We start from the raw sequence: 55,144 nt of genomic DNA, 5'->3' as shown, positions 1-55,144 counted from the left end.
CCGGCATCCGGATACCGTCGTCCGATCTCGGTGAGGATGGTCGCCCGCATGTACTGCAGGTTCTTCGCCCACGCGGTGGAATCACACTTCACCGTCAGCAGCCCTCGCTCCAGCGAGACCGGTTCCGAGTGCTTCGCGGTATCGGCACCGGCGAGATCGGCCCATTGCCGCACCAGGTCCTCCCGGGCGAGGGTGATCTGCCAACCGGAGTCGCGGCTGAGCTTGTCGAGCACGGCGCCGAGGGCACCGGGGTCGCGGCCGGGAGCGAACGGGGCGTTCTCGTCGTCGATCGAGACGCGCTTCTTCTTGCGCCAGTTCTTGGCGCTGGGCTTAAGTCCCCGCAGACGCAGATAGGTCGCCACCGTCTCGGGCGCTTCGGGGGCCGGTGCCTCGGATGCCGGAACGGATGCCGGATTCACGATGTCGTTCATTCGTCGCCCCCCGACCGCTCGTCGCTGATGGTTCCCGCGGTGATCCGCACGACGTGCGCATGCAGCACCTCGGGGATATCCTCCTCCACGGCCGCGGTCACCACCACCTGCTCGTAGCCCGCGGTGAGCGCAGCGAGCCGCTGACGACGATCGGCGTCGAGCTCGGCGAAGACGTCGTCGAGGATCAGCACCGGGTCGCCGGCCGGGGATTCGCTGCGCAGCAGCTCGGCCGAGGCGAGACGCAGCGCGAGCGCGACGGACCAGGATTCGCCGTGCGAGGCGTAGCCCTTCACCGGGAGCGAGCGGACGCGCAGCACCAGATCGTCTCGGTGCGGACCCGTCAGCGTCAGTCCCCGGTCGAGCTCGTTCGAGCGCTTCGACGCGAGCGACGCGCGGAACTGCTCGGCGACGGCCGCCGGCGTCACGGCATCCTCGGACGCGGTGGCGGCATCGTCTTCGTCTTCTTCGGGATCCCCGCCGCGGATCGACAGCGCCCACTCGAGCTGGGGTCGATGATCGGCGCCCGCGATCGCGGCGTACGCATCGGCGACCGGCTGCTGCAGGTCGTTGGCCAGGCGCTGGCGCGCGACGATGATCTCGGAGCCGAGCGCGACCAGCTTGTCGTCCCAGACGTCGAGAGTGCTCAGTCCCTCACCCCGGATGCCGCGGGCCCGGGCCGACTTCAGCAGCGCGTTGCGCTGCTTGAGCACACGGTCGTAGTCCGCGAGCACGGCGGCGAGGCGAGGCGTGCGCTGGATGAGCAGCTGGTCGACGAAACGGCGGCGCGACGACGGGTCGCCACGCACGATCTGAAGATCCTCCGGGGCGAAGAGCACGACGTGCGCGTAACGCGGCAGCTCATTGGTCTTCGACGGGGATCCGTTGATGCGCGCCTTGTTCGAGCCCTGCCGATTCACCTGGACCTCGGCGAGCACCTTGCGCTCCCCGTGCGAGAGTCGCGCGCGGATGATCGCGAACTCCTGTCCGTCGCGCACCATGGGGGCGTCGGACGAGACCCGGTGCGAGCCCAGGGTGGCGAGGAAGACCACGGCTTCGGCGAGATTCGTCTTTCCCTGCCCGTTCCGGCCGACCAGGACGTTCGGTCCGCGGTGCAGAGCGAGTTCGGCGGTCGCGTAATTGCGGAAATCCACCAGACTCAGATGCTCCACGATCACGGAGTCAGCCTACCTTCGGGGTCGGACATCTTCCCCGGCGGAGCCGGACCGGCGACTGCCCGAGCTGTTCGAGCAGTCGCCGGTCGTGGATCACGGCAGCGGGCCGTAGAGCGACGGCGCCGTGCGGGCATCCGTCGCCTGCTCGAACGCGTACGCCAGACCGAGGAGGGTTCCCTCGTCGAAGTCGCGTCCGAGGAACTCGAGGTTCACGCCGCTGCCGGGCAGCGTCTCACCCGCGATCGTCTGCCCCATCGGCACGGTGACCGACGGCATCCCGGTGTTCGGGCTCAGCCGCATGTTGGTCCCCTGGGTCCCGTAGGCGTTCGTGCTCGGATAGACGATCGCGTCGAGGTCGAGATCCTCCATCATCTGCGTCACGAGCGTCTTGCCGGCCGCGAGCTGCACGGTGTGCGTACCGGTCTCGCCCGCCCAGCCCTCGTAGGTCGCCTCCGTGACCGCATTGCGCGCCACGTAGATCGACCGCCGCGAGGTGACGAAGCTGTTCGTCGCGAGGATGTCGGTCAGAGTGCGCGCCTCGACATCGGGGCCGAGATGCGTGGCGATGTACTCGTCGAGATCGTGGAGGAACTCGTTCGTCGACCCGGAGCCCTCGTTCAGCACGGCGGAGAACCCGGACGGAGGAGTGATCGGCACCACGGTCGCGCCCTGCGCGGTCAGCGCTGCGGTCGCCTCGGAGAAGAGTCGCACGGTGCCGGCGTTGGTTCCCACCATCGACGAGACGTAGCCGATCCGCGCGCCCTGGAGCGCATCCGTGTCGAGGAACGACGTGTACGACTCGGGCACGAGGCCCTCCTGTCGTGCGGTGACGGGATCGGCGTCATCGACTCCCACGACCGCGTCGAGAGCGACGGCGGCATCGATGACGGAACGAGCCATCGGCCCACCGGTGTCCTGCGAGAGGGCCAGCGGGATGATGCCGTCGCGGCTGGCCAGACCCACCGTCGGGCGGACACCCACGAGCTGGTTGTACGACGACGGGACACGGATCGACCCGCCCGTGTCGGTGCCGAAGCCGATGCCGGCGAGGTTCGCGGAGATCGCCGCTCCCGTGCCACCGCTGGATCCGCCCGCCGTCCGCGTCGTGTCGTACGGGCTCGCCACGAGTGACGTCGCTCCTGGCTCCTGGAACGAGGAGAACTCCGAGACGAATCCGTACGCGAACTCGTCGAGGCTGGCCTTCGCGAGGATCACGGCGCCGTCGCTGCGGAGTCCGCTGACCATCGACGCGTCGGTCGCGGTCTGGTTCTCGTTCCAGCAGGCGCATCCACCGGTGGTGACCATGTCGACCGTGTCGTAGTTGTCCTTCAACGCGATCGGCACGCCCAGCAGCATGCTCGTCATGCCGTCGGATGCACGGATCTCGTCGGCCGCAGCCGCATCGGCGAGGGCCTTCTGGTTCACCGTGATGATCGAGTTGAGCGGACGGCTTCCGCCGGGCACGACCGTGCGGTCGTACGCGGCGATCCGGTCGAGGTATTCCTGGGTGATGCTCTGGGAGGTCGCGACTCCCGCATTCATCGCGGCCTGCATGTCGATCACGGATGCTTCGACGAGCTCGAAGGGACCGTCGTCGTAGATGATCCGCTGCGAGAGGTCGGCGAGATCGAGGATCGTGAGCTCGCCGTCGGCATCGGTATCGAGGACGGCCACTCGAGACCAGTCCGGCGACGACGCCGTGAGACCGAGGGATTCGGCGGCGACGGACAGATCCGCGGCCGTCACCATCTCGTCACCGGTCACGTCGAGCTCGCTGTAGTACGGCGGGAGGCTGACGGTGGCCGGTGCCGCCGCCGTCGCTGCTCCGCTCGCCATCCCGGCCGCGACGATCGTGGAACCCACGACCGAGACGGCGGCGACGATCCGCAGGGTGGTCTTCTTCACAGTGGTGTCTCTCCTGGTTCTCGGCTTCTCTGCTCGGGTGTCGTGCGCGGTCATCGGGTCCTCCGTCGAACGGCGATGACGGTTCCCGCCGCGATGGCGGCGATGGCTCCCGCACCGAGGATCAGCCAGGGTGCGGCATCCGCGCCCGTGACGGCGAGCGAGCCGTCCGTCGTCGTGCCCGATCCGGAACCGGAACCGGAACCGGAACCCGAACCCGATCCGGTGTCGGGATCGCCGCCATCGGAGCCACCATCGGAGCCTCCGTCACCGGGCCCCGGCTCGGTGTCCTCATCGGCGGTGATCTCCACCGTCGTCGACGTGCCCGGCGCATCGGAATCGACCGTCGACGATGCGGTGCTCGAGTCGACGATGCGTCCGTTGGCGATGTCGAGCGAGGCGTCGCCCGCCTCGAGTGCGGTGAAGGTGAGTGTGACCAGGGTCTGCGTGCCGGTCAGACCGGGGGAGGTGCCGAGCCGGGTCGCGGCGACCGCGATCTCACTGCCCGAGTCGGTTGCCGATCCGAAGCCGCCGGTCGGGAGGATCTCGCTGTCGGCGACGAACGCGAGCAGGTCGGGGTCGTAGGCGATGTCGAGCTCGTACGCGTAGGCGTCGACCAGGCCGGTGAACACCGCGCTGACGGTGATCGTGTCACCGACGGACACCGACGTCGGTGCGGCGGTCAGGGTGGCGGTTTCGTAGGAGTCGGGCACCACCACGGCCGAGGCGGGTGATGCCGCACCGAACGCGAGCAGCGTCGCGGCCGTGAATGCGACGCCGGATGCGAGCGCTCGCAACCGGCGGAATCGGGCAGGGGGGATCTCGGGCATGCGGAGCGTCTTTCGTCTGGAGAGACGAGCTCGGCTGCACGGCTACGCGGAGCAGCCGTGCTCAGGGGTACGGCTGACTCTCGCAGTCGGGTGTTTCGCATTCTGAGCGCTGCGGTTTCCGGCGCGTAACGGCCGGATCCGGGGCTCAGCGCAGGGGGCTCAGCGCAGCAGGAGGTTCGGCTGCAGGAGGTACTTGAACGAGTCGAGACCGGCCTGGTCGACCGAGGTCTGACTCGTGATCAGCACCGGGCTGAGCTTGTTGGCGTTGTCGCTCGAGGTGAACGTGACGCGCACGAACTCGCTCTTCACGGCACCGAGCGCCTCGATCAGGTACTGCGGGTTGAGGCCGAGCACGACCTCTTCGCCACCGGAGAGGATCGCGTCGACCGACTCGGAGGCGCGAGCGTGCTCACTGCCCGAGGCATCCATCGTCACGCTGTCGCTCGAGAACGTGAACCGCAGCGGAGCCGCGCGATCGAGCACGAGGGCGACACGACGCACGGCCTCGATGAGGTCGGCGGTGTTGACGACCGCGTAGTGGTCGGTCTGCTCGGGGAACAGGCGGCGCACGGGCGGGAAGTTGCCCTTGATCAGCAACGAGGTCACGGTCTTGTTCCCCGCGGTGAACGCGATGATCTCGCGATCGCCGGCACCCGAGAACGCGATCTGGATGGTTCCGGCGTGGCCGAAGGTCTTCCCGACCTCGACGAGCGTGCGGGCGGGGACGAGTGCGGTCTGATCCCCAGCGGATTCGCCGTCCCACGGCACGTCACGGAGCGATACGCGGTAGCGGTCGGTCGCGACGAGACTCAGACTCTGGCCCGATACCTCGAGCTGCACACCCGTGAGCACCGGGGTGACGTCGTCACGCGAAGCGGCGAAGCCGACCTGGGCGATCGCGGTACCGAAGTCGTCCGCCGGGACGACACCCGAGGAGCCGGCGACCTCGGGGATCGACGGGTACTCCTCGACGGGCATGGCCGCGAGGGTGAATCGGGCGGATCCGCAGGTGACCGTGATGCCGCCGTCTTCCTCGACCGCGATCTCGATGGGAGCGTTCGGCAGACGGCTGGCGATGTCGGAGAGCAGACGTCCGTGCACGAGGATCGTGCCGGGGGTGTCGACGGTGGCCTCGATCGTGGTGCGGGCGGATGCCTCGTAGTCGAAGGCCGAGAGGGTCAGACCTGAACCGTCCGCCTCGATCAGCACTCCGGCGAGAATCGGCTGCGGGTTGCGCTGCGGCAGCAGCTTGACGACGAACGACACTGCCTCGCTGAAGACATCGCGGTTGACCTGAAACCTCACGGGTGCTCCCTTGTCGTCGATCTAGGACGGTGTCGTCGGTACTGCTGCGAGGTGGGCCCACCGCAGGGCTTCCCATGCTAGCCCCACAGTCCTTCGGATCCCTACGCCGACGGGAATCTGTCGTTCGGGGTGGTTCTCCCCACCGTCTGGTGATCGGATCGCGCCTTAACCGGGTTAACTCCTTAACGGTGTTAACAGCTGTGGATACTGTGGATAACTCGGTGGATAGTAGTCGCGAGTAGGGAACTACACGCTTGTCAGTTGTGGAATCCCTGAGGAAACCGCGGGTTCGAGGCATCCGACCGTCCGATCCCTCCCCCGGAGTTATCCACAGGTTTGGGTCTTCGGACCTCATTCATCCCGATGTGATTCACAACCATCCACAAGTTATCCACATGTGCATAGAGGCATTTATCGGATACCGCGGATCGTCGTCAAGTCCGAAAAAAGGGGGACACGAACCGCGAACGGATGCCGTATCCCCCTTGTCGAGGCGCTGACTGCGGTACGAGCGGTTAGCGTCGACCGAGCTGCGTGGTGATCTCGGTCACCTGGTTGTAGATGGAGCGACGCTCCTTCATGAGGTCGCTGATCTTCTTGTACGCGTACATCACCGTGGTGTGGTCGCGGTTGCCGAACAGCTGACCGATCTTCGGCAGCGAGAGACTCGTGCGCTCCCGGCAGAGGTACATGGCGATCTGACGCGCCGTCGCGATCTGCTGCGAGCGGCTCGATCCGTACAGGTCGTCGACCGTGAGCTTGAAGTACTGAGCGGTCGCCGTGATGATGTCGGTCGGCGAGATGATGTTGTCCTCCGCCGTGTCGACGATGTCTCGCAGTACGGTCTGGGCGAGGGAGATGTCGAGCGCCGAGCGGTTCAGGCTCGCGAAGGCCGAGACGCGGATGAGTGCGCCCTCGAGTTCGCGGATGTTCGACGACACCACGGTCGCGATGTACTCGAGCACCTCGTCGGGGATGTGGAGGGCCTCGCTCTGCGCCTTCTTGCGCAGGATGGCGATACGCGTCTCGAGGTCGGGCGCCTGCACGTCGGTGATCAGACCCCACTCGAACCGGCTGCGCATGCGGTCCTCGAAGCCGGTGAGGTGCTTCGGCGCGACATCGCTCGTGATCACGACCTGCTTGTTGTGGTCGTGAAGGGTGTTGAAGGTGTGGAAGAACGCTTCCTGCGTCTCGGCGCGACCCTGCAGGAACTGGATGTCGTCGATGAGCAGGATGTCGACCTCGCGGTAGCGCGCCTGGAACGCAGCGCCGCGGTTGTTCGCGATCGAGTTGATGAAGTCGTTCGTGAACTCCTCGCTCGAGACGTAGCGCACCTTGACCCCGGCATAGAGGGATTGTGCGTAGTCGCCGATCGCGTGGAGGAGGTGGGTCTTGCCCAGCCCCGAGTCGCCGTAGATGAAGAGCGGGTTGTACGCCTTGGCCGGCGCTTCGGCCACGGCGACGGCCGCCGCGTGCGCGAAACGGTTGGACTGGCCGATGACGAAGTTGTCGAACGTGTACTTGGGGTTGAGGCGCGACTCGTGGCGCAGCGGGGTGGGCTGCTCCATCGGGGACTCGACGCGCACGTTCTCCTGTCGCCCGAAGTCGGCGACGGCGATGGGGGCGGTGGGCTGCTCGGCGAGCTCGTGGTTCACCACGACGCGGAAAGAGGTGACCTCTTCACCGATGTGGGTGAGGGCCTCCATGATCGGCAGCCGCAGACGCTTGTTGATCTGTGCGGCGGTGAGGTCGTTGGGCACCTCGAGGTAGAGGGTTGCCGACATGACCCCTGCCGGGACGGCGAGACTCAGGAAGCCCTGCAGCTGCGGCGTGACCCGATCGTCATCGACCAGCAACTCCTGCACCGTGGTCCAGATCGGGACGTCGGGCTGGGCAGGTGAGGACATGACGCTCCGGGCGGGGATCGGTGAGGGGCTGCGAGACGCGGGTCGCCCCTGTGGATAACTACGGATGCCAACGGTAGTCATCGCAGCCGGGAACGGCAACCTGCCCTGGAAAATCAACGCGCGTGTTGTGCCACGCCCGGCGTTCGAGGTTGTGGATAATGGCTGTGCGGTACTCACCGACCCACCGCGGCGAAGCGCGCAGATTTGCTCTGTGCGCCGCCGCGACGTACCCTTAGTCGGTTGACTTATGCCTTTTCGGCAGTTCCCAAAATTGTCTCCGGTCGCAGTGAATCCGGTGGCAGCATTCCCGGAGTGATCTTATGAGCAAGCGCACCTTCCAGCCCAACAACCGTCGTCGCGCCAAGAAGCACGGCTTCCGCGCCCGTATGCGTACCCGTGCGGGTCGTGGCATCCTCGCCGCGCGTCGTGCGAAGGGCCGCACCGAGCTCTCCGCGTAATCCGCTGTGCTCGCCCGCGCCTATCGGCTGACCCGCGGGAGCGACTACCGGTTGGTCGTTCGTCGCGGTTCACGCTGTGGCGGGGCGCGCGTCATCACCTCGATGATGACGACGGATGAGAGCAGGGCCGCGCGTTTCGGCTTCATCATCAGCAAGCAGGTCGGCGGGGCGGTGGTTCGAAACACCGTCCGGCGTCGACTCAAAGCTGTGTGCGCCGAAGCGCTGTCGCGCGTACCCCAGGGCACGGATGTCGTCATCCGTGCCCTTCCGTCGTCCGCGACCGCGACCTACGCCGAGCTCCAGGCTGATGTCGAGCGCTGCTTCTCCCGACTCGCACCGACGGACGCGCGATGACCGCGCTGCCGGCATCCTCCATCGGGACGGGACACCTGCACACGGGTGACCTGATGCGCAGCATCCCGTTGATCCCGCGCAATCTCGTGCTCGGGTTCCTCACCGGGTACCGCAAGGTGATCTCCCCGATGTACGGAGATGTCTGTGCGTACTACCCGTCCTGTTCGGCTTACGCTGTAGGTGCGGTGCAACAGCACGGTGCCGTGCGGGGAACACTGCTCTCGGCATGGCGCATCCTCCGTTGCAATCCCTGGACCCGCGGGGGCGTCGACGACGTGAAACCGCACGAACACTTCCGCCACGACCTGACCGCCCATGGTTTCGTCGTTCCCGCTCGAAAGGACTGACCGGTGGGTCTCGACCTTCTGCTCGCCAGCGTCTCACCGTCGCCGGCCCCCTCCTCCGGAGGTTTCGATCTGATCGGAACCATCCTCTGGCCGCTCAAGTGGCTGGTCGAGCTGGTGCTCGTCGCCTGGCACTGGCTGTTGACCGCCGTCGGCCTGCCGGCAGCGTCGGGCATCACCTGGGTCCTGTCGATCGTCGGTCTCGTCATCGTGGTGCGTGCTGCTCTGATCCCGCTCTTCGTGAAGCAGATCAAGAGCCAGCGAAAGATGATGGAAATCGCTCCTGAACTGCGGAAAGTCCAGGAGAAGTACAAGGGCAAGCGCGACCAGCTCAGCCGTGAGGCCATGAGTCGCGAGACCATGGCGCTGTACAAGAAGCACGGCACGACGCCGATGTCGAGCTGTCTCCCGCTCCTCGTGCAGATGCCGGTCTTCTTCTCGCTCTTCAGCGTGCTCAGCGATGTCACCAAGCACCACGCGGCCGGTATCGGCGGTGTGGGCCTGCTCAACGCCGAGCTCACCGAGCAGTTCTACGACGCCAAGCTTTTCGGTGTCGCCTCGCTGCATGAGACGCTCGGCAACGCGATCGACGCCGGTAACACCACGGCGATCATCATCCTGGTCACGCTCGTCGTGCTCATGATCGGTTCGCAGTTCTTCACCCAGCTGCAGATCATCTCGAAGAACCTGTCGCCCGAGGCCAAGACGGGCCAGGCGTACCAGATGCAGAAGATCATGCTCTACGTGCTCCCGCTGGGCTTCATCTTCTCGGGTATCTTCTTCCCGCTCGGCGTCGTCGTGTACTGGTTCATCTCGAACCTGTGGACGATGGGGCAGCAGTTCCTCGTCATCCGCGAGATGCCGACGCCCGGATCCGAAGCAGCCAAGGCGCGCGAGGAGCGGCTCGCTCGCAAGGGCAAGGCGATCGATTCGTCGGGCAAGGTCGTTCCGATGGCCGCTTACGAGGCCGAGCAGAAGCGTCTGTTCGATGAGGCGGAGAAGGCCAAGGCCGAAGCCCCGAAGCGTCAGCAGCCGGTGGGCAAGAAGCGCGCGAAGAAGAAGGGCTCCTGATGAGCGAGAGCGTGACCGAGAACGTCGAGCCCACGGTGGCCGAGCTCGAGAACGAGGGCGACATCGCCGCGGACTACCTCGAAGAACTGCTCGACATCGCCGACATCGACGGCGACCTGAATCTCGATGTTCGTCAGGGACGTGCGTACGTCTCGGTCGAGGCGGAGGGCGACGGGCTCACCCTCCTGTCGGCTCCCGACACGGTTCAGGCATTGCAGGAGCTCACGCGCCTCGCCGTGCAGAGCAAGACCGGATCATTCTCCCGCCTCATCCTCGACATCGGCGGTTCGCGCGACGCGCGTCGTCGTCAGCTCGAGACGCTGGTGGATGCCGCTGCAGCGAAGCTCGACGAGGGTGCGTCTCAGGCGTCGCTGCCCTCGATGTCCAGCTACGAGCGGAAGCTCGTGCATGACATCGCGGCGGAACGCGGACTCGTCTCCGAGTCGTACGGCGAGGGTGCGGACCGTCACACGGTTCTGCGCCGTCGCTGACATCGAACGATCGATGTCGGATGTGCTCGGCATGAGTGGGCTCGAGGCAGAACCGGCCGTTGCGGCCACGCTGTTCGGTGATCGGATCGACACCGCACGTGCCTTCACCGACGCGCTCGCCCGTGAGGGAGAGCAGCGTGGTCTGATCGGCCCGTTGGAATTGCCGCGACTGTGGACGCGTCACATTCTGAACAGTGCGATCGCGGCACCTCTGTTCCACGGCCGAGTCGCCGACATCGGCTCTGGCGCGGGACTTCCGGGGCTGGTGCTGGCGATCGCCCGACCGGATGTGCACTGGACCCTCATCGAGCCCATGGAACGACGCGTGACGTGGCTGACCGAGCAGGTCGACGAGCTCGGCCTCGAGAACGTGGAGATCCTGCGCGCTCGTGCCGAGGATGTGGGTCGACCCGGCGCCTTCGACGTGGTCACCGCGCGTGCCGTCAGCGCTCTGCGCACATTGCTTCCTCTCACTGCCCCGCTCGTGCGCGATGGGGGAGAGGTGACTCTCCTCAAGGGGATGAACGCGGCGAACGAGATCGATGCCGCGCAGAAGCAGATCAAGAAGTACAAGCTCAGCGACGTGCGGGTCGAGGTGCTCGGTGAGGGAGTTCTCCCGGAGATCACCCGCGTCATCCGGGCCGTCGTACGCGCCTGAGTGCGGATGTTTCACGTGAAACGTCGCATCGTTTAGGGATGCTCAGGCCGGAGGTCGACGATGTTTCACGTGAAACGTTGCTCGGATTCGCTTGGGATCGGGCCGTTCGCGGTCGGGAGGGTATGGACATGGACTGGACGTTGCGCACGAGCACGCTGGCCGATGCGGCGTGGATGGCCGAGCTGCGCGCCGTGGTCATGCGTCCGGATCTCGAGCGCCTCGACAGGTATGACTCGAGTTGGGTGCGTGAACGCTTCCTGAGGGCCTTCGTGGCGGAGAACACCTGGGTCATCGTCCTCGACGGGCACGACGTAGGATCTGTTGCCGTTCGCGAGGAGTCGGATGCCGTATGGATCGAGCACTTCTATCTGGAACCGAACGTGCAGGGCAAGGGTGTGGGGACTGCGGTGCTCACTCACCTCCTCGAGAAGCATGGCACCGGGCTTCCCTTCCGCCTGAACGTGCTGCAGGGGAGTGCCGCTCGGCGCCTCTACGAGCGTCATGGGTTCAGGCTCGAGAGGGAGGATGCCGTGGACGTCTTCATGGTTCGTGGGGGAGTGGAGTCCTCGTAGTTCTGCTGTTTCACGTGAAACACCGGTGACTGCTTTCGTGCGTTTCTTGTGGGTGTGGAGGCGGCGTACTCCCTTCGCTCGCAGAGCGGGGACCCTCCCGCTTCGCGGGCCCCTCCCGATGCTCACTCCCGGGAGTACGCCCCCTCCACACAGTGGCTTGTAGGCCTGTGCGAGCAGGGAGGACCGGGCGCTGACGGCCTCTGGTCATCGGTGTTTCACGTGAAACATCGTTCTCGATGAAGATCGTCGTCTCCGCTGCGAAGACGTTGGGAGTGGCAGGGGTGGTCGGTTGGGTTGCGGCTCTTGAGTACTTCTCGCTCGTTTGAGGAGTGCTTGAGGAGTTGCTGCCTCGCGAGCTCGTGACGATGCTCAGGTGAGGGAGCGCACTAAGGTCGCTCAATCTGGTGCAGCAGCGAGCGGAGCGCGAGTGCGCTGAGCGGCTGCTGGTGTCGGGTGGCTCTGTTTCACGTGAAACATCTCTATAGAGAGCCCGATCAGAGGGTTCGACGTAGCTGGTACGCAGTGGTGGTCTCTCCCTCGCTTGTGACTTCGTTCGCTTCTTCTTGTTCATGTGGTCCGCTCGCGCAGTGATAGCGGGGATCGCCGGCCCGCGGTTCGCGCGACGTTGGGTCCTGGAGCACCTAGTTGCCTCTGCAGTCCACATCACCTGTTGTTCCGCGGTGCGCCGTCCTGGGGACTCTTAGGGCGATGTTCCACGTGAAACATGTGCTGATGCGGCCGGGATAGCGACGACCAGTGGACGGAGTGTGGGGGAGGTGCGGGGACCGGTGGCGCTCGTTTCAGACCTTCGCCTTGCTTCCCATCGCCTTGCGCCGCGCCACTTCGCGCTCCCGCCCCTCCCCTCGTAGGAGAGCTCGGTGAACCGGAAAGAAACGCGGCAAGCCGGCAAGAAACGAGGCATTGGGATGCGAGGCGAGGCAAAGCGGGATGACGCGAAGCGGGATCGCTCAAAGCAAGACGCAGCGAGGCGAAGCGGGATGAGGGGGGACACCGGGGGGACGCGGGGGACGCGGGGAAGGGCACGGCGGGAGGCGGCGGGGCGGCGGTACGGCACGGGCGGACGGGACGGGGCGGGATGGGGTGGGGCGGGCGCCGCGTTGCGGGATAGCGCTGCCTTCTGGGGGAGTGCCCCACTTCCGTTCGGCGGAAGCAGTCGGTGATGATCAAAAGCTTGAAGCGCGGCAGCTTGGGCCCATCTGAACTTGTTTCACGTGAATCATACGATTCCTCATCGCCGAGACGGCGGCCGAGGATTGGCGAGGAGCGCGGGGAACGTGGCGAGGAGTGCGGAGCACGTGGCGAGAGAAGCGGGGAGCGTGGCGAGGGGAGGGGGGAGAGGGAGGTACTGCGCGGGGGTGCGTAGCTGACTGTTCCTCGCTGGCGGTCCTTCGTCTCGCTTCGCTCGCTCAGGGACCGTGGGTTTCGCCCACCCCGGGCCCGCTAGACACTCATCCCCCTGTGTTTCACGTGAAACGTGCATTCAGCCGCGGCGGCTAACAGTGCGCCTGTGCGACTCTGAGCAGTCAGGAACCTGCGGAGTCGTCCTCCAGTGAGTATCCGTCTGCGGCCACAGGAGGCCAGCCGGGCCGTACGGCCAAGGTCCGGCACGCGCCTGGCAGAGGTCACGTCGATGGCAGCCGGCTCTGGTTGCGAGGTCGCGTACTCATAGAGACGCAGGCGCGGCACATCGCGCAGGCTGCAACGCGGAGACCAGACCTACGCCTCTCGACGCTCCCTCTGGAGCCGACATGTTTCACGTGAAACGCTGAGAAGGATACGGACACCAACCACCCTTGGTTGAGGCAAAGGAGCCGTGTGGAGGTGAAGTACTCCCGGGAGTGAGCATCGGGAGGGGCCCGCGAAGCGGGAGGGTCCCCGTTCTGCGAACGAAGGGAGCGCTTCACCTCCACACCCCCAGGGACCACTGCACCCCACACCCCAGAGAACACCCAGGGAACCCGAGATACAACCCTCGACAGCCCGAAGAACTCCACCCTCGGCGTTCCGACGTCGGTCCAAGCGATTAGAGTGGAACGCGGCCCCGAAAGGAGTGGATGTTTCACGTGAAACAGTCCGAAAAGGCATCCCCGAGTGAATCATTCGGGATGGATACACCGCTCGCGCGGGAGCTCGCCGACCTGTCAGCTCGACGTCGTGCTCTGGAGTCCACGAAGGTGGATTTCTCCGGAGAGACGCGGGTGATGACGGTCTCCAACCAGAAGGGTGGGGTCGGTAAGACCACGACCGCGGTGAACGTAGCTTCGGCCCTCGCCGGACTGGGGGCGAAGGTCCTCGTGATCGACCTCGATCCGCAGGGAAATGCGTCGACGGCGCTCGGAGTCCCGCACAATGCGGAGACCGCGAGCATCTACGACGTCCTGATCGAGGGCACGCCCCTCGCGGAGATCGTTCAGCAGAGCCCCGAGGACGAGAACCTCTTCTGCGCGCCGAGCACGATTCACCTCGCCGGCGCCGAGATCGAGCTCGTGGCGCAGGTAGCACGCGAGCATCGACTGCGCACAGCACTCGACGAGTACCTCAAGAGCACGCCGATGGACTTCGTGATCATCGACTGCCCGCCGTCGCTCGGTCTCCTCACGATCAATGCGTTCACCGCGGCATCCGAGGTGTTCATTCCCATTCAGTGCGAGTACTACGCGCTGGAGGGTCTGAGCCAACTTCTCGGCAGCATCCAGATGATCCAGAAGCACCTGAACCCGGGTCTGCACCTCTCGACGATCCTGTTGACGATGTACGACGGCCGTACCCGCCTGGCGCAGCAGGTGGCCGAAGAGGTGCGCGGTCATTTCCCCGAGCAGGTGCTCGAGACGATGATCCCGCGGTCGGTGCGCGTGTCGGAAGCCCCGAGTTTCGGCCAGACGGTGATCGCCTACGACGGTCAGTCCGCCGGCGCGATCGCGTACCGTGAGGCCGCTGTCGAAATCGCGTCGCGTGCGGCGCAGAGCAAGGAGAAATGATGGCGAAGCGCACTGGTCTGGGCCGCGGAATCGGCGCACTCATCCCCACGGCCGACCAGACGGAGCGTCCGGTCGACGTGTTCTTCCCCGGCGCGAGCATCCGTCCGTCGGAGTCGACGACCACGGCCGAGGCACCCGCCGAGGATGCGGATGCCGTCGACCTCACCGTCGTGCCGGGAATCCATCTCGTTCAGGTCGACCCGAACAAGATCGTCGCCAACCCGCGCCAGCCGCGCACCCACTTCGACGCCGATGATCTCGCCGAGCTGGTGCACAGCGTGCGGGAGTTCGGCGTGCTGCAGCCCGTCGTCGTGCGCACCAACTCCGAGGGCGACTACGAGCTGATCATGGGGGAGCGGCGCACGCGCGCCGCTCGGGAGGCCGGCCTCACCGCCATCCCCGCGATCGTGCGCGAGACCGCCGATGAGGATCTCCTGCGCGACGCGCTGCTCGAGAACCTCCACCGTTCCGAGCTCAACCCTCTGGAAGAGGCGTCCGCCTACCAGCAGCTGCTCGAGGACTTCGGCATCACGCAGGAGGAACTCGCGACGCGCATCGGTCGTTCCCGCCCTCAGATCAGCAACACGATCCGTCTGCTCAAGCTGCCGGTGCCCGTGCAGCAGCGTGTCGCGGCCGGCGTGCTGACCGCGGGCCACGCTCGCGCGATCCTCAGCCTCGAGACGCCCGAATCGATGCAGCGCCTCGCCGACAAGGTCGTGAACGAAGACCTCTCGGTGCGCGCGACCGAGGAGGCCGCGAAGACGCAGTGGAGCAGTGGCACCAAGACGACGAAGGCGACGCCGGGAGCGCGCCGCGCCTACCTCGACGAGGTCGCCGGCAAGCTCGGGGATCGCCTCAACACGCGGGTCAAGATCTCCCTCGGTTCGCGCAAAGGCCAGGTCACGATCGATTTCGCTTCGATCCAGGATCTCAATCGCATCCTCGGTGAGCTCGGAGAGGAGAGCTACGGCAACTGAGCCGGATCCACCGCAGAGAATCGCGTCCGACCCCCTGAATCACGGGGAGTCGGGCGTTTTTCTCGTCAACGGCCCTCGATGTCAAGCACCGCCGCGAGATTCTCCGGGGTTCTAGACTCGCTGAGGACGACCCATGGGAGGGCAACATGTCAGCGACAGCATCCGGATCCGGCATCAAGGGGAAGGTGATCGCGATCAGCATCGCCGCGGCCCTCGGCGGATTCCTCTTCGGATTCGACACAGCGGTCATCAACGGCGCGGTGGATGCTCTCGCCGGCAACCAGTCGGGCTTCGACCTGGGCGCCGGCCTCAAGGGCTTCGCCGTCTCGTCGGCTCTCATCGGTTGTGCGGTCGGCGCGTGGTTCGCCGGTCCGCTGGCGAACCGGTACGGACGCATCCCCATCATGGTCGCGGCTGCGGTCCTCTTCCTGGTGTCGTCGATCGGTTCCGGTCTGGCCTTCAGCGTCGTCGACCTGATCATCTGGCGCATCGTCGGTGGCCTGGGTGTCGGCGCGGCATCCGTCATCGCGCCGGCGTACATCGCCGAAGTCTCTCCCGCCAGCATGCGCGGTCGACTCGGCTCGCTGCAGCAGCTCGCGATCGTGAGCGGTATCTTCGTCGCCCTGTTGTCCGACGCCCTGCTCGCCGAGGTCGCCGGCGGGGCTGCCGAGTCGCTCTGGGGGCTGTACGCCTGGCGATGGATGTTCATCGCGGAGGCGATCCCGGCGATCGTCTACGGCATCATGGCGCTGAAACTCCCCGAATCCCCGCGCTATCTCGTGCGCAAGGGCGACATCGAGAAGGCATCCGAGGTACTCACGACCGTCACGGGCACGGTCGACGTGAAGGCCAAGATCTCCGAGATCACCGGCACGATCGACACGGAGAAGAAGGAATCCCTGCGCGACCTGCGCGGCAACCGCTTCGGCCTCAAGCCGATCGTCTGGGTCGGCATCCTGCTGTCGGTCTTCCAGCAGTTCGTCGGCATCAACGTCATCTTCTACTACTCGACGACGCTGTGGCAGTCGGTCGGCTTCGGTGAGTCCGAGGCGCTGCTGATCACGGTGATCACCTCCGTCACGAACATCGTGGTCACGATCGTCGCGATCCTGCTCGTCGACAAGGTCGGCCGCCGCATCATGCTGCTCGTCGGATCGGTGGGCATGACGATCTCTCTCGGCCTCATGGCTCTCGCGTTCTCGTTCGGAACCCTCGATTCCGCCGGTGCCGTCACGCTGCCCGAGCCCTGGTCGACCGTGGCGCTGATCTGCGCCAATGCGTTCGTCGTGTTCTTCGGGGCCACCTGGGGCCCGCTCGTGTGGGTGCTGCTGGGCGAGATGTTCCCGAACTCGATCCGCGCGGGCGCCCTCGCGGTCGCGGCGGCGGCGCAGTGGGCGGCGAACTTCTTCATCTCGACGACGTTCCCCGCGTTCGCCAACATCGGCCTGCCGTTCGCCTACGGTTTCTACGCGTTCTTCGCACTGCTGTCGTTCTTCTTCGTGTACTTCAAGGTCGCCGAGACCAAGGGCAAGGAGCTCGAGGACATGAGCGAGGATGTGAAGGTCGAGCGCCGACCCCGTCGCACACGCGCGTAGGCTGGAAGGCATGAGCGAGTCCGTCCCCCGTCGCGCCAGCCTGGAAGTACTGCGTGCCGAGGCATCCGACGAACTCGCCGTGATCGTGCAGGAGCGGTTGCTGGGCGGGGAGGATCCGTGGGAGTTCATGGAGGAGCTCCCGAGCATCGATGAGCTCGTCGTCTACCTGCTGCGCGCCGACAACATCAGCGCGAACGACGGCGTGCGGCCGAACGAAGCCCGGCACTACCGGGTGCTGCGGCAGATCGCCCTCGAGTACCCGGAGCTGACGCCGGCCGTGTGGGGCCTGCTCGACGACAAGCAGCGCTACCGCCGGTGGGACCCGACGGTCGCGGACGCCTCCTGACGATGCCGCGGACGCTCGTCGCCTACGACCCGTCGTGGCCCGAGCAGTTCGCGGCTGCCGCCGCTCAGCTGCGTTCGCACGGCGACCCGGACTGGGTCATCGAGCACATCGGCTCGACCGCGATCCCCGGCATGCGCGCGAAGCCCATCATCGACCTCGCGGTGCGCGTCGCGGATGCCGCGGACTTCGAGATGCACCGGAGTGCGCTCGAGAGGTCGGGCTGGCGGCGGGGGAGCGCGGTGCGCAGTCACCCGGTGATGCTCCGCGAGAGGGACGGCGTGCGCACGCACATCGCGCACTTCTTCACCGTGGCGGACTGGGATGCCGTGAACCAGAGGATCCTGCGGGACTGGCTGCTCGAGCACCCCGCGGATGCCGATCGCTACCGGCACGCGAAGTGCGATGCCGTGGCCGCTGCTGCCCGTGGCACCTCGAGCTACAGCGCCGCGAAGACCCCGGTGATCCAGGAGATCGTGGATCGCGCGCGCACAGCCCGTGGGTTGCCGCGGGTCGAGGTGTCGGACAAGTAGCCGGGGGGCCCTTCGACGGGCTCAGGGACCCAGCTGTTGCGTGGTGGGCCCTTCGTCTCGTCGCTGCGCTCCTCGCTCAGGGACCGGGGGCGTTGATCGGGCGCAGTCCGTCGAGCGAAGCGAGACGCTGCGACCAGCTACAAAACACCCCATCGTCCGTCCGCAGGGCGCAGGGATGTTCCCCGAACGAGCATCGGGAGGGGCCCGCGAAGCGGGAGGGTCCCCGTTCTGCGAGAGAGGGGAACATCCCGGAGCCCGTCACCGAGAGCATCCGTAGAACAGAAAAGGCCGCCGCCTCCCGAAGGAGACGACGGCCCGAAACTTCTCAGACTCAGCCGATGAAGGCCGCGAGGTCCTTCTCGAGGGCCGGCTTCGGCTTCGCGCCGATGATGGTCGTCTTGACCTCACCGCCCTGGAACACCTTCATCGCCGGGATCGACGTGATCTGGTACTTCATCGCCAGCTCGGGGTTCTCGTCGACGTTGAGCTTGAGGATGGTGATCTTGTCGGGGTTGTCGGCCTGGATCTGGTCCAGGACCGGGGCGACCATACGACACGGTCCGCACCATTCGGCCCAGAAGTCCACGAGAACGGGACCTTCGGCCTGCAGTACGTCCTGCTCCCAGGTCGCCTGGCTCGTAGCCTGTGCACTCATCAGAGTTTCTCCTTGTTCGAGGTTCGTCGGATACAACAGCCGACCGGGGAAAAGTGTTCCCGCAGGTCAGGCGGTGATGATCTCGGCCGCTTCGGCGGCCGGGAACTCGACGGAGGCGTCTTCGAGGTCGGCGAGGAAGTGCTCGGCGTCGAGGGCGGCGACCGTTCCGGAACCGGCAGCCGTGATGGCCTGACGGTAGGTGGGGTCGATCACGTCGCCGGCGGCGAAGACACCGGGAACCGAGGTGACCGAGGAGCGGCCGTCGACCCAGATCGTGCCTTCGGCGGTGAGCTTCAGCTTGTCGTGCACGAGGTGCGTGCGCGGGTCGTTGCCGATCGCGACGAAGAGACCGTCGAGGGGCAGGTCGCGCAGCGTGCCATCTTCGGTGGAGCGCAGCTGCACGCCCTCGACCGAGTCCTTGCCGAGGATCTCGGCGACTTCGCTGTTCCAGATGAACTCGATCTTCTCGTTCGCGAAGGCGCGCTCCTGCATGATCTTCGACGCGCGGAGGGTGTCCTTGCGGTGGATCACGTAGACCTTGTCGGCGAAGCGGGTGAGGAACGTGGCCTCTTCCATCGCCGAGTCGCCGCCGCCGACGACCGCGATCGTCTTCTCGCGGAAGAAGAAGCCGTCGCAGGTGGCGCACCACGAGACGCCGTAGCCGGAGAGGCGCTCTTCGCCCTCGATGCCGAGCTTGCGGTACGCCGAGCCCGTCGCGTAGATGAGGGTCTGGGTCTCGTGCACCGTGCCGCTGCCGAGGGTGACCTTCTTGACCGGTCCGTCGAGCTCGAGCGACGCGACGTCGTCGTAGACGACCTCGGTGCCGAACTTCTCGGCCTGCTCCTGGAATTTGGCCATGAGCTCGGGGCCCTGGATGCCATCGGGGAAGCCGGGGTAGTTCTCGACCTCTGTGGTGTTCATCAACTCACCGCCGACCTCGACCGAGCTCGCGATGAGCAACGGCTCGAGGTTCGCGCGCGCCGCGTAGATGGCGGCGGTGAAACCGGCGGGGCCGGAGCCGATGATGACGACCTGACGCATGAAATGCTCCCTGTGAGAACTGCAATGCCATCGAATGATGTCCGAAAGCTTCAACCCATGGTAACCGCGCGGCATTCCCGCGACGGGAGACGCTCAGCGACCGGGCAGGAAGCGACGGGCGAGGGCTCCGGCGGCCTTCAGTTCGGGAGCGCGGAGCAGGGCGAGGATGCCGAGGTAGACGACCACGACGACGAGTCCGACGATCGCGGTACCGAGGGCGCCCTGGAACTTGTCGGCCATCGTCCAGCCGTCGACGCCACCCAGCAGCACCAAGGCGCCCCATCCGGCGAAGCCCGCGGGGATGCCGGCGAGGGCGAAGCGGCCGATCGCGGCCATCCAGGAGCGGATCTGCAGGCCGCCGATCTTGCGGTGCAGCAGCCAGGTGGCGACGATCGTCTGCACGATGCTCGCGATCGACTGGCCGAGGGCGACGGCGGCGGCGAGCGAGGTCAGCGGGATGATGCCCGCCTCACGCAGGCCGAGAGCCCCGAGGGCCGTGCCGACGATGAGCACGCACTGGAAGATCGTGAACCAGAACGGCGTGCGGGTGTCGTCGTAGGCGTAGAAGGTGCGCTGCACGATGAACAGGATCGTGAGCGGGATGAGGCCGAACAGGTAGGCGATCAGCACGAGGGCGGCCGCCTGGGCGTCGTCGGCGTTGTCGGTGAAGACGCGGGAGGCGGGGATCGCGGCCGCGGCGACGGCGGCGGTGGCGGCGACGATGAAGAACAGCAGGGTGCGGATGCTCTGCGCGATGTCCGCGCGCACCTCCTCGTCTCGTCCGGCCGCCGCGTGCGCGCTGATCTGCGTGAAGTACGGGGTGCCGATCGAGAGCACGATCACCGAGTAGGGGAGCATGAAGATGAGCCAGGCGTTGGCCGTGACGTTCGCCGAGGCTCCGAGGCCCGAAGCCTCGCTGACGATGTATCCCTGGTACATACCGGCCGCGAGACTCGCGAAGGCCATGAGGAACGTCCACCCGGCGAGTCGACCGACGTTGCCGAGACCGACACCGCGCCAGCGGAAGTCGGGCTTGACGGCGAGTCCCGTGCGGCGCCAGAACACGAGCAGCACGAGGGCCTGCAGCGCGATGCCGAGCGTGGCGGTGCCGCCGAGCACGGTGATCATCTCGGGCGTCCAGTCGGCGGCCTGGGTGGAGACCGGGCCGAAGAGGGCGCCGAGCGCGAGGAAGCCGGCGATCGAGACGATGTTGTTGACGACGGGGGCCCACGTGAAGGGACCGAAGATCTTGCGCGCGTTGAGCGCCTCGCCCAGCATCGCGTACAGGCCGTAGAGCAGGATCTGCGGCAGGCACCAGTAGGCGAGAGCGGTCGCCAGCGCGAGCACGTCGTCGTTCGCCTTGCCGGCCACCAGGTGCACGAGCCAGGGCGCGGCCGCGGTCGCGATCGCGGTTACGACCACGAGCACGACGGTGCCCAGGGTGAACAGCTTCGAGATGAAGGCGTTGCCGCCGTCGGCATCCGCGGTGGCCTTCACGATCTGAGGGACGATCACCGCGGTGAGGATGCCGACCGAGATCAGGGAGAAGACGCTGTTCGGCAGCTGGTTCGCGTAGGTGAAGGCGTCCGCCGCCTCGGAGGCAACCGATCCGAGTACCCCGACGAGCACGATGCTGCGCAGCAGCCCCGTGATGCGGGAGACGAGGGTACCGGCGCCGATGATCGCGCTCGCGCGCCCGAGACTGCTCACGTGGTTTCTTTCTCTCCGGATTCGTCGAGGGCGTCAGCATCCGCCGCGGCATCCGCTTCGCCACCCTCGACCGCGGATTCCCGACGTCGACGGAGCACCGTGCGGATCACACCGCCGACGATCAGCAGCACGGCGAGACCGCCGAAGATGACGAGACCGATCGTCTCCCACTCGGCGCGCACCGCGACGCGCACCGTCTGCGGGCCGTCGATCAGTGCGCCGGTGGGGCTGTAGAGGTTCAGGCGCAGATCGAGCTCGCCGCTGCCGACGCGGGCAGAGACGGGAACCTTGACCCGGGCGCTGGAGTTCGCCTGCACGACGACGTCGTTGCTGCCCTGCACCTCGAGGCGGGGGTCGGTGGGCGCGACCGTCAGGCGCAGATTGACCGGCCACGGCAGGTCGTTGCGCACGCTGAACGGGAGATCGGCGTTGGCGCTGAGCAGCTGGATCGTGCTCGACGGGGGGATGCTGACGGCGTGGAGCGTGTCGTTCGTCGCCGCACGGTGCACGGCGACGTTGGTGCTGAACTTCGTCTCGGGCACGCCGACCGCGATCTCGCGCAGCACGCGAATGCGCTCTCGGCTGAGCAGCACCTGCGGGTCGTCGAGGATCGTCGCGAAGGTGGCGAGTGTGCCCTCGTCGACCAGCATGTTCTGGAGAGCGCTGACGCGGAGGTCGTCGACGGCGCCGGTGAGAGCGACGCCCGCGGCAGGAGCCGAGCGCACCGACGACAGGTCGAAGCCGGGGGAGTCGACCGCGGCGATCGCCTCACGAAGGGCTGCGGCGTCTCGGGTCTCGTCGCGGTCGAGGCCGACCAGGAGCGGGCCCTGCGGCGCCGCCTGTCCGGCGAAGTAGAGCTGTGCACTCGCTGCGGCGAGCCAGCGCTGCCGGGCACCCGAAGCCGATTCGCCCGCGGCACCGGAGATCGCGGCGGAGATCGCCTCGTCGACGACGAGAAGGTCGTGCCCATCGGTCGTCGCGTGCGCGGTGTCGACGGCATCCGTCGCCGACGACGAGACGATCGTCGTGACCTCACCGCCGAAGTAAGAGGTGAACGTCGCGAGGTCTTCGGAGCGGGCGCCCGCCAGCGGCCAGACGATTCCCTCGATGGCGTCGTCGATGGTCGTGAGCGTCTCGTCGTCGGGCAGCACGGGCGCGTCGGTCGCGGCGGGCGTCGGAGACGGCGTGGAGGTGCCGGGGGTCGGCGTGGCCGTCGCCGGGGTGCTCGGGAAGTTCAGGGGGTTCACGAAGGGCGCGAGGGTCGTGGGCTGCAGCAGCTCCGGCAGCTGCGCCTGCGCCTGCACCGTCGCATCGGCGTCGCCGAACCGCAGGGCGAAGCGCTCGTTGGGGAGATCGTCGAAGCGCTCGAGCCAATCGGTCGCGTTCGCCGGCGCCGAGGTGCCGAGCACCCGGATCGCCGCGACGATCGCGGGGTCGATGGCGATCACGGCCGCCGTGCCCGAGACGCCGTCGAGAGCGGCCGTGAGTGCCCCGTCGGCCGCCGTGAGCTCGGCGAGCTCGTCGGCCGTGAGCAGCACGCCGTCGGCAGGAGTCGCGGTGATGGGCACGATCACGCCGACCTGCACGGCATCCGCGGTCACGACGAGCACGCTGTCGGCCGAGACGTTGCGCGACACGAAGTCATCGCTGCCCACCGTGCCGGTGCTCGCTCCGCTCAGTCCCGCCCGGATCGGATAGACGCCGGGGGCGAGCTCGGCGAGGGACTCCGGCGGAATGTCGACCGCGACGCGATCGGAGCCGCCCGCCTCGACGGCATCCGTCGCCTTCGATCCGAGCGTCTCGAACTCCCCGGGCGCCGAGGTCTCGTCGAGCCAGGTCGAGACGGCCGTGCCGTCGGAGAGCGGAGTGCGGTTGATCTCGACGGTGACGGTACCGGCCGACAGGCGCGCGTCGGTGTCGTTCTGCAGCGAGAGGGATGCCGTGGCCGACGCACCGGGGGTGATCCTGCCGTGCGAGCCGATCGCGACGGAGAGCTCGACGATGCCCGCATCCGTCGTCTCGTCGTCGCCGTCGGCCGCCATCGCCGGAGACGCGACCGCGCCGAGACCGACCGCGAGGGCGAACGCGGCCGCCGCGCTCGTGAGTCGCCGAAGACGCGCACGGAGGCGTCTGTCGGGGGTGCTCGCGGTCATGAAGGTCTTCCTCGAACGCCCGGGAAGAGGGCGGAATCGTGAGTACTGACCTTGTGATTCTAGAAGGCGCGCCGGAGGAGAACCCTGAAGACGCGTAGAGTGACGGCCGTGTCCGCCTCTGCAATGCCCGTTCCCGACCCGCTCGGATGCGCTTCGCTCGCCGCCGACCTCGACGCTGCCGACCTGCGCTCCGCGCCGTTGCGCCGCCTGTGGGGCGAAGAGGCCGACGACGCCCTGGCCCGCGGCATGCGCGAGCCCATCCTGCGCGCGATCGAGGGTGACGAGGGAACTCTCGCGACCCTGGGGCGCTTCTTCGTGCTCGGGATGCCGCAGCCGCGACGCTCCGTCGAGGAGGCGCTTCCGCGTCTCGGCGTCGATGGACTGACGGCTCTCGGGCTCGCCACGGCATCCGACACCGTCGTCACGCCCACGGCGCTCCTGCGCCCGCAGTCGTTCGTCGACGCGGACGGGGTCGGGGAGTGGTGGATCGCGAGCGATCTCGACGAGGTCGCGCTCGGCACCGCACTGCCCGCCGACCACGTGCTCGGAGTCGGCGGCGCCTCGCGCACTCTCGCCGAGATCGTCGTGCCGATCGAGGTGGAGCGCGCGCTCGATCTCGGCACCGGATGCGGCATCCAGGCGCTGCTCGTATCGCGCCGTGCCGGACGGGTCGTCGCGACCGACATCTCCTCTCGGGCCCTGGCCTACGCCGAGCTCAACGCGCGTCTGAACGGGATCGGCAACATCGAGTTCCGCCTGGGCAGCATGTTCGAGCCCGTCGCGGGGGAGGCGTTCGACCTGATCGTCTCGAACCCGCCCTTCGTCATCACGCCGCGCACCGAGGGCGTGCCCGAGTACGAGTACCGCGACGGCGGACTCATCGGAGACGCGCTCGTCGAACAGTTCGTGCGCACCGCACCCGCCTTCCTCACCGCGGGCGGAAGCGCCCAGCTGCTCGGCAACTGGGAGTCGCGCGACGGGGTGAAGGGCCTCGCGCGGTTGGACGCCTGGGTGCCGGGCGACCTCGACCTCTGGGTCGTCGAGCGCGAGGAGCTCTCGCCCCTCGCCTACGCCGAGCTATGGATCCGCGACGGCGGCACCACCCCGCGCGATGCGGAGTTCACGCCGCTGCTCACCGCCTGGCTCGACGACTTCGCCGCACGCGGGGTGACCGCGATCGGCTTCGGGTACGTGCTCATCCGTCGCGGTGATGCGCCGGTGCTCCGACGCAGCGAGCACGTCGGCCAGGCCGTGTCGGGTGTGGGCGAGGCGCTGGGCCGCGGACTCGTGGCGCACGACCTGCTCGCGAGCGGGATCCCCGCGACCCTCGTCACAGCATCCGATGTCACCGAGGCCCGGCACCTGTTGCCCGGCAACGACGACCCCAGCGTGATCGAACTGCGTCAGGGCGGCGGTTTCGGGCGCACGGTGAACGTCGACCCGGCGCTCGCCGCATTCGTGGGCGCCTGCGACGGCGAGCTGACGGTCGGACAGATCGCCGCGGCCCTCGCCGACCTCTTCGACGTGCCGCTCGCCGATCTGTGGGCCGAGCTGGAGCCGCGCATCCGGGCGCTGCTGATCGACGGGTTCCTCGCGGCGGAATAACCCGCGGCATCCATGCGTTCGAATACACCATGAAGGCTTTCGGATTCCTCTCTTTCGGTCACTACGCCGATGTCCAGGGTTCGGCGACCCGCACCGCGGGCGACATGCTGAAGCAGACCATCGAGATCGCCGAGGGCGCCGATGAGATCGGGGTGAACGGCGCCTACGTGCGCGTGCACCACTGGGCCCGCCAGGCCGCCTCGCCCATGCCGCTGCTGTCGGCGATGGCCGCGCGCACGAAGCGCATCGAGGTCGGCACCGGCGTGATCGACATGCGGTACGAGAACCCGTTCCAGTTCGCCGAGGAGGCGGCCGCGCTCGACCTGATCGCCGACGGACGCATCGCGCTCGGCGTGAGCCGTGGGTCACCCGAGACGGCTCTGCGCGGCTACGAGACGTTCGGCTTCCACGACGAGGAGGATCCCGAGCGCGGCGGCGTGATGGCCCGCGAGAAGTTCGACCTCTTCCTGCGCGCGATCGACGGCGAGGGCCTCGCCCCGGGCGACCCTCGGATGGTCGGCACCGGACGCTACCTGCAGATCGAGCCGCAGTCGCCCACGCTCCGCGACCACATCTGGTGGGGCTCGGGATCCCGAGCCACCGCCGAGGAGACGGGGCGCAAGGGCCTCAACATGATGAGCTCGACGCTGCTCACCGAGGCCACCGGCGTGCCGTTCCACGAACTCCAGAGCGAGCAGATCGCGCTGTTCCGCGCGGCCTACAAGGAGGCCGGTCACACCGGCTCGCCGCGCGTCTCGGTGAGCCGCAGCGTCTTCCCGCTGATCACCGACATGGACCGGGCGTACTTCGGTCTGCGCAGCGAGGACAGCGGCGACCAGATCGGCATCATCGACGGTTACCGCTCGACCTTCGGAAAGACCTACGCCGCCGAACCCGACGTGCTCATCGAGCAGCTGAAGAACGACTCGGCCGTCATGGCCGCCGACACCCTGCTGCTCACGATCCCGAACCAGCTCGGCCCCGCATACAACCTGCACGTGCTCGAGTCGTTCGCGAAGCACGTCGCGCCGGCGCTCGGCTGGAAGCCGAACACCGAGGGGCCGGTGCAGGGCGACCCCGTCGTCTGAGACGCGCCGGGCGCGGCATCCGTTCCCGGTTCGGCGTCTCGAGGGTGGGCGCTCGCCGGAGCCGACCGGCCGTTGACACGGCGCGCGGGATGGTCGACAGTGGGTTCGCCGTGTCGGATGCCGCGGCATCCGCTCCTCGGACATCGGAGAACCCATGACCCGCGTTCGCGTCGATCTCAACATCTCTCTCGACGGCTTCGCCACGACCACCGACCAGACCCCGGAGAACCCGTTCGGCGAGGACTGGGGTCGTCTCACGGCGGCATATGCCGCGACGCGCACGTTCCGTGAGCGGGTGTTCCACGACACGAGCGGTGCGGGCACGACCGGGGTCGACGAGAAGTACGCCGCACGCTACTTCGAGAACATCGGCGCCGAGATCATGGGCGCCGGGATGTTCGGTCTGCACGCGAACCCCGATGACCCCGACTGGCGCGGCTGGTGGGGCGACGAGCCGCCTTTCCACGCGCCGGTGTTCGTGCTCACGCACACCCCCCGCGAGCGCATCGAGTTCGCGAACGGCACGTCCTTCGAGTTCATCGACGCGGCGCCCGAAGCGGCGTTGCGACGCGCGGTCGAGGCGGCGGAGGGCGCAGACGTGCGGGTGGGCGGCGGAGCGACGACCGTGCGCGAATACCTGCGCGCGGGTCTCGTCGACGAGCTGCACGTCGGCATCACCCCGATCCTCATCGGCAGCGGCATCCGCTTGTGGGACGACCTGCGCGGACTCGAGTCCGGATACTCCGTCGCGTCGGAGACGGCCGAGTCCGGGGTCGTGCATCTGACGTTCTCGCGCGCGAACTGACGGCCGGCCGGGGCGGAAGTTTTTCTTCGCCTCGCTGGTATACCGATGTAGCCTGGCGCCATGCGCGCGAAGCGAAGCAGCATCGTCATCGGAGTCCTGGCCCTGGTGGCTGCTGTCGCGGTGGTCGCGAGCCCCGCGTCCGCCGCGACCACGACGCAGTGGGCGACCTGGCAGCCATTGACCGGCACGAGCGGTGCGTATTCGACCTCGGTGCAGATCACCCCCGACCCGTCCATGGTCGCGATCGTCACCAGTACCTCGCGCTCCGGTCAGGTCGGAGTGATCTCGGGCGCATCGACGTGGCTCTCGCAGGGCACCCCCGTCGGCGCGAAGTACGGATCCAGCCGGGACCAGCCCTATCTGAACCTGCGCCCGCAGGCCGACACCCCCACCGGATCGTCGACGACGACGTACTCCTTCCTCGACCCGACACCCACCGCAGGCTGGACCTTCGTGCTCGGTGACATCGACGCCGACTCCGTGCGCATCCAGGCCACCGGTCCCGACGGACAGGCGCTCACCGCCGACGAGCTCGGGTTCCGCGGCGGCTTCAACTACTGCGCTCCCGGCGTGGTCGGCAAGCCGTCCTGCACCGGATCGGCCACCGATGTGCCCACCTGGGACGACACGACCCTCACGCTCACCGGCAACGCCGGTGCGGTCGACACCTCGGGTGCGGCGGCCTGGTTCGAACCCTCCGCCCCCATCACGACCCTGAGCTTCGTCTTCACCCGCCGCTCGGGCCTGCCGGTGTACCAGACGTGGTTCGCCTCGCTCGCACGCGACGTCAGCGGAACCGTTGTCGACGACGCCGATGCACCGCAAGCGGATGTGGATCTCATACTGACCGATGCGAACGGTCGGGTCGTCGCCTCGACGACGACCGGCGCCGATGGCACCTATTCCTTCCCCGGCATCCAAGGCAGCGGCGGGTACACCGTGCGAGTGAGCGCTCCCGAGGGAAAGATCGCGGAAGGCCCCTCGACCCGACCCGTCGACCTCAGTGAGACGGATGCCGTCGGCGTCGACTTCGTCGTGCGCGACATCGTGCCCGTCGCGGTCTCCGGGCGAGTGGTCGACGAGAACGGCGACGGCGTCGGCGGGGTCACCGTGGTCGTCGACGGGACCGAGCTCACCGCGATCACGGAGTCGGACGGGCGGTACCTCTTCGACACCGTGCCCGTCGGTGACCACGTGGTGCGCGTCATCCCGCCGGGCGGCTTCTCGACCGCCGACGACACGCGCTCGATCACGGTGCCGGACGACAGCGAGGATCCGATCACGATCCCGCCGGAAGAGGACTTCGTCCTGCTGACGAACGCCGACCTGAGCGGGGTCGTCACATCACCGGCATCCGGCCTCGGCGTCACGGGGGCGGTGGTGACCGTCACCGACTCCGACGGCAACATCGTCGCGACGACCGTGACCCGTCCGCTCGGCGGGTACACGATCCCCCGCCTGCCTCCGGGCGAGTACACCGTGACGATCACGCCTCCCACCGGGTACGCACCGCTCGGGCCGATCAGCGCGACGGTGGCGCTCGGCAGTGAATCCCTGACCGACATCAACTTCGAGCTCGCCTTGTTGGGAAGCTTCGCGGGAACCGTGCGGGATGAGTCGGGCGCACCGATCGCCGGTGTCACGCTCACGCTCACGGGACCGGGCGGAACGCAGCAGGTGGTGTCAGCGGAGGACGGTACCTATGGCCTCGGCGGTCTCGCACCGGGGGATTACCTCCTCACGGTCGTCCCGCCCGAGGGCACGCAGGCGGTGGATTTCGCCCAGCGGTACTTCGGTTTCCCGCCCCAGGGCGGCGGCACATTCACGGCCCAGGACTTCGTGCTCGCCGCGGTCGTGGTCGAGCCCAGCCCGTCGCCGGATCCTGACCCGCCGACGACGCCCGTCGCACCGCCGGCGCCGGGCACGGGTGGTGCGGGCACCGGAACCCTCCCCGGTACGGGCCTCGGCCCCGAGACCTTCGCGTGGGCGGCCGGCGGAGCGGTCGTGCTGCTGCTCGGCGCGACGCTGCTCATCGTGTCGCGTCGGCGAGCGCATGGTCGCGACGAGGGGTGAGGCATCCGTTCTTCGCGTTCACAACTCCTGAGAATCTGGGCGTTCACGGCCGGATTCGATTGTGTTCGGAGTGCTGAAGCAGTTTTCTCCGGAGTTATGGACGCCCGGCCGGGTGCACCAGCCGGAACAGCTCGCACACGACCGGCATATCCGGCGCGAAACCCCGCGGATTCTCGGAGTGCGCGCGCCAGTACCGCTCGTGCGCGGCGCGCCAGTATTCGAGCGTGCGGTCGCCCTCACCCTCGGCGTGGGCATGCGCGGCCTCGACCTCGTCGAAGGGGACGATGCGGATGCTCGTCGTCTCGATCACCGCGCGCGGTGCTCCGGTTCCGTCGAGGATGATGCTCAGCCCGCCCTCGACGGGGAGTGGATCGCTTGCTGCTTCGTAGTCCCAGACCGATGAGGCGGTGCCCGTCTTGATGCCGTCGAGCACCAGAGCCAGCAGGTCATCCGCGTGCGCGGGGGTCGCGCCGAAGGCCCAGGCCAGGGGCACGGCGGTGGGAAGCTCCGGATGCTCCGACCGCACCCCATCCCAGAACGAGGCGAGGGCGGTGGGGTCGGCGGTGATCATGACCTCAGCCTAGGCATCCGATCAGGAGGCGGGCGGCCCGAACAGCTCCTCGCCGTGCTCGTGCAGCAGGCGGTAGGCGTCGGCGAAGGTCTCGGGGTCGGGCTCTCCGGGCTTTCCGTAGCGCGACAGCAGCAGTCCGAGGAGTCCCCGCGCGGGCGGTGTGAGGGGCTTCATGCCGGAGGGGTCTCCCGGCTTCGGCTCGAGCTCTTCGGGGTTCGGCGGCGTGTAGGCGGGAGTCGTGACGGGCCAGTCCGACGGATGCCGCGGCTGATCGAGGTTGATGGCCTCGAACAGCGTGTTCGCCGAGGCGTCGCGATCGTTGAGGGGCTTCAATCCGTGGAGCCGCGAGAGCGTGGCGGTGACGGTGCCGTGATGCATCTCGTCGTGAACGATCGTGCCGCGCTTCGTGTACGCCGACACGGCGATCGCGGGAACGCGGCATCCGAGGCGGTCGAAGGTGAACCCCATCTCGCCGGCACCGGTGTCGGCGGTCGGCTTGGTCGCGGCGGGCGGCGGCACGTGGTCGTAGCATCCGCCGTGCTCATCGAAGGTGATGAGCAGCAGGGTGTTGACCGCGTTCGACCCCTTCGGTGAGGCGCTCGTGCGCACGGCCTCGTAGATGTCGTGGATGAGTCGGTCGCCGGCGCGCACGTCGGAGATCGCACTGTCGTAGACCGGCTCTCCGTCGACCGTGCTCTCGCGGGGCGAGCCGAACGGCGGGTGGAAGTCGTTGTGGTCGTAGACCATCCGCGGCTCGATGAACGCGTAGGCGGGGAGGGTGCCGTTCTTCGTGTCGGCGTAGAAGTCTTCCATGGTGCCGAAGTGGTCGGTGCGCCAGTACTTCTCGAGCACGGCGGCGTGCAGCATCCCGGTGAACGAGACGAGCTGCAGCTTGTCGATGTAGATCTTCCAGCTCACCTTCTTCTCTTCGAGCCGGTTGAAGACGGTCGGGGCGGCGGGAGCGTCGAGCCACTTCTTGTAGCCGCCGCCCGCCTGGTTGGTGACGAAGCCGTGCGAGGTCGACGCGTGGAAGAAGGAGCGGTTGCAGAAGGTCTGCGAGGGCACGCCGGCGTACCAGTGGTCGAAGACGGCGAACTCGCTCGCGAGGGTCGAGAGCACCGGCAGCATCTCGGGCGAGAACGAGCCCATGATGTGCGCGGCCTCCTCGGGCTTGGGCTCGGTGCCCTTGCGCAGCCGCCGGAAGTTGATGATGTAGTCCTCGAGGAACCCCGACATCGTGGCCTTCTCGCCGTGGGTCGGCGCGTTGAACGGCGCCGTCATCTCGTCGACGAACAGATCGGCATTGCCCTTCGGATCGACGGTGCCGAAGATCTGCGTGTTGACGTGCGGGTACTCCTCGCCCGGATCGGGGTCGGGCAGGCTCATGATGCGGTCGGTGTCGCCGGTGTAGACGTGCGCATCGACGACGGTTCCATCGGATGCCGTGTTGCTGTGCTTCCCGAAGGCCAGGCCCTCGAAGGTCTCGCCGTCGGGGATCGTGTCCTGCGAGTAGAGGTAGCCGAGGAGGTTGTCGAAGGAACGGTTCTCGCCCATGACGACGACGAGATGGTCGAATCCGGGCTCGCTGCGCGGGGTGAGGGCGGCGAAGGGGTCGGGTTCGGACGCGAACCCGTTGCGGGAATTCTGCGCGGCGACGGATGCCCCGATGGCCGCTCCGGCCGCACCGCCGACGACGGCGCCGGCGAACGCGGCCCCGCCCATCTTGAGGAACCCGCGCCGCGACGGGGTGCGGGCGGCGTCGGGACTCCGGTCGGATGCCGGATCGGATGCCGGGGGAGGGGTGCTGTCGTCGGCCATGGGGTGATCCTATGGCGGGGAGCGCGGCCGCGGAATGCTGGAACGCATCCCGTCGCATCGGTACCGTGGATGCATGAGCCACGCGGGAGACTCCTCGGTCGATGCACGGGTCAGAGCCGTCGAGAAGGATTACCTCTCGCGCCAGACCCGCCTCTTCATCACGTTCGCGCTGATCGAGGGGCCGGTGCTGCTGCTCGGAGCCGTGCTCATCTACGGGTTCGAGCTCATCGACCCCGAGGTCGGCATCTGGTTCCTCGTCGCGGTGGCCGTGATCGGCGGCGGCGTGCTGAGCATGATGCTGTTGCGCCTCATCCAGGGCCGGGTGCAGGCGATCGACCGGGCCCGGGGCGAGAACCCGCTGTTCTGAGGGCACGACCACACCGCCCGACTACGCTGGAACCCATGCTCAACATGGCCGAAGGCCTCGACCGTCTCGGCGCGCTCGCCGCGCATCCGGTGGTGCGCACCCTCGCCACGGCGTTCGCGGATGCCGGGTTCGACCTGGCCGTCGTCGGCGGTCCCGTGCGCGATGCGCTGCTGGGGCGTCCGACCCACGACCTCGACTTCACGACCGATGCTCGGCCCGACGACATTCTGCGCATCGTCACCCCGATCTCGACCGCGCAGTGGGACATCGGCCGTGCGTTCGGAACGATCGGTGCGCGCGTGCAGAAGGAGCAGGTCGAGATCACGACCTACCGCGCCGACAGCTACGACGGGGTGACGCGCAAGCCCACCGTCGAGTTCGGCGACACGATCGACGCCGACCTGGTGCGTCGCGACTTCACGGTCAACGCGATGGCGCTGCAGGTGCCCTCGGTGAAGCTCGTCGACCCGACCGGCGGGGTCGAAGACCTCATCGCGGGAGTGCTCCGCACCCCGACCGACCCCGACGTCTCGTTCGGTGACGACCCGCTGCGCATGCTGCGGGCCGCCCGGTTCAGCGCGCAGCTCGGCTTCCGCATCGACGACGACACCGCCGACGCGATCACCCGGCTGCGGTCGACGCTCGAGATCGTCAGCCCCGAGCGCATCCAGTCCGAGCTCGTGCGCCTCATGCAGACCGACGACCCGGTGCGCGGCATCCGCGCTCTCGTCGAGACCGGACTGATCGACGAGTTCCTGCCCGAGGTGAGCGCCCTCAAGCTCGAGGTCGACGAGCACCACCACCACAAGGACGTCTACGAGCACTCCCTGACGGTGCTGCGCCAGGCGATCTCGCTCGAGCATTCCCGGCATCCGGGTGCCGAGCCCGATGTGGCGCTGCGCATCGCGGCTCTGCTGCACGACATCGGCAAGCCCCGCACACGCAAGCTCGAAGACGGCGGAGCGGTCACGTTCCACCACCACGACATCGTCGGCGCTCGCATGGCGCGCAAGCGCCTGCAGGCCCTGCGGTTCGACACCGCCACGACGGATGCCGTCGCCACCCTCATCGAGCTGCACCTGAGGTTCTTCGGCTACGCCGAGGGCGCCTGGACGGATGCCGCGGTGCGCCGTTACGTGCGCGATGCGGGCCCCCTGCTCGAACGCCTGCACATCCTTACCCGTGCGGATGTGACCACGCGCAACAAGCGCAAGGCGGCGCGACTGTCGTCGGCGTACGACGACATCGAGTCGCGCATCGCGGCGCTCGCCGAACAGGAGCAGCTCGACGCGATGCGTCCGGAACTCGACGGCAATCGCATCCAGGAGGTGCTCGGCATCCGTCCCGGTCGCGAGGTCGGCGAGGCCTACAAATTCCTGCTCGACCTGCGCCTCGACGAGGGCGTGCTCGGGACGGAGGTCGCCGAGGAGCGTCTGCGCGCCTGGTGGGCGGCGCGCGCCTGAGGCGTTCTAGAGGTCGCGGCGTCGGGTCAGTTCGGTGAACACGACGCCCGATTCGTAGGCGATGCTCTCCACCACCTCGAACTGCGCGGGTCGGTAGGCGCGCTCGCCGAAGAGGGGGATGCCGGAGCCGAAGAGCAGCGGCTGACGCTTGAGGATCAGCCGATCGATCTGGTCGGCGAGCGTCGCGGCGAGGGTGCCGCCGCCGCACAGCCAGATGTCCGCGCCCTCCTCGCCCTTGAGGCGGCGGACGACGTCGACCGGATCGTCGTCGGTCACCTCGAGGTTCTCGGCCGTCGCGGTGCGCGTGCGACTGAAGACGATCTGGCGCAGGTGCCGGTACGGGCTGGTGACGCCTCCGACGGCGTACGTGTTGGCGCCCATCAGGACGGTGTCGAACCGGTCGAGGTGCTGCGGGATGCCCAGGGCGGCGGCCGCATCGGTCGGCAGAGTGTCTGCGAAGCGCCGATTGATCGCATCCATGTGGTCACCGGCGATCATGAACGCGTCGAACTGTCCGTCGGGTCCGGCGATGTATCCGTCGAGGGTGACGGCGGCGTAATACACGAGCTCGCGCATGGTTCTCCAATCACTACGTATGTCGTGGTTAATGTACAACACCCGTAGTGATCGCGCTAGGGTCGTGGCATGGCGAAGAACGAGGAGCGTCGACGAGCGATCGCCGACGCGGGCATCGAAGTGCTCGCTCGGGAGGGCTCACGCGGTCTCACCCACCGGGCGGTCGACGCGCGCGCCGGGGTGCCCATCGGCACGACCTCGAACTACTTCCGCAGCCGAGAGTCGCTGATCGACGGCCTCATCGAGCGCATCGGCGAACGACTGGCACCGACGAGCGAGGATCTGAGCCGACGCGAGACGGCGGCACCCGGCCCCGAACTCTTCGCGGACTACGTGCGCGACATCGTCCGTCGCCTCACCGCGCATCGCGATGTCACGCTCGCCCTCTTCGAGCTGCGACTGGAGAGCGCGCGCCGTCCGGAGGTGGCCGCGGTTCTCGGAGCCTGGCAACGCGCGGGCTTCGACGCCGATGTCACGTTCAATACGGGCGCAGGCCTGCCCGGAGGGCGGCCCGAGATCGCGCTCTTCCACTACGCCATCGACGGACTGCTGCTCGACCGGCTGACGACACCGATCGATCCCGAGACATCCACCGACGAGATCATCGACGGTCTGGTCGCGGGACTCCTGCGCCCGGAGCGTCGTCGATCGTCGTCGAGACCCACCGACCCCGTCGAGACCCACCACGAGCTGCGTGCGCGGTGAGGGGTTTCGACGCACGTGATGGGTTTCGATGCCGGCACGCGGGTCGGTCGTAAGGAGCGGACCTCGCGGCCGACGGCACGACGCGCCCGCCCGTGGGAGGGTTCCCACGGGCGACCTCCGCTTCTACACTGGGAGCACGCTCCACCCCCGAGGAACGGAGTCCCTGTGCCGTCGCAGTGGCAGTCTTCGCCTGAGGCCTCTCGCCTGATCATCGAGCGTGCGCACGAAGAGCTGCTCGCCGGCAACCTCGACGACCAGCGCCTGCAGCAGGTGCGTCCGCTCGTGCGGGCGTCATGGGAGCGGTCGTGGCGCGGACGCGTCGGCCCCGAGAGCCCGCCCGCGCTCGAACTCACCCGCGACGAGCTCGAGGAGTATCGCCGCGCGCACCCGCTCGCCGCCGTCATGGACACGATCCGCGGCCTGCTGCTGCCGGGCACTCCGGAAGACGCGGGAGTGGTGATCGCGATCGGCGACCAGGCCGGTCGACTGCTGTGGATCGAGGGAGACCGCCAGCTGCAGAGCCTCACCGACGACATGGGTTTCGTCGCGGGCGCGAACTGGGCGGAGGATGCCGTCGGCACGACCGCCCCGGGCACCGCGCTCGCTCTCGGACAGCCGGTGCAGATCCGCGGCGCCGAGCACTACAACCGCCTGGTGCACCCGTGGTCGTGCACGGCGGCACCGGTGCGCGACCCCGAGACGCAGCGCGTGCTCGGAGTGATCGACATCACGGGTGGGCCGGAGGTCGTGACCCCGCAGGCGCGACTGCTCGTGGATGCAACCGCCCGTGCCGTCGAGTCCGAACTGCTGATCACCCGCCTGCGCGCCCGGGCCGAGGTGGCGCCCCGGGTGCACCCTGCGCCGACGCGCACCCGCGCCGCGGCGCGCGCGACCCTGCACGTGCTCGGGCGCGACAGGGCGCGGCTCGAGACGGCATCCGATCATGAGGAATCGGTCATCGAGCTCAGCGCCCGCCACGCGGCCATCCTGCTGATGCTCGCCGTCCATCGGCAGGGGCTGTCGGCCGAGCGCCTCACCGAACTCGTCTACGGCGCCGACGTCTCGCCCGACACGCTGCGCCCCGAGATGGTGCGGCTGCGCAAGGTGCTCGAACAGCGGATGCCGGAACTGGTGCCCGAGTCGCGACCGTACCGCCTGCCCGTGACCCTCGACACCGACGCACAGGACGTGATGTCGCTGCTCGACCGGGGCGCGCACCGCGTCGCGCTCACCGCCTACCGGGGTCCGGTGCTGCCCGAGTCGACCTCGCCCGGAGTCGAGGAGTTCCGTGACACGGTGCGAGCGGCGCTGCGGGAGGCGATGCTGTCGGAGGCGAGCCTCGATGTGCTGCTCTCGTACGCCGAGATCCCCGAGGGGCAGTCGGATGCCGAGGCGCTGCGCCTCGCGCTCGAGATGCTGCCGGCGCGCTCGCCGAAGCGGCCCGGACTGGTCGCCCGGATCGAGCGACTCGAGCGCGCGCAGGCCTGAGGAGCATCCGCAACCGGGCGCAACGTTGCGCACCCGGGTGCAACGTCGCGCGACCTACCGTCGGAGGACAGCCGCGCACCGAGGCGCGGCCCAGCCCGAGGAGTCACGATGACCATCGTCGAAGAAGACGTGTCCACTGCCTACGCCGCCCCGGGTCAGCCGGGTTCCCTGGCCGACTACCGCCCCCGCTACGGCCATTACATCGGCGGCGAGTTCGTCGAACCCGCGAAGGGCCAGTACTTCGAGAACGTGAGCCCCGTCAACGGCAAGCCGTTCACCGAGGTCGCCCGGGGAACCAGTGAAGACATCGACCGCGCGGTCGACGTCGCCTGGAAGGCCTTCGCCTCCTGGGGCAAGACGAGTCCCGCCGAGCGCTCGGTCGTCCTGAACAGGATCGCCGACCGCATCGAGCAGAACCTCGAGCGCATCGCCGTCGCCGAGACGTGGGAGAACGGCAAGCCGGTGCGCGAGACGCTCGCCGCCGACATCCCCCTCGCGGTCGACCACTTCCGCTACTTCGCGGGTGTGCTGCGGGCGCAGGAGGGCGGCATCAGCCAGCTCGACGAGAACACCGTCGCGTACCACTTCCACGAACCGCTGGGTGTGGTCGGGCAGATCATCCCGTGGAACTTCCCGATCCTGATGGCCGTGTGGAAGCTGGCCCCGGCGCTCGCCGCGGGCAACTGCGTCGTCATCAAGCCGGCCGAGCAGACACCGGCATCCCTCCTGTTCCTGTTCGAGATCATCGGCGACCTGCTGCCCGCAGGCGTCGTGAACATCGTCAACGGCTTCGGCATCGAGGCGGGCGCCCCGCTCGCGCAGCACAAGCGCATCCGCAAGGTCGCTTTCACGGGCGAGACGACGACCGGCCGGCTCATCATGCAGTACGCCTCGCAGAACCTCATCCCGGTGACGCTCGAGCTCGGGGGCAAGAGCCCGAACGTGTTCTTCGAAGACGTCGCGCGCTCGACCAGCGACCCGTTCTACGACAAGGCGCTCGAGGGCTTCACGATGTTCGCGCTCAACCAGGGCGAGGTCTGCACCTGTCCGTCGCGGGCGCTCATCCAGCGATCCATCTACGACGGATTCCTCGCCGACGGGCTCGAGAGGGTCGGGAAGGTCGTGCAGGGCAATCCGCTGGATCCCGCGACGATGATCGGCGCCCAGGCATCCAACGATCAGCTGGAGAAGATCCTGAGCTACATCGACATCGGAAAGCAGGGCGGTGCGCGGCTGCTCACGGGCGGCGAGCGGGTCGACCTCGGCGGCGATCTCAGCGAGGGCTACTACGTCGCGCCGACCGTGTTCGAGGGCACCAACGACATGCGCATCTTCCAGGAGGAGATCTTCGGCCCGGTGCTGTCGGTCACCTCGTTCGACGACTTCGACAACGCGATCGACATCGCCAACGACACCCTCTACGGGCTGGGCGCGGGGGTGTGGAGCCGCAGCGGCGACACCGCCTACCGCGCGGGTCGGGCGATCGAGGCCGGGCGCGTGTGGACCAACACCTACCACCAGTACCCGGCGCACGCCGCGTTCGGCGGGTACAAGCAGTCGGGCGTCGGTCGCGAGAACCACAAGATGATGCTCGACCACTACCAGCAGACGAAGAACCTCCTCGTCTCGTACGCGGAGGGCCCGATGGGCTTCTTCTGATGGTCGACATCGGCACCTACCAGCGGGTCGCGGTGACGGATGCTGCGGCATCCCTCATCCGCGACCTCACGGTGCAGCACGGCCCGCTCATGTTCCATCAGTCGGGCGGATGCTGCGACGGCTCGTCGCCCATGTGCTACCCGGTGGGGATGTTCCTCACCGGGCCGGGCGACGTGCAGCTCGGGAGTCTCGACGTCGGGCTGGACGCCGAGGTCGAGGTCTTCATGTCGGAGTCGCAGTTCGAGTACTGGAAGTACACGCACCTCACCATCGACGTCGTGCCGGGGCGGGGAGCGGGGTTCTCGGTCGAAGGGCCGACGGGCATGCGGTTCCTGATCCGGTCGCGGATGCTCGACGACCAGGAGCTGGAGTACTTCGGGTTGGCGTGAGGTTCTCGGGGCGCGCGTGCAGCAGCGGAGGAGAACTCGCCCTCCGCAGGAAGCATCCGCCGTTTCGATCCTGCCGAACGCGAGTAATCCTCCCGAACGGATACGGCGGGGGGCACAGCTTCGACGGGCTCAGGGCCCCAGTTGCTTGCGACGGACGAGACGGAAGCGGCTCGCGAGCCAGACCAGTGCGCCGAGGGCGAGCAGGGCGGCGAGGAGACCGGCGACGTGCGCCGCGAGTACGGCGGGGCCGTGCGACGGCAGGAGGAATCCGTACGGCACCCAGCCGTCGGTCGCGCCGCGGATGAGCACGACGACGATCCACACGAGCGGGTAGACCGTGACGACCCACAGGCGTCGCCAGGCCAGCACCGGGCGGTCGCGGATCAGCAGCCAGTCGAGCGCGACGAGCAGCGGGAAGACGGCGTGCAGCACCACGCTCACCCACGCCGGCGCCGATCCGGTTCCCGGCACGATCAGGTTGTAGATCACGGCCACGAGCAGCATGCAGGTGACGGCGACGCCGCGCGCGTACGAAAACCAGAGCGGATGCCGTCGACCGCGCAGCGCGATCGCTCCCGACGCGAGGAGCAGGGCGCTCGTGAGCAGGCTCGTGAGGTTCGTGAAGTATCCGAAGTAGTCGATCAGGCTCGTGCGCCCGGCGCTGATACCCAGCAGATAGGTGTGCACGAGCACGGTGATGACGGAGAGCCCGACGATGATGCGGGTGAGGCCGACACCGACTCGCGCCGGCGGCCTCATCGCGAGACGCCGCTGGGCCGCGCGTAGGCGCGAAGGAAGACTCGCGTCCCGTCGAGCATCAGGGAGCGGACGCGATCGGCGTCTGCGCGTCGACGCATCGGCTCGTTCAGCACCCGCAGTGTCGTCAGCGCCGAGAAATGATCGGCGGCGAGGCGTGGATCGTCCATGTCGAGGAGTCCGCGCTCGGCGAGATGCGCGAAGCGGCGCGCGAGTGCCTCGGCGTGCGCGTCATCGAGGGGATGGTCCTCGAGCTCGGGGAGCACGGATTCGTTCTCTGCGATCAGCCGCGCCGCAGCGATGTAGTTCGACGAGCCGAACTGTGCGATTCCCAGCTCGACGGCGAAGGTTCGGAGAGCCAGCTCGAGTTCGGCCGGATCGTCGATGCCGTCGGGGAGATGACGCTCGATGACCGCTTGCACTCGGTCGAGCGCCGCCTGGCCGGCGTCCTCGATCACGTCGAGCAGGAGCCGTCGCTTGTCACCGTAGTAGTCGTAGACGGTGCGCTTCGAGACCCCCGCTCGAGCGGCGACGGCATCCATGCTGACACGGTCGGCACCCGACTCGACGAAGAGTTCGCGCGCCGCGTCGAGGATGTCGGAGCGCTTGTGCTCCTGACCGCGTCGCAACGGCTTCTGTGCCCTGGCGGTCATCGGTTGCTCCTTGCTTCCGAATCACCCTACACGGTGTAGTGCATATCTACACTGCACGGTGTAGTGTCACATCCATGCCCCTCTCTTCACGCGGATCACTTCAGGCCCACTCCCTCGTCAAGCGCTATCGCCACGCCGTCGCCGTGGACGACCTGTCGTTCGACGTGACCGCGGGCATCGTCACGGGCTTTCTCGGGCCCAACGGGGCCGGCAAGTCGACCACACTTCGTATGTTCCTCGGACTCGACAAGCCGACCAGCGGCGCGGCGACCGTGGATGGCCGTCGTCTCGAAGAGCTCCGTCACCCGATGCGCGTCATCGGCGCGATGCTCGACGCGCGCGCCGTCCATCCCCGACGCACGGCGGCCGATCATCTGCGGGCGGTCGCGCGTGCCGGGGGTATGCCACGGAGTCGTGTGAGCGAGATGCTGGAACTCGTCGGTTTGGATGCCGTGGCCGATCGAGCCGCGGGCGAGTTCTCCCTCGGGATGCGCCAGCGTCTCGGAATCGCGACGGCTCTCATCGGCGATCCCGGCATCGTGATCTTCGACGAGCCGCTCAACGGGCTCGATCCTGAAGGCATCCGGTGGGCGAGGTCTCTGATGCGCGATCTCGCCGGGCAGGGCCGCACCGTGCTGTTCTCCAGCCACCTGATGAGTGAGATGGAGCTGACGGCCGATCATCTCATCGTCATTCACCGCGGACGCCTGCTGGCCGACCAGAGCGTTCCCGAGCTCATCGCCGCCGAGACGAGCGAGCGAGTCCGGGTTCGCGCACCGGATCGCCACGGCCTTCTCGACGCGCTCGCACGTGCAGGGGTGACCGCCGCCGTCGATGCAGACGGTCGCACGGACTCTCTGACGGTCTCGGGTGCGACGTCGGACGATGTCGGCCGCATCGCCGCAGCCGGGGGGTTCGAGGTGTCCGAACTCACCCTCGTGCGCGACTCCTTGGAAGACGCGTTCCTCGCAATGACAACCGACCCGAAGGCCGCCTGATATGAACATCGTCATCTCCGAATGGATCAAGATCCGGAGCGTCCGCAGCACCTGGGTGATGGTGGCGTCGACCGCCGTGGTCACCGTCCTGGTGAGCCTCGTCGGCGTCACCGGTCTCATCGGTGACGGAGCAGTCGCTCCGGCCGCCTTCGATCCGACTGCGGCGGGCTTCAAGGGAATCCTCGTCGGGCAGCTCGTGATCGCCGCGCTCGGGTCGCAGGCGATCACCGCCGAGTACGCGAGCGGTCAGATCATCTCCACGCTCACACTCGTACCCCGGCGACGAACCTTCCTCCTCGCCAAGCTCGCCGTAGTGGCGATGGTCGCGGTACCCACGGCCATCGTGACCGTCGCCGCCGCGTTCGGTGCGAGTCAGGCCACGCTCGCTGCGGCCGGGTGGCCGACCGCCACCCTGGGCGACCCCGACGTCGTGCGCGCCCTCGCCTGCGCCGTCGTATACCTCGTGCTCGCGTCGGTTCTCGGACTCGCGTTCGGCACGATCACGCGCAGCTCCTCCGGCGCTCTGGCGGTCATCGTGACGGTGGCGCTGTTGATCCCGGCACTTGCTCCGGGAATCCCGGGCATCATCGGCCAGGTGGTCGGAACGTACTGGCCGACGACGGCTGGTCAGGCGTCGTACACCGTGGTGGCGAACGGATCGATCTTGCCGCTGGCCGGACTCGCCCTGCTGACAGTCGCGACGGTATGGACCGCCGTAGCCGCAACGCTGGTGTTCCTCCGACGCGACGCGTGACAACGGTGAAAAGACTGAACGATCATGCAACGAAATGCAACGTGGCCCGGCATACCATTTTCACAAGCGCCGATATACCGCTTGTCCCCAGCAGGCGAAGGCGTTGACGGCAGAGGCCGTCTGCAGAGGGAGAGTCGAACTTCTTCTGATCCCGAGGGGGGATGGGGTGGGCGCTGGTCCCCAGAACGGCACCCACCCCCACACTCGATACCGGCGTCCGCCGGACCGGGTCAGCGCATCGACATGAACGCGTACGCGACGCCGATGAGGATCACGATGACGAGCGGGATCCACGTCACCCGGCGCTTCAGTCGTCGGCCCTGCGGGGCGACGCCCGGTGGGGGAGTGAGCAGCCCGGCCGGCGGCGCGAACGGCAGGGGTGCGGATGCCGCGGCACCCGGCGCGACGGCATCCGATATCTGCCGATGCTGCGCACGCAGGCGGTCGTCGCGCCAGCGCGCCCACTGGTCGAACTTCGTCATCAGCGCACCGACGACGCCGAACAACCAGGCCCACGTCGCCGGGTCGAGCGTCGACGCCTGGCGCCTCGTGTAGAGGAACATCCAGTCGTCGACGATCTCGACATCGAGCTGGGCGGCATGGTCGATGAACCGCGCCATGATGTCGGGTGTGAAGAGGTAGAGGGCGTCCTGCTCATACCCCTCGGGGCAGTACAGCGTGAAGTGCCGGTCGAAGTCTCCCTCGAGCGACAGGCGCTGCGCGCGCTGGAACGACGCCGGCAGGTTCGAGCCGAAACCGTTGTTGCCGAGCGCGTCGAGCACGATGTTCGGCAGCGGCACGTCAAGTTTCACGGCGATGTAGCCCCAGCGGTACGTGGTCGAGCTCTTGCCGTGCTTGACCGTGTACTGGTAGTTGCCGAACTCGACGAACCGCGGCTGCGTTCCGCGCACCAGGTCGGTCGCCAGCCGCCCCGAGCCGAGGCTGAAGATCATGCCCGGCAGCGGCGGGTTCGCGATGCGCTCGGTGTAGCTCATGCCGTTCGCCTGAGCGAACATGCCGATCCGATAGCGGCGGATGCGGTTGGCGCGCACCGTGAAGAACGTGATCACGGCCGCGGCGCCGAGGGCGAGCACGAGGAGCACGGCGAAGATCGAGGCGCCCGTCGATCCTCCCGTGCGCAGGGTGCTGGTGACGACTCCGCCGAGCACGACGACGCCCACGAGAGCGACGAATCCGAGCGCGATGACGCCGATCACCGCTCCGGCGATCGTGCCGGCGGAGGCCGGAGCGCGTCGTGCCTTGAGGTCGGCCGTGAACGCCCCGACCGCCCGCGGATCGACCGGGCCGGTCAGTGCGCGGGCGTCGAAGGCGGATGCCGGATGCTGCGGCGAACTCATCGATTCACCTCGTCGGAATCCCAGGTCAGCGCAGAACCCTCACGCAGCGGGAGGGCCTCGATGCGGTCGTCGGCGCACAGCGCGCGGATGAGGTCGCCGGACCCGGCGATGACGGTCGAGTCGGCGTCGATCTCGGTGACCATCACCCAGGCCCGATCCTCGGGCCAGATCAGATTCGGACTCTGCGCGTAGGCGGGGAAGCCGTCCTGTTCGGACGGGCGGTCGCGCCACGGCGCGTCGAGCACCCAGTCCGGGTCGGCGAACGCGCGCGGCCCCGCGGAGAAGAGCACGTGGGCACGGTCGGGCAACTCCAGCCTCGGTCCTTCGGAGACCTCGCGGGGGAGCAGACCCTCTTGCCAGGTCGGCTTGCGGAAGACGTTGTTGAACGGATCGTGCGTGCTGCGTCCGAGCATCGCCTGGTGGTGCGGGTCGTCGCCTCCGGACGGACCGAACAGGCCCGGATTCGCGGGCATGCCGAGGTGGCCCACGAGGTTGCCCCATCCCTCCCAGAGCGCTGCGAACCCGGCATCCGGGGTCGAGGTGTGCGCGGCGAGCACGTCTGCCACCACGGGCAGGAGCGACGGATCGAGCTCGCCCTCGGTCGGGGCGTCGAACTCGCGGCCGTCCGGGGCGATGCGTGTGCGCCAGTCGCCGGCCAGCGGAGTGCGCACGAGGCGATGCCACTGCGCGAGGGCATGCATCGTCGTGCCGAACGCCGCAGCGGTCTCGGCCCAGGTGACCTCGGCGTCGACGAACTCGCCCTGCAGGCGCTCGCGCTCGGCGTTCGGCATCCGTTCCCACTCCTCGGGAGCAGGGACCGCCCGACCGGGGAGTGACCGGGTGAAGCCCGGATGGAACACGCGCGCATAGGCCTCGAACCCCTGCGGAACGGCGGCGTGCATGGTGCCCGTGCGAGTGTCGAGCCGCGCCCGCAGCCAGTCGCCGACGGTCGGGTTCGCGATCCACTCCATGCGACCACGGTACCCGGGCGTGAGTTCACGGACGTACTGCTCTTTTCTGTACGTTTCAGTGCTTTTCTGTACGTTGTCGTGCGACAATAGTCGTATGAGTGAGATCGCCATCACCGAAGCGCGAGGCCGACTGGCCTCGATCGTCGACGAGGCGCGCACGGCCCCCGTCTATCTCACGAGACGGCACCGCCCGGTCGCAGCGGTGGTCGATCCCGCGCAACTCGCGCAGCTCCTCGAGGATGCCGAAGAACTCGCCGATATCCGTGCGGTCGACGCCGCGTGGGAAGAGACGCAGAGGCTGGACGAAACTCCGATTCCGTGGGACGAGGTCAAGCGCGAGCTCGGCCTGTGACGTACGAGATCCAGTTCCTACCGGCGGCATTTCGGGAGATCAAGAAGTTGCCGCCAGAGGCGAAGCGTCGAGTGCAAGCCGTGATCGAGCTGCTGGCCGAGGATCCGAGGCCGCCTGCTGCGAAGCGTTTGACCGCGCGTCCGGAATGGCGGGTGCGCAGTGGCGACTACCGGGTGATCTACCGCATCGAGGATGCGGTACTCACGGTCGTCGTGGTGTCGGCCGGGCATCGACGAGAGATCTACCGTTGATCCGGCGGGCCCCCGCGCCCGCCATAATCGAAGGGTGACTGCGACTGCAACCCTTCCCTCGCTCGATGGCCGCCGCTTCCGGATGATCTCGTCCACGACCTCGGCGGTCGACCCCGAGGCGCCGAGCATCTTCGAGTATTTCGAGAAGGACGGTGCGATCTGGGGCGGGTACACCGGCGACACGGTGACCTTCGGCAAGTTCGTGGGAACCCGCACCGCCGACACGATCTGGGTGTCGTTCGTGCACGTGCTCGTGGCCGACGGCCAGGTCGTCACGGGCGACGGGGAGAGCGAGCTCGAGCTCACCGACGACGGACTCATCCGCCTTGTCGAGCACTACGAGATGCACGGCCTGCCGCAGCTGAGCGTGTGCGAGGAGATCCCCGCCTGACCGGGTCAGCGACCCCGTGAGGGGTCACAACACGCCGTAAGCGGATGCCGAGTCGCGGCGTGTCTTGACCCCTCAGCGGAGTCAGCGGGGCGACGGAGTCGGCGGATCAGCGGGGCGGTAGCGCGTCGCGTCCGGGGGATGCCGGCGTCCAGCGCGTCATGCCCAGGGGGATCTCGGCGTGACGCTCGGGGATGTCGGAGGGCAGCAGGTAGGGCCGACGGATGACCTCGTCGAGCACCACGACGCTGACGACGGTGCGCACCTCGGGCAGCTGCGCGATCACCCCGGTCGAGAACTCGTGCACGCCGCTGACGTCGACGGCGCGGATGAGCAGCATGGCATCGTGCTCGCCGGTCGTGATCGCGCACCATTCGACGTCGGGCATCTCGCTCACGCGATCACGGAAGGATGCCCAGGCCTGCGGCAGCACCGTGACGAAGACGAGGGCGCCGATGGAGAGACCCGCCTTGGCCTGATCGACCCGGGCGCTGAAGCCCGTGATCACGCCGTCGCTCACCAATGATTCGACTCGCGAATAAGCGCTGGCGCGGGAGATCCCCACCCTGTCGGCGAGTGCGGCGATCGAGATGCGACCGTTATCACGGAGCACTTCGAGAATCTTGTACGCGATCTCGTCCAACCCGGTGGCACTTCGTCCAGAATGCTTCGATGCTTCAGCATCCTTGCTGGACATATTGCTCCCCACGGTTGATGATCTGGACAGACCGTGTCGGTCACCCCGACACTTGCTGGACACATCGTCGCATATGATGCGAATCTGATCCACGGTCGTCCACACCAGTGGCGGCCGACACCCGAATGTACTCCTCGCCCTTGGAGGCTCACATGTCGTCACGCCGCACTCTGCCTGCGCTCGCGTTCGGAGCGGTCGCGCTCCTCGCGCTCGCCGGTTGCTCGGGAGGAAACTCCGCCAACAACGGCGATGACTCGTCGGGCTCCGGCTCGCTGGTCATCGACACCGCGTTCTCGATCGAGACGACCGACCCGGGTCACACCTACGACCCGACCGGCAACATGATCGCCAAGGCGATCTACGAGACCCTCGTCGACTTCGAGGGCTCCGACGTCTCGACGCCGGTTCCCGGACTCGCGTCCTGGGAGCAGAACGACGCCGCGACCGAGTTCACGTTCACGCTCGAGGGCGACCGCGTCTTCTCCGACGGCACCCCGATCGAGGCGAAGGACGTCGTCTTCTCGCTGCAGCGCATCCAGGGCATGGAGGACGCCAAGCCCAACTTCCTGCTCGCCGGCATCACGATCACCGAGGTCGACGACAAGACGATCACCTTCACCTCCGAGACCCCGCTGCTGCAGCTGCCCGCGATCCTCGCGAACCCGGCGCTCGGCATCGTCAACTCCGACGTCGTGATCGAGAACGGCGGCGCGACCGACGGCTCCGACAGCGCGCAGAGTTTCCTCGACGGCGAGTCGGCGGGCTCCGGTCCGTTCGTGCTCGACACCCTCGACCTCTCGTCGCAGGTCGTGCTCACCAAGAACGACGAGTACAACGGCGACGAGGAGTCGGCCTACGACCGTGTCGTCGTGCGCAACGTCTCGGAGAGCGCCACGCAGCTCGCCAACCTCAAGGGCGGCGACTCGATGGTCGCGATGGACCTGAACGGCGACCAGGTCGCGGGCCTCGGCGACGACCTCACGGTCGACTCCGTGCCCTCGGGCCAGACGATCTTCCTGCTGCTCAACCAGGGCGAGGCGGGAGGCGACCTCGCGAACGTCAAGATCGCCGAGGCGATCCGCTACGCGCTCGACTACGACGCGCTGCTCGAGCTGGCCGGCGCCGGCGCGGTGCAGGCGACCGGCGTCATCCCGCCCGGATTCGAGGGCTCGCTCGACGGCGGCGTCTCGCAGGACCTCGACGCGGCGAAGGCCGCTCTCGCCGAGGCCGGCTACACGGGCCAGACCCTGAAGCTGCAGTTCCCGAACGACTACCCGGTCGGCGGCGTGGAGTTCACCCCGCTCGCCGAGCGCATCCAGGCGCAGCTCGAGGATGCCGGCATCGCGGTGGAGCTCGCCCCGGCGCCGTTCGCCACCGAGCTCGACGCCTACGTCAACGGCACCGAGGGCTTCGGCCTGTGGTTCTGGGGTCCGGACTACGCGGACTCCGCGAACTTCCTGCCGTTCGGCCCGGGCCTGAAGGTCGGCCTCCGTGCCGGCTGGGCAGCCGAGGCGAACCCGGAGATCGCCGAGATCGCCGCGAACGCGGCCAGTGCGACGGATGCCGACGAGCGCACCGCCCTGTTCACCGAGTTCGCCGAGGCCATGCAGGCCGAGGGTCCGTTCGTGCCGCTCATCGTTCCGGGTCGCAACATCGCCTCGGCATCCGCCGTCTCGGGCGCCGTGTACAACTCGGTGTGGGAGATGGACATCGCCGAGATCACCCCGGCCGGCTGAACGGATAACGACGCATGACAACGGTGGCGGTGCAGAGACAGGCGCGCAGGCGTCGGTCTCCCCTGATCGGATACCTGCTGCGGCGGGCCGGCACCTCCCTGCTCCTGTTGGTGGGCGTGACGATCGTCACGTTCCTGCTCACCAACCTGGTGCCGGGAGACCCGGTCTCGGCCGCGCTCGGTGAGGGCGCATCGCAGAACCCGGCGACGCGAGAGGCGTTCATCCGGGAGCACGGACTCGATCAGCCGTTGATCGTGCAGTACTTCATCTATATGGGGAACCTGCTCCGCGGGGACCTCGGGACGTCGCTGGTGACCGGCCGTGCGGTCACCAGCGACCTCTCCACCGCCGTGCCGGCGACGATCGAGATCGCCATCGGCGCGATCATCCTGAGTCTCGTCGTCAGCATCGTGCTCGGCACGCTCGCCGCGTACCGCCGCGGACTCGTGACCGACCAGGTCATCCGCGTCGTCACGCTCGTCGGCCTCAGCGTGCCGACCTTCTGGCTCGCGCTGGTCAGCTTCTACGTCTTCTTCCTCGAGCTGCGCATCGCCCCCGGGTCGGGCCGCATCTCGCCGTCAATCACCCCGCCGCCGCGCGTAACGGGTCTTTACACGGTCGACTACCTGCTCAACGGCGACGCCGTCGGCTACTTCGACGCCCTCGCACACCTCGCCCTGCCGGTCATGGTGCTGTCGCTCGTGACGATCGGTCTGCTCACCCGCTTCATCCGCACCTCGGTGCTCGAGGTGCTCGGCAGCGACTACGTGCGCGCCGCCCGCGCCAAGGGCCTCCCCGCGATGCGCGTCATCCTCGACTACGTGCTGCGGGGAGCATCCCTCCCGATCCTCACCGTCGTCGGCGTCGCCTTCGGAACCCTGCTCTCGGGCACCGTGCTCGTCGAGTCGGTCTTCGCGTGGCCGGGCCTGGGCACCTACGCCTACAACTCCGCCGCGAACCTCGACCTGCCCGGCATCATGGGCGTCGGCCTCGTGGTCGGGTTCATCTATCTCCTCATCAACTTCGTCGTCGACATGCTCTACGGCGTCCTCGACCCGAGAGTGAGGATCGCATGAGCCGCATCGACGCCGCATCCGGGCCCTGGCGGTTCCGCTTCCGCTGGCCGCGCGCCTGGCGCACGCCCCTCGGCATCATCGGCACCGTCATCGCCGGTGCCTGGGTGATCGTCGCCTTCACCGCGCAGTGGTGGGTGCCCTACGGCCCCAACGCGCAGATCTTCCCGCGCCTGCAGGAGCCCGGAGTCGAGACCCTGCTCGGCACCGACGGCAACGGCCGCGACATCTTCTCGCGACTCATGACGGGTGCGACCGTGAGCCTGCCGCTCGCGCTCATGCTCGTCGTCGCCGCCATGATCATCGGCACCCTCATCGGTGCGCTCGCCGGATACTTCGGCGGCTGGGTCGACGAAACGCTCATGCGCATCACCGACCTCTTCATGGCGTTCCCGACGGTGATCCTCGCGATGGTGGTCGCGGCATCCCTCGGACCGTCGCTGTTCAACGCGGTGATCGCGGCCATCGTCGTCTCGTGGCCGCAGTACTCGCGTGTGACCCGCAGCATCGTGCTCGGCCTCCGCGGGCAGAACTACGTCATCGCCGGCCGCCTGCTCGGCCACTCGCCGCTGCGCACGCTGTTCGTCGACATCCTGCCCAACATCGCCGGCCCCGTGCTGGTGCTCGCGACGCTCGACATCGGTGCCGCCATCCTGCTGCTGTCGGGGCTGTCGTTCCTCGGCCTCGGCGCGCAGCCGCCCACGGCGGAATGGGGTTCGATGATCTCGTCGGCCATGCAGAACTTCGACGCCTGGTGGCTCGGGGTCTTCCCGGGTCTCGCGATCCTCACGGTCGTGCTGGCGTTCAACTTCCTCGGTGACGCGATGCGCGACATCCTCGACCCGACGGCCGAAGTGACGCACGAGAAGCAGGCCGAGAAGACGGATGCCGCGGGGGTGCCCGCATGACCGCGCTGAGCATCCGCGACCTGACGATCGACATCGGCCGCCCGCTCGTGAAGGGCGTCTCTCTCGACCTCGAGGCGGGCCGCATCCACGGTCTCGCCGGCGAGTCCGGCTCGGGCAAGACCCTCACCTCGCTCGCCGTGCTCGGACTGCTGCCCCGGCAGGCGAAGACCGGCGGATCGATCACCCTCGCGGGCGAGGAGCTCGTCGGGCTCACGCGTCGGGCGATGAACCGCGTGCGCGGCAAGCGCATCGCGATGGTGTTCCAGGACCCCTCGGCATCGCTGCACCCGCAGCTGCCCGTCGGCCGCCAGCTCACCGACCACATGCGCGTGCACCTCGGCCTTCGCGGTGCGGCGGCCCGCGAGAAGGCCGTCGAACTGCTGCAGACCGTGCAGGTGCCGAACCCCGCCGAGGCGCTGAAGCGCTACCCGCACCAGTTCTCGGGAGGTCAGCGCCAGCGCATCGCGATCGCATGCGCCCTGGCCTGCGACCCCGACGTGCTGCTCGCCGACGAGCCGACCACCGCGCTCGACGTCACGGTGCAGGCCGGCATCCTGCAGCTGCTGCGCGACCTCGCCATCGAGCGCCGGCTCGCCGTGCTGCTCGTGACCCACGACCTCGGCGTGATGAGCGCGATCGCCGACGAGGTCGCCGTCATGAAAGACGGCCTGATCGTCGAGAAGGCCGATCGCGAGACGCTGTTCCGCGACCCGCAGCACGAGTACACGCGGATGCTGCTCGCCGCACTGCCCGGTTCCCGCATCGAGGAGGACGCTGATGAGTGAGGTCTCCGTCCTCGACGCGCAGGACATGGTCGTGCGCTACCCGGGCAACCCGCCCGTGATCGCCGTGAACGGGGTGTCGATGACCGTCGCCGCGGGCGAGACCGTCGCCCTCGTGGGCGAGTCCGGCAGCGGCAAGTCGAGCTTCGCTCGCGCCGTCGTCGGCATCGAGAAGACCGCGGGAGGGACGGTGCTGTTCAACGGCGCACCGGTCTCGCCCCTCGGCATCCGTCGACGCTCGATCGCCCTCACCGGCATCCAGATGGTCTTCCAGGACCCGTCGACCTCGCTCAACCCGCGCCGGCGGGTGGGCGACCAGATCTCCGACGGCATCGCCACCGCCCGAGCGCGCGGTGCCGCCGGATCCACCGTCGAGGAATGGCTCGAGCGCGTCGGCCTGCCGACCTCGGTCGCTTCGCGCTTCCCGCACCAGTTCTCGGGCGGGCAGAAGCAGCGCATCGCGATCGCCCGGGCGCTCGCCGCCCGGCCCTCGCTGCTCGTCGCCGACGAGCCGATCTCGGCCCTCGATGCGTCGACCCAGACCAGCGTCGCCGGCCTCATGCGCGACCTCGTCGCGGAGTCCGGCGCGGGGATGCTGTTCATCTCGCACGACCTCGCCGTCGTGCGGCGCATCGCCGACCGCACGTTCGTCATGTACTCCGGGCGCGTGCTCGAGTCGGGTCCGACCGATCGTCTCTGGGCCGCGCCCCAGCATCCGTACACCCAGGCGCTGCTCGCGGCGATCCCCGAGCCCGACGGGGCCGGCCGCATCCCCGACGCCCCGTCGACCGAGGACCGCGAGGTGTGGTCGGAGATCCCGCCCGTCCTGAACTGACGCGACGCAGAAGGGCCCGGCATCCGTGGTGGATGCCGGGCCCTTCCTCGTCGCCGATCAGATCGGGGCGACGATGTCCTGCTTCACGTCCCAGTCGGTGATCTCGAGGACCGACTCGATCGCCTGACCCTGCACCTCGGTCTTCGTCGAGGTCGCGAGCATGATGTAGTCCGCGGTGACCTCGAAGGTCGCGTCGACCTCGACTCCCTGCGTCTCAGCGGTGCCGGTGACGAGGTAGACCTTCTGGCCGAGGCGCTCGCCGGTGCCGGTCACGGTGAACTCGCCCGAGAGAGCGGCGGCCGCCGTCGCGGGATCGAGCGACGCGGCGTTCTGCGCGGCCGTGCTGAGCGCCGCGATCACGGGGTCGCTGGCGTTCGGGTCAGCGGCCTGCCACTCGCTGGTCGGGCTCTTCACCCAGGTGTCGTCGCCGATGATGATCATCGAGCCCATGTCGGAGATGACCTCGGTGGCGTCGTTGGCCGAGTCGTAGCGCGCGGTCGAGACCATTCCCATGGTGGTCGACGTGGCCGCATAACCGGCGGATTCCTTCATCCGGTCAGCCGAGCAGGTGCTGAGGTCGGCGACGTCGATCGTCTCGCCCTCCTTCAGCTCGGGGCAGTCGGATGCCGTCGACGTCTCCTCCGACGACGAGGCGCTGCTCGTGCTGCTGGGCTTGCTCTCGTTGCCATTTCCGCTCGGTGCCGAGCATCCTGCCAGCAGGATCGCGGCGGCGACGATGGCTCCGGCCTTCCACATGTTGACGCGCATGGCGTCCCCCCTTCACGTGGCCGATGACGGTCACCGGCCACCGCAGACAAGCATGCCAAAGGGCGAGCGTCACGCGTGGTGGAAGCTCAGGGTTGCGTCCGCTAGACTGTCCAGGTTGTCTGCCTTCTGGCAGGCACGTTCACACACCCTCCTGCTTTCGAGAAATCCTCGGAAGCCGTTCTAGTCCGAAGGAGGTGGGTAAGTGACGCACCAGTACGAACTCATGGTCATTCTGACCCCCGAGATCGACGAGCGCCAGGTCGCACCTACGCTCGACAAGTTCCTGAAGGTCATCACCAACGATGGTGGCTCGATTGACAAGGTCGACATCTGGGGTAAGCGCCGTCTGGCCTACGAGATCCAGAAGAAGAACGAGGGCATCTACGCCGTCGTCAACTTCACCGCTACCAGCGAGGCCACGCAGGAGCTCGACCGTCAGCTCAAGCTGAACGAGCAGATCATGCGCACCAAGGTCCTCCGCTCGGAAGAGGCTCAGGCGATGGTCGCTTCGGAAGCCAAGCGCTCCGAAGAGAAGGCTGCTCGCAAGGCCGCCAAGGCTGCGAAGGCCTAAGTCCCATGGCCGGCGAAACCGTCATCACCGTTGTGGGAAACCTCACGGCCGACCCCGAGCTGCGGTACACGCAGAACGGGCTGCCGGTGGCGAACTTCACCATCGCATCGACGCCTCGGAACTTCGACCGTGCCGCGAATGAGTGGAAGGACGGCGAAGCGCTGTTCCTCCGCGCATCCGTCTGGCGCGAGTTCGCCGAGCACGTGGCAGGTTCGCTGACGAAGGGCATGCGCGTCATCGCGCAGGGCCGTCTGCGTCAGCGCTCCTACCAGGACCGCGAGGGCAACCAGCGCACCGCGATCGAGCTGGAGGTCGACGAGATCGGCCCCTCGCTCCGTTACGCGACCGCGCAGGTCACCCGTGCGGCCTCGAACGGCGGTGGCGGCGGAGGACAGTCTCGCCCCGCACAGCAGCAGCAGGTGTCGGAGGAGCCGTGGTCTACCCCCGGCTCGTCGACCAGCGCCGACGCCTGGAGCACTCCGGGCAGCTTCGGCGACGACACCCCGTTCTAATTCTCTGGCCCTGAGCTCGTGACCCGCGTGGGTCCCTGAGCTTGTCGAAGGGCCGCTCTCAACTAAGGAAAAACCATGGCTGGAAAGTCGAGCGGCGACCGCCGCAAGCCGCGGAAGGGTGGCAAGCCCACCGCTCCCGCGAAGTCGATCCGGGTCGGAGTCATCGATTACAAGGATGTCGCCACCCTTCGCAAGTTCGTCTCGGAGCGCGGCAAGATCCGTGCCCGTCGTATCACCGGTGTCTCGGTGCAGGAGCAGCGTCTGATCGCCACGGCGATCAAGAACGCGCGCGAAATGGCGCTCCTGCCCTACGCTGGCGCCGGCCGGTAAGGGGTATCGAGATGGCAAAGCTGATTCTCACGAACGAGGTCGCCGGGCTGGGTAGCGCTGGTGACGTGGTCGAGGTCAAGAACGGGTACGCCCGTAACTACCTCATCCCCCAGGGCTTCGCTACGGCGTGGACCCGTGGTGGCGAAAAGCAGGTCGCATCGATCCAGGCCGCGCGTCAGGCACGCGCGATCCACGATCGTGACGACGCTGTCGCACTGAAGAACGCCCTCGAGGGCACCAAGGTCCGTCTGGCCGTCAAGGCCGGCGCCGCTGGTCGTCTCTTCGGCTCGGTCAAGACCGAGCACGTCGCAGACGCCGTCGCCGCTGCGGGCCTCGGCTCGATCGACAAGCGCAAGGTGCACATCACCTCGCCGATCAAGTCGACCGGTGACCACGAGGCCACGGTTCGTCTGCACGACGACGTGACCGCAGTCATCACGCTGCAGGTCGTCGCCGCGAAGTAATTCCGTCTTCGCTGGGTCACTGAGCCCGTCGAAGTGCGAACGCCCTCTGTCCTTCGGGACAGGGGGCGTTCGGCGTTTCTCGGGGGTGGGTGTGGGTGGGGTGTGCACTAACTCAGGAAAAGCGCGGGTCTGGGGGTGGTTTCGGGCTGATTCGGGGGAGTTCGGTGAGGGATTTCCTGAGTTAGTGCACGTGCGGGAGGAGCTGTGAAGGGTCGGTTCCGTCAACGGAGGCCGAGCTCGGCGGCGCGGGACGGGTGCACGGGCAGTCCCGGGTCGACGTCCACCGCCCGCGACCATCCGCCGTCACCGAGGAGCAGACCGAGATGCTGCAGCGCGCCGACGGCCTCGTCGACCGCCGAGACGAACTCCGCTCCCACCTCGTGTCCGCGCACGAGCGAGACGATGACCCGAGTCGTGGCAGCATCCTGCTCGCCCGCCCAGACCACGACAACGCCGAGCGCGGATAGCGATCCGATGCGGCGCGTGACGAGCGAGAGCCCGGTCCCTCCGAACAGCACATCGGCTGCGAGAGATCCCCGTCGGTAGTAGCGCACTGCACCCGTCGCCGTGTCGACCGAGCGAGCGCGGAAATGTGCGGCGGGAATCGCGCGGTCCAGTGCGCGAAGGACCATCGGCACGGCGTCGGTCGGGACGGTGAAGGTGCGCGCCCCGCGCAGGGTGCCGCGGCGAATCTGCCGGTCGTCCACCATCGTTCACCACCTGCCCCATTCCTGTCCGCAACCGTCGCGGAGACGTCTTCCGCCTGGAGTCTATGGCGCGCGGCGATGGTTCCGAGCGAACCGTCGGGGGTGGGCAGGGGTCGCCACGGTTCACAACTCCGGAGATTTCGATCGGATGCGGTCGATACGCGCCCGCGGGCTTCAATGCCTGCTCCGTCTCCGGAGTTGTGAACGGGCTCGACGGATGCCCCGCGCTGGGGGCACGGGGCATCCGCCCTTGCAGCCGCGTCAGAGGTCGACGCCGGGCTGGGGACCCGGGGGCAACTCGTCGCTCCCTCGGCGACGCGGCGCTCCGGTGGTACGGCGCCTCCTCCCTCCAGGGCGCCGGACCACCGGGGTCCGCGTTACGCCGTGCGGCGGCGCAGCAGGCCCGCTCCCGTCAGGAGCAGGAGAACGGCGACGAACACCGGGGCGAGCGACGCGGCGCCACCCGTGGTGGCGAGGGCGTCAGCTCCTCCGGACGAGGTCGCCATGCCCGCGGCCATCGTGCCGCCCGAGCTCGGTCCGACTCCTGCGTCCGTACCCGGCGTCGCACCGGGGTCGGTTCCCGGATCCGTGCCGGGGTCGGTGCCAGGATCCGTGCCGGGGTCCGTGCCCGGGTCGGTGCCGGGGTCGGTCCCAGGATCGGTTCCCGGGTCCGTGCCGGTCGGCGTCGTCACCGTGCTGTCACCGATCACCGAGATCGCGTTGTCGCCGATCGTCACCGGCAGCGTGATCGGAAGGCCGATCTGCGTGCCGCCGAGGATGCCGTCGTCTCCGCTGGTGGTGCTGCCGGTGGTGGGGGCGCCCGGGGTGGTGCCGGTGCCGGTCGTGCCGGTGACGTCGCTGTCTCCGGTGAGGAAGATGGCGTTGCCGGTGATGCCGATGGGTGCGGTGACGGGGGCGGTGACCTGGCTACCGCCGAGGATGCCGTCGTCTCCGGTGGTGGTGCTGCCGGTGGTGGGGGCGCCCGGGGTGGTGCCGGTGCCTTCGGTGCCACTGACGTCGCTGTCTCCGGTGAGGGAGATGGCGTTGCCGGTGATGCCGATGGGTGCGGTGATCGGGGCAGTGACCTGGCTACCGCCGAGGATGCCGTCGTCACCGGTGGTGGTGCTGCCGGTGGTGGGGGCGCCCGGGGTGGTGCCGGTGCCGGTCGTGCC

55 protein-coding genes and 2 pseudogenes (1 of these 57 cut by a window edge) are annotated in these 55,144 nt (G+C 68.0%); 36 read left to right on the top strand and 21 right to left on the bottom strand.

The genetic code is table 11. From position 1 onward, the window contains the following. From ACTJKK_RS10150 to dnaA, 6 genes and pseudogenes are all read right to left on the bottom strand, one after another. Nucleotides 1–431 carry the 5' portion of a DUF721 domain-containing protein gene (locus tag ACTJKK_RS10150; RefSeq protein ID WP_440747893.1) on the bottom strand. 97 nt of this gene lie to the left of the window's left edge, so the window shows 431 of its 528 coding nt (coding positions 1–431); its start codon is at nucleotides 429–431; the stop codon falls past the left edge of the window. Then, nucleotides 428–1,606, bottom strand: a complete 1,179-nt coding sequence (recF, locus tag ACTJKK_RS10145) for a DNA replication/repair protein RecF (RefSeq protein ID WP_404596974.1) — start codon at nucleotides 1,604–1,606, stop codon at nucleotides 428–430. The genes ACTJKK_RS10150 and recF overlap by 4 nt, the downstream gene beginning before the upstream one ends. A gap of 90 nt (nucleotides 1,607–1,696) precedes the next feature. Then, nucleotides 1,697–3,508 carry an amidase family protein gene (locus ACTJKK_RS10140; RefSeq protein WP_440747892.1) on the bottom strand — a complete coding sequence of 604 codons (1,812 nt, stop codon included), beginning with the start codon at nucleotides 3,506–3,508 and terminating at the stop codon, nucleotides 1,697–1,699. Nucleotides 3,509–3,558: 50 nt separating this feature from the next. Further along, nucleotides 3,559–4,335, bottom strand: coding sequence for a cohesin domain-containing protein (locus tag ACTJKK_RS10135; RefSeq protein WP_440747891.1), 777 nt, complete (start codon nucleotides 4,333–4,335; stop codon nucleotides 3,559–3,561). Between the two features lie 159 nt (nucleotides 4,336–4,494). Then, nucleotides 4,495–5,640 (bottom strand): DNA polymerase III subunit beta, encoded by a 1,146-nt coding sequence (gene dnaN, locus ACTJKK_RS10130; RefSeq protein WP_247624052.1) that lies wholly within the window; start codon nucleotides 5,638–5,640, stop codon nucleotides 4,495–4,497. Nucleotides 5,641–6,155: 515 nt separating this feature from the next. Then, nucleotides 6,156–7,430: pseudogene (gene dnaA, locus ACTJKK_RS10125) on the bottom strand (chromosomal replication initiator protein DnaA); the annotation flags it as partial. Nucleotides 7,431–7,867: 437 nt separating this feature from the next. Between dnaA and rpmH the strand changes: the two are divergent. The 12 genes from rpmH to ACTJKK_RS10065 all read left to right on the top strand — a co-directional run bounded on the left by rpmH (nucleotide 7,868) and on the right by ACTJKK_RS10065 (nucleotide 17,942). Then, nucleotides 7,868–8,005 (top strand): 50S ribosomal protein L34, encoded by a 138-nt coding sequence (gene rpmH / locus ACTJKK_RS10120; protein ID WP_013584598.1) that lies wholly within the window; start codon nucleotides 7,868–7,870, stop codon nucleotides 8,003–8,005. A 6-nt stretch (nucleotides 8,006–8,011) separates the two neighbouring features. Continuing rightward, on the top strand, nucleotides 8,012–8,359 hold the full coding sequence (rnpA, locus tag ACTJKK_RS10115) for a ribonuclease P protein component (protein WP_247624054.1): 348 nt from the start codon (nucleotides 8,012–8,014) through the stop codon (nucleotides 8,357–8,359). After that, on the top strand, nucleotides 8,356–8,706 hold the full coding sequence (gene yidD, locus ACTJKK_RS10110; RefSeq protein ID WP_247624055.1) for a membrane protein insertion efficiency factor YidD: 351 nt from the start codon (nucleotides 8,356–8,358) through the stop codon (nucleotides 8,704–8,706). Before rnpA ends, yidD begins: the two co-directional genes overlap by 4 nt. A gap of 3 nt (nucleotides 8,707–8,709) precedes the next feature. Then, nucleotides 8,710–9,774, top strand: a complete 1,065-nt coding sequence (gene yidC, locus ACTJKK_RS10105; protein ID WP_440747890.1) for a membrane protein insertase YidC — start codon at nucleotides 8,710–8,712, stop codon at nucleotides 9,772–9,774. Beyond that, nucleotides 9,774–10,265, top strand: coding sequence for a Jag family protein (locus tag ACTJKK_RS10100; RefSeq protein ID WP_440747889.1), 492 nt, complete (start codon nucleotides 9,774–9,776; stop codon nucleotides 10,263–10,265). The genes yidC and ACTJKK_RS10100 overlap by 1 nt, the downstream gene beginning before the upstream one ends. Before the next feature lie 31 nt (nucleotides 10,266–10,296). Next, entirely contained in the window at nucleotides 10,297–10,923 is a 627-nt protein-coding gene (rsmG, locus tag ACTJKK_RS10095; protein ID WP_440747888.1) for a 16S rRNA (guanine(527)-N(7))-methyltransferase RsmG, read from the top strand. A 128-nt stretch (nucleotides 10,924–11,051) separates the two neighbouring features. Then, nucleotides 11,052–11,495 (top strand): GNAT family N-acetyltransferase, encoded by a 444-nt coding sequence (locus ACTJKK_RS10090; RefSeq protein ID WP_440747887.1) that lies wholly within the window; start codon nucleotides 11,052–11,054, stop codon nucleotides 11,493–11,495. 2,075 nt (nucleotides 11,496–13,570) lie between these two features. Continuing rightward, nucleotides 13,571–14,494 carry a ParA family protein gene (locus ACTJKK_RS10085; RefSeq protein ID WP_404596978.1) on the top strand — a complete coding sequence of 308 codons (924 nt, stop codon included), beginning with the start codon at nucleotides 13,571–13,573 and terminating at the stop codon, nucleotides 14,492–14,494. Further along, nucleotides 14,494–15,471, top strand: coding sequence for a ParB/RepB/Spo0J family partition protein (locus tag ACTJKK_RS10080; protein ID WP_440747886.1), 978 nt, complete (start codon nucleotides 14,494–14,496; stop codon nucleotides 15,469–15,471). Before ACTJKK_RS10085 ends, ACTJKK_RS10080 begins: the two co-directional genes overlap by 1 nt. A gap of 146 nt (nucleotides 15,472–15,617) precedes the next feature. Further along, nucleotides 15,618–17,066 carry a sugar porter family MFS transporter gene (locus ACTJKK_RS10075; RefSeq protein WP_336641412.1) on the top strand — a complete coding sequence of 483 codons (1,449 nt, stop codon included), beginning with the start codon at nucleotides 15,618–15,620 and terminating at the stop codon, nucleotides 17,064–17,066. Nucleotides 17,067–17,076: 10 nt separating this feature from the next. Further along, nucleotides 17,077–17,412, top strand: coding sequence for a tryptophan synthase subunit alpha (locus ACTJKK_RS10070; RefSeq protein WP_247633423.1), 336 nt, complete (start codon nucleotides 17,077–17,079; stop codon nucleotides 17,410–17,412). Between the two features lie 2 nt (nucleotides 17,413–17,414). Further along, the gene (locus ACTJKK_RS10065) at nucleotides 17,415–17,942 is read left to right on the top strand and encodes a GrpB family protein (protein ID WP_440747885.1); all 528 of its coding nucleotides are present in this window, start codon (nucleotides 17,415–17,417) and stop codon (nucleotides 17,940–17,942) included. Nucleotides 17,943–18,273: 331 nt separating this feature from the next. On the opposite strand, the gene trxA is transcribed toward ACTJKK_RS10065, so the two are convergent. The 4 genes from trxA to ACTJKK_RS10045 form a co-directional block, all read right to left on the bottom strand. After that, nucleotides 18,274–18,597, bottom strand: a complete 324-nt coding sequence (trxA, locus tag ACTJKK_RS10060) for a thioredoxin (RefSeq protein WP_247957253.1) — start codon at nucleotides 18,595–18,597, stop codon at nucleotides 18,274–18,276. A gap of 66 nt (nucleotides 18,598–18,663) precedes the next feature. Further along, on the bottom strand, nucleotides 18,664–19,638 hold the full coding sequence (trxB, locus tag ACTJKK_RS10055; RefSeq protein WP_247633425.1) for a thioredoxin-disulfide reductase: 975 nt from the start codon (nucleotides 19,636–19,638) through the stop codon (nucleotides 18,664–18,666). 93 nt (nucleotides 19,639–19,731) lie between these two features. Then, the gene (gene murJ / locus ACTJKK_RS10050) at nucleotides 19,732–21,348 is read right to left on the bottom strand and encodes a murein biosynthesis integral membrane protein MurJ (RefSeq protein WP_440747884.1); all 1,617 of its coding nucleotides are present in this window, start codon (nucleotides 21,346–21,348) and stop codon (nucleotides 19,732–19,734) included. Continuing rightward, complete coding sequence (locus ACTJKK_RS10045) at nucleotides 21,345–23,501, bottom strand: DUF6049 family protein (protein ID WP_440747883.1); 2,157 nt, start codon at nucleotides 23,499–23,501, stop codon at nucleotides 21,345–21,347. Before ACTJKK_RS10045 ends, murJ begins: the two co-directional genes overlap by 4 nt. A 123-nt stretch (nucleotides 23,502–23,624) precedes the next feature. Between ACTJKK_RS10045 and ACTJKK_RS10040 the strand changes: the two genes are divergently transcribed. From ACTJKK_RS10040 to ACTJKK_RS10025, 4 genes are all read left to right on the top strand, one after another. Continuing rightward, entirely contained in the window at nucleotides 23,625–25,106 is a 1,482-nt protein-coding gene (locus ACTJKK_RS10040) for a DUF7059 domain-containing protein (protein ID WP_247957565.1), read from the top strand. 29 nt (nucleotides 25,107–25,135) lie between these two features. Continuing rightward, nucleotides 25,136–26,194, top strand: coding sequence for an LLM class flavin-dependent oxidoreductase (locus tag ACTJKK_RS10035; RefSeq protein WP_440747882.1), 1,059 nt, complete (start codon nucleotides 25,136–25,138; stop codon nucleotides 26,192–26,194). A 154-nt stretch (nucleotides 26,195–26,348) separates the two neighbouring features. Next, entirely contained in the window at nucleotides 26,349–26,999 is a 651-nt protein-coding gene (locus ACTJKK_RS10030; RefSeq protein ID WP_440747881.1) for a dihydrofolate reductase family protein, read from the top strand. A gap of 60 nt (nucleotides 27,000–27,059) precedes the next feature. After that, the gene (locus ACTJKK_RS10025; protein WP_440747880.1) at nucleotides 27,060–29,072 is read left to right on the top strand and encodes an MSCRAMM family protein; all 2,013 of its coding nucleotides are present in this window, start codon (nucleotides 27,060–27,062) and stop codon (nucleotides 29,070–29,072) included. A gap of 94 nt (nucleotides 29,073–29,166) precedes the next feature. On the opposite strand, the gene ACTJKK_RS10020 is transcribed toward ACTJKK_RS10025, so the two are convergent. Beyond that, nucleotides 29,167–29,643: an ASCH domain-containing protein gene (locus ACTJKK_RS10020; RefSeq protein ID WP_440747879.1), complete on the bottom strand. Its 477-nt coding sequence runs from the start codon at nucleotides 29,641–29,643 to the stop codon at nucleotides 29,167–29,169. A gap of 21 nt (nucleotides 29,644–29,664) precedes the next feature. Beyond that, on the bottom strand, nucleotides 29,665–31,461 hold the full coding sequence (locus ACTJKK_RS10015; RefSeq protein ID WP_440747878.1) for an alkaline phosphatase family protein: 1,797 nt from the start codon (nucleotides 31,459–31,461) through the stop codon (nucleotides 29,665–29,667). Between the two features lie 73 nt (nucleotides 31,462–31,534). Between ACTJKK_RS10015 and ACTJKK_RS10010 the strand changes: the two genes are divergently transcribed. After that, on the top strand, nucleotides 31,535–31,828 hold the full coding sequence (locus ACTJKK_RS10010; RefSeq protein WP_247624072.1) for a hypothetical protein: 294 nt from the start codon (nucleotides 31,535–31,537) through the stop codon (nucleotides 31,826–31,828). Nucleotides 31,829–31,863: 35 nt separating this feature from the next. Continuing rightward, entirely contained in the window at nucleotides 31,864–33,291 is a 1,428-nt protein-coding gene (locus ACTJKK_RS10005; protein WP_440747877.1) for a CCA tRNA nucleotidyltransferase, read from the top strand. Between the two features lie 6 nt (nucleotides 33,292–33,297). Here the strand turns inward: ACTJKK_RS10005 and ACTJKK_RS10000 are convergent, their stop codons facing one another. After that, nucleotides 33,298–33,867 (bottom strand): dihydrofolate reductase family protein, encoded by a 570-nt coding sequence (locus ACTJKK_RS10000; RefSeq protein WP_440747876.1) that lies wholly within the window; start codon nucleotides 33,865–33,867, stop codon nucleotides 33,298–33,300. A 69-nt stretch (nucleotides 33,868–33,936) separates the two neighbouring features. Here ACTJKK_RS10000 and ACTJKK_RS09995 point away from each other — a divergent pair, with 69 nt between their 5' ends. The 4 genes from ACTJKK_RS09995 to ACTJKK_RS09980 all read left to right on the top strand — a co-directional run bounded on the left by ACTJKK_RS09995 (nucleotide 33,937) and on the right by ACTJKK_RS09980 (nucleotide 38,108). Beyond that, complete coding sequence (locus ACTJKK_RS09995) at nucleotides 33,937–34,572, top strand: TetR/AcrR family transcriptional regulator (protein WP_440747875.1); 636 nt, start codon at nucleotides 33,937–33,939, stop codon at nucleotides 34,570–34,572. A 165-nt stretch (nucleotides 34,573–34,737) separates the two neighbouring features. After that, nucleotides 34,738–36,060 carry a GAF domain-containing protein gene (locus tag ACTJKK_RS09990; RefSeq protein ID WP_440747874.1) on the top strand — a complete coding sequence of 441 codons (1,323 nt, stop codon included), beginning with the start codon at nucleotides 34,738–34,740 and terminating at the stop codon, nucleotides 36,058–36,060. 108 nt (nucleotides 36,061–36,168) lie between these two features. Then, nucleotides 36,169–37,719: an acetaldehyde dehydrogenase ExaC gene (gene exaC / locus ACTJKK_RS09985; RefSeq protein ID WP_440747873.1), complete on the top strand. Its 1,551-nt coding sequence runs from the start codon at nucleotides 36,169–36,171 to the stop codon at nucleotides 37,717–37,719. Further along, entirely contained in the window at nucleotides 37,719–38,108 is a 390-nt protein-coding gene (locus ACTJKK_RS09980; RefSeq protein ID WP_440747872.1) for a DUF779 domain-containing protein, read from the top strand. Before exaC ends, ACTJKK_RS09980 begins: the two co-directional genes overlap by 1 nt. Nucleotides 38,109–38,237: 129 nt before the next feature. On the opposite strand, the gene ACTJKK_RS09975 is transcribed toward ACTJKK_RS09980, so the two are convergent. Both ACTJKK_RS09975 and ACTJKK_RS09970 read right to left on the bottom strand, forming a co-directional pair. Continuing rightward, nucleotides 38,238–38,867, bottom strand: coding sequence for a Pr6Pr family membrane protein (locus ACTJKK_RS09975; RefSeq protein ID WP_440747871.1), 630 nt, complete (start codon nucleotides 38,865–38,867; stop codon nucleotides 38,238–38,240). Continuing rightward, a complete protein-coding gene (locus tag ACTJKK_RS09970) occupies nucleotides 38,864–39,517 on the bottom strand; it encodes a TetR/AcrR family transcriptional regulator (RefSeq protein WP_440747870.1) in 654 nt (217 codons plus the stop codon). The genes ACTJKK_RS09975 and ACTJKK_RS09970 overlap by 4 nt, the downstream gene beginning before the upstream one ends. Nucleotides 39,518–39,591: 74 nt before the next feature. On the opposite strand from ACTJKK_RS09970, the gene ACTJKK_RS09965 reads away from it, so the two are divergent. Further along, complete coding sequence (locus tag ACTJKK_RS09965) at nucleotides 39,592–40,515, top strand: ABC transporter ATP-binding protein (protein ID WP_440747869.1); 924 nt, start codon at nucleotides 39,592–39,594, stop codon at nucleotides 40,513–40,515. A gap of 1 nt (nucleotide 40,516) precedes the next feature. Continuing rightward, a complete protein-coding gene (locus tag ACTJKK_RS09960) occupies nucleotides 40,517–41,269 on the top strand; it encodes an ABC transporter permease (protein WP_440747868.1) in 753 nt (250 codons plus the stop codon). A 230-nt stretch (nucleotides 41,270–41,499) separates the two neighbouring features. Here ACTJKK_RS09960 and ACTJKK_RS09955 read toward each other — a convergent pair whose 3' ends face one another. Together ACTJKK_RS09955 and ACTJKK_RS09950 are read right to left on the bottom strand one after the other, a co-directional pair. Beyond that, entirely contained in the window at nucleotides 41,500–42,627 is a 1,128-nt protein-coding gene (locus tag ACTJKK_RS09955) for a hypothetical protein (protein ID WP_440747867.1), read from the bottom strand. After that, nucleotides 42,624–43,598: a hypothetical protein gene (locus tag ACTJKK_RS09950; RefSeq protein WP_440747866.1), complete on the bottom strand. Its 975-nt coding sequence runs from the start codon at nucleotides 43,596–43,598 to the stop codon at nucleotides 42,624–42,626. Before ACTJKK_RS09950 ends, ACTJKK_RS09955 begins: the two co-directional genes overlap by 4 nt. 94 nt (nucleotides 43,599–43,692) lie before the next feature. Between ACTJKK_RS09950 and ACTJKK_RS09945 the strand changes: the two genes are divergently transcribed. Genes ACTJKK_RS09945 through ACTJKK_RS09935 form a run of 3 tightly spaced genes read left to right on the top strand, consistent with a single transcriptional unit; the run spans nucleotide 43,693 to nucleotide 44,592 of the window. Then, the gene (locus ACTJKK_RS09945; RefSeq protein ID WP_440747865.1) at nucleotides 43,693–43,950 is read left to right on the top strand and encodes a type II toxin-antitoxin system Phd/YefM family antitoxin; all 258 of its coding nucleotides are present in this window, start codon (nucleotides 43,693–43,695) and stop codon (nucleotides 43,948–43,950) included. Further along, a complete protein-coding gene (locus tag ACTJKK_RS09940; protein ID WP_247633441.1) occupies nucleotides 43,947–44,201 on the top strand; it encodes a type II toxin-antitoxin system RelE family toxin in 255 nt (84 codons plus the stop codon). The genes ACTJKK_RS09945 and ACTJKK_RS09940 overlap by 4 nt, the downstream gene beginning before the upstream one ends. Nucleotides 44,202–44,235: 34 nt before the next feature. After that, the gene (locus tag ACTJKK_RS09935; RefSeq protein WP_247624080.1) at nucleotides 44,236–44,592 is read left to right on the top strand and encodes a hypothetical protein; all 357 of its coding nucleotides are present in this window, start codon (nucleotides 44,236–44,238) and stop codon (nucleotides 44,590–44,592) included. A gap of 106 nt (nucleotides 44,593–44,698) precedes the next feature. Here the strand turns inward: ACTJKK_RS09935 and ACTJKK_RS09930 are convergent, their stop codons facing one another. Then, nucleotides 44,699–45,286 carry an Lrp/AsnC family transcriptional regulator gene (locus tag ACTJKK_RS09930; protein ID WP_281731253.1) on the bottom strand — a complete coding sequence of 196 codons (588 nt, stop codon included), beginning with the start codon at nucleotides 45,284–45,286 and terminating at the stop codon, nucleotides 44,699–44,701. A 152-nt stretch (nucleotides 45,287–45,438) separates the two neighbouring features. On the opposite strand from ACTJKK_RS09930, the gene ACTJKK_RS09925 reads away from it, so the two are divergent. From ACTJKK_RS09925 to ACTJKK_RS09905, 5 genes are read left to right on the top strand one after another with little or no spacing between them, the layout of a single operon-like run. After that, a complete protein-coding gene (locus ACTJKK_RS09925) occupies nucleotides 45,439–47,022 on the top strand; it encodes an ABC transporter substrate-binding protein (protein ID WP_247957240.1) in 1,584 nt (527 codons plus the stop codon). A gap of 14 nt (nucleotides 47,023–47,036) precedes the next feature. Next, nucleotides 47,037–48,098, top strand: a complete 1,062-nt coding sequence (locus ACTJKK_RS09920; protein WP_247624082.1) for an ABC transporter permease — start codon at nucleotides 47,037–47,039, stop codon at nucleotides 48,096–48,098. Further along, a complete protein-coding gene (locus ACTJKK_RS09915) occupies nucleotides 48,095–49,003 on the top strand; it encodes an ABC transporter permease (RefSeq protein ID WP_247633445.1) in 909 nt (302 codons plus the stop codon). Before ACTJKK_RS09920 ends, ACTJKK_RS09915 begins: the two co-directional genes overlap by 4 nt. Continuing rightward, complete coding sequence (locus tag ACTJKK_RS09910; RefSeq protein WP_336641434.1) at nucleotides 49,000–49,788, top strand: ABC transporter ATP-binding protein; 789 nt, start codon at nucleotides 49,000–49,002, stop codon at nucleotides 49,786–49,788. The genes ACTJKK_RS09915 and ACTJKK_RS09910 overlap by 4 nt, the downstream gene beginning before the upstream one ends. Continuing rightward, nucleotides 49,781–50,620: an ABC transporter ATP-binding protein gene (locus ACTJKK_RS09905; protein WP_247624085.1), complete on the top strand. Its 840-nt coding sequence runs from the start codon at nucleotides 49,781–49,783 to the stop codon at nucleotides 50,618–50,620. The genes ACTJKK_RS09910 and ACTJKK_RS09905 overlap by 8 nt, the downstream gene beginning before the upstream one ends. 57 nt (nucleotides 50,621–50,677) lie before the next feature. Here ACTJKK_RS09905 and ACTJKK_RS09900 read toward each other — a convergent pair whose 3' ends face one another. Continuing rightward, nucleotides 50,678–51,388, bottom strand: coding sequence for a hypothetical protein (locus tag ACTJKK_RS09900; protein WP_440747864.1), 711 nt, complete (start codon nucleotides 51,386–51,388; stop codon nucleotides 50,678–50,680). 202 nt (nucleotides 51,389–51,590) lie between these two features. On the opposite strand from ACTJKK_RS09900, the gene rpsF reads away from it, so the two are divergent. From rpsF to rplI, 4 genes are all read left to right on the top strand, one after another. Further along, complete coding sequence (gene rpsF / locus ACTJKK_RS09895) at nucleotides 51,591–51,959, top strand: 30S ribosomal protein S6 (RefSeq protein WP_029264265.1); 369 nt, start codon at nucleotides 51,591–51,593, stop codon at nucleotides 51,957–51,959. Between the two features lie 5 nt (nucleotides 51,960–51,964). Next, complete coding sequence (locus ACTJKK_RS09890; protein WP_050723584.1) at nucleotides 51,965–52,471, top strand: single-stranded DNA-binding protein; 507 nt, start codon at nucleotides 51,965–51,967, stop codon at nucleotides 52,469–52,471. Between the two features lie 75 nt (nucleotides 52,472–52,546). Next, a complete protein-coding gene (gene rpsR / locus ACTJKK_RS09885) occupies nucleotides 52,547–52,801 on the top strand; it encodes a 30S ribosomal protein S18 (protein WP_017829850.1) in 255 nt (84 codons plus the stop codon). Nucleotides 52,802–52,812: 11 nt separating this feature from the next. Next, nucleotides 52,813–53,265, top strand: coding sequence for a 50S ribosomal protein L9 (gene rplI / locus ACTJKK_RS09880; protein WP_247624087.1), 453 nt, complete (start codon nucleotides 52,813–52,815; stop codon nucleotides 53,263–53,265). Nucleotides 53,266–53,486: 221 nt separating this feature from the next. On the opposite strand, the gene ACTJKK_RS09875 is transcribed toward rplI, so the two are convergent. Both ACTJKK_RS09875 and ACTJKK_RS09870 read right to left on the bottom strand, forming a co-directional pair. Next, a complete protein-coding gene (locus ACTJKK_RS09875) occupies nucleotides 53,487–53,975 on the bottom strand; it encodes a hypothetical protein (protein ID WP_440747863.1) in 489 nt (162 codons plus the stop codon). A 374-nt stretch (nucleotides 53,976–54,349) separates the two neighbouring features. Further along, nucleotides 54,350–55,144 (bottom strand): annotated as a pseudogene (locus ACTJKK_RS09870) (hypothetical protein); the annotation flags it as partial.

It is taken from the genome of Microbacterium sp. 22179 (assembly GCF_052045715.1).
GTDB classification, from domain to species: Bacteria; Actinomycetota; Actinomycetes; order Actinomycetales; family Microbacteriaceae; genus Microbacterium; species Microbacterium galbinum.
Note: the sequence above shows the minus strand (reverse complement) of the source record. Positions and strands in the feature narration are given on the sequence as shown.

Excerpts from the sequence above, each read along its gene's own strand:
- ACTJKK_RS10135 (WP_440747891.1), bottom strand. The coding sequence starts at position 4,335 with ATGCCCGAGATCCCCCCTGCCCGATTCCGCCGGTTGCGAGCGCTCGCA.
- rpmH (WP_013584598.1), top strand. The coding sequence starts at position 7,868 with ATGAGCAAGCGCACCTTCCAGCCCAACAACCGTCGTCGCGCCAAGAAG.
- yidD (WP_247624055.1), top strand. The coding sequence starts at position 8,356 with ATGACCGCGCTGCCGGCATCCTCCATCGGGACGGGACACCTGCACACG.
- ACTJKK_RS10100 (WP_440747889.1), top strand. The coding sequence starts at position 9,774 with ATGAGCGAGAGCGTGACCGAGAACGTCGAGCCCACGGTGGCCGAGCTC.
- rsmG (WP_440747888.1), top strand. The coding sequence starts at position 10,297 with ATGAGTGGGCTCGAGGCAGAACCGGCCGTTGCGGCCACGCTGTTCGGT.
- ACTJKK_RS10090 (WP_440747887.1), top strand. The coding sequence starts at position 11,052 with ATGGACTGGACGTTGCGCACGAGCACGCTGGCCGATGCGGCGTGGATG.
- ACTJKK_RS10085 (WP_404596978.1), top strand. The coding sequence starts at position 13,571 with ATGTTTCACGTGAAACAGTCCGAAAAGGCATCCCCGAGTGAATCATTC.
- ACTJKK_RS10080 (WP_440747886.1), top strand. The coding sequence starts at position 14,494 with ATGGCGAAGCGCACTGGTCTGGGCCGCGGAATCGGCGCACTCATCCCC.
- ACTJKK_RS10075 (WP_336641412.1), top strand. The coding sequence starts at position 15,618 with ATGTCAGCGACAGCATCCGGATCCGGCATCAAGGGGAAGGTGATCGCG.
- ACTJKK_RS10070 (WP_247633423.1), top strand. The coding sequence starts at position 17,077 with ATGAGCGAGTCCGTCCCCCGTCGCGCCAGCCTGGAAGTACTGCGTGCC.
- ACTJKK_RS10065 (WP_440747885.1), top strand. The coding sequence starts at position 17,415 with ATGCCGCGGACGCTCGTCGCCTACGACCCGTCGTGGCCCGAGCAGTTC.
- trxA (WP_247957253.1), bottom strand. The coding sequence starts at position 18,597 with ATGAGTGCACAGGCTACGAGCCAGGCGACCTGGGAGCAGGACGTACTG.
- trxB (WP_247633425.1), bottom strand. The coding sequence starts at position 19,638 with ATGCGTCAGGTCGTCATCATCGGCTCCGGCCCCGCCGGTTTCACCGCC.
- ACTJKK_RS10045 (WP_440747883.1), bottom strand. The coding sequence starts at position 23,501 with ATGACCGCGAGCACCCCCGACAGACGCCTCCGTGCGCGTCTTCGGCGA.
- ACTJKK_RS10040 (WP_247957565.1), top strand. The coding sequence starts at position 23,625 with ATGCCCGTTCCCGACCCGCTCGGATGCGCTTCGCTCGCCGCCGACCTC.
- ACTJKK_RS10035 (WP_440747882.1), top strand. The coding sequence starts at position 25,136 with ATGAAGGCTTTCGGATTCCTCTCTTTCGGTCACTACGCCGATGTCCAG.
- ACTJKK_RS10030 (WP_440747881.1), top strand. The coding sequence starts at position 26,349 with ATGACCCGCGTTCGCGTCGATCTCAACATCTCTCTCGACGGCTTCGCC.
- ACTJKK_RS10025 (WP_440747880.1), top strand. The coding sequence starts at position 27,060 with ATGCGCGCGAAGCGAAGCAGCATCGTCATCGGAGTCCTGGCCCTGGTG.
- ACTJKK_RS10020 (WP_440747879.1), bottom strand. The coding sequence starts at position 29,643 with ATGATCACCGCCGACCCCACCGCCCTCGCCTCGTTCTGGGATGGGGTG.
- ACTJKK_RS10015 (WP_440747878.1), bottom strand. The coding sequence starts at position 31,461 with ATGGCCGACGACAGCACCCCTCCCCCGGCATCCGATCCGGCATCCGAC.
- ACTJKK_RS10010 (WP_247624072.1), top strand. The coding sequence starts at position 31,535 with ATGAGCCACGCGGGAGACTCCTCGGTCGATGCACGGGTCAGAGCCGTC.
- ACTJKK_RS10005 (WP_440747877.1), top strand. The coding sequence starts at position 31,864 with ATGCTCAACATGGCCGAAGGCCTCGACCGTCTCGGCGCGCTCGCCGCG.
- ACTJKK_RS10000 (WP_440747876.1), bottom strand. The coding sequence starts at position 33,867 with ATGCGCGAGCTCGTGTATTACGCCGCCGTCACCCTCGACGGATACATC.
- ACTJKK_RS09995 (WP_440747875.1), top strand. The coding sequence starts at position 33,937 with ATGGCGAAGAACGAGGAGCGTCGACGAGCGATCGCCGACGCGGGCATC.
- exaC (WP_440747873.1), top strand. The coding sequence starts at position 36,169 with ATGACCATCGTCGAAGAAGACGTGTCCACTGCCTACGCCGCCCCGGGT.
- ACTJKK_RS09980 (WP_440747872.1), top strand. The coding sequence starts at position 37,719 with ATGGTCGACATCGGCACCTACCAGCGGGTCGCGGTGACGGATGCTGCG.
- ACTJKK_RS09975 (WP_440747871.1), bottom strand. The coding sequence starts at position 38,867 with ATGAGGCCGCCGGCGCGAGTCGGTGTCGGCCTCACCCGCATCATCGTC.
- ACTJKK_RS09970 (WP_440747870.1), bottom strand. The coding sequence starts at position 39,517 with ATGACCGCCAGGGCACAGAAGCCGTTGCGACGCGGTCAGGAGCACAAG.
- ACTJKK_RS09965 (WP_440747869.1), top strand. The coding sequence starts at position 39,592 with ATGCCCCTCTCTTCACGCGGATCACTTCAGGCCCACTCCCTCGTCAAG.
- ACTJKK_RS09960 (WP_440747868.1), top strand. The coding sequence starts at position 40,517 with ATGAACATCGTCATCTCCGAATGGATCAAGATCCGGAGCGTCCGCAGC.
- ACTJKK_RS09955 (WP_440747867.1), bottom strand. The coding sequence starts at position 42,627 with ATGAGTTCGCCGCAGCATCCGGCATCCGCCTTCGACGCCCGCGCACTG.
- ACTJKK_RS09950 (WP_440747866.1), bottom strand. The coding sequence starts at position 43,598 with ATGGAGTGGATCGCGAACCCGACCGTCGGCGACTGGCTGCGGGCGCGG.
- ACTJKK_RS09945 (WP_440747865.1), top strand. The coding sequence starts at position 43,693 with ATGAGTGAGATCGCCATCACCGAAGCGCGAGGCCGACTGGCCTCGATC.
- ACTJKK_RS09930 (WP_281731253.1), bottom strand. The coding sequence starts at position 45,286 with ATGTCCAGCAAGGATGCTGAAGCATCGAAGCATTCTGGACGAAGTGCC.
- ACTJKK_RS09925 (WP_247957240.1), top strand. The coding sequence starts at position 45,439 with ATGTCGTCACGCCGCACTCTGCCTGCGCTCGCGTTCGGAGCGGTCGCG.
- ACTJKK_RS09920 (WP_247624082.1), top strand. The coding sequence starts at position 47,037 with ATGACAACGGTGGCGGTGCAGAGACAGGCGCGCAGGCGTCGGTCTCCC.
- ACTJKK_RS09915 (WP_247633445.1), top strand. The coding sequence starts at position 48,095 with ATGAGCCGCATCGACGCCGCATCCGGGCCCTGGCGGTTCCGCTTCCGC.
- ACTJKK_RS09910 (WP_336641434.1), top strand. The coding sequence starts at position 49,000 with ATGACCGCGCTGAGCATCCGCGACCTGACGATCGACATCGGCCGCCCG.
- ACTJKK_RS09905 (WP_247624085.1), top strand. The coding sequence starts at position 49,781 with ATGAGTGAGGTCTCCGTCCTCGACGCGCAGGACATGGTCGTGCGCTAC.
- ACTJKK_RS09900 (WP_440747864.1), bottom strand. The coding sequence starts at position 51,388 with ATGCGCGTCAACATGTGGAAGGCCGGAGCCATCGTCGCCGCCGCGATC.
- ACTJKK_RS09890 (WP_050723584.1), top strand. The coding sequence starts at position 51,965 with ATGGCCGGCGAAACCGTCATCACCGTTGTGGGAAACCTCACGGCCGAC.
- rpsR (WP_017829850.1), top strand. The coding sequence starts at position 52,547 with ATGGCTGGAAAGTCGAGCGGCGACCGCCGCAAGCCGCGGAAGGGTGGC.
- rplI (WP_247624087.1), top strand. The coding sequence starts at position 52,813 with ATGGCAAAGCTGATTCTCACGAACGAGGTCGCCGGGCTGGGTAGCGCT.
- ACTJKK_RS09875 (WP_440747863.1), bottom strand. The coding sequence starts at position 53,975 with ATGGTGGACGACCGGCAGATTCGCCGCGGCACCCTGCGCGGGGCGCGC.